Origin of the sequence: Salinivibrio proteolyticus (genome assembly GCF_027286365.1) — a bacterium.
Taxonomy (GTDB): Bacteria; Pseudomonadota; Gammaproteobacteria; order Enterobacterales; family Vibrionaceae; genus Salinivibrio; species Salinivibrio proteolyticus.
In genome coordinates this window covers 461,189-517,843 of record NZ_CP114585.1, presented here as the reverse complement: position 1 = coordinate 517,843, position 56,655 = coordinate 461,189, and the positions used below count along the sequence as shown (strand labels likewise).

The following is a 56,655-nucleotide window of genomic DNA, read 5'->3' as shown; positions in this document are numbered from 1 at the left end:
CTCTGGTGTCATTGGTGAGGCTTGAGGAGTCACTCCCTTTCTTTCTTGCTTAAGTTGCCTTACCCACTTATCCATTGTCGATTTACCCACACCCATGGCTTTTGCGGCTTCAACAACAGAGTAGTTTTGGTCGAGAACAAGTTGTGCTGCTTCGAGTTTGAATTCCGCACTGAAAGTGCGTCTGGTACGCTTGGTCATAGTTTCACCTGTCATGCTATGAGGTGCATCTTAACACCTCCAATCAGGTGGCCAAATTCACCGTACCACTACACTCGATGATCTGACCCCTTGGGAGTATTTAGCAAGGCATGAAAGTAGGAAAAACTCTAATTTAGAGTGCCACTAAAACAGGGAGGGTTACAAGTCGAATAGGGCGTCTAACCTTTGAGTTTGCAGGAGCTTCAATAGAAAATAACGTGTATCAGTCAGCCCACAAATAACACCTATGAGCCCTTAGCCGGTCAATAGGCAATAGTATTTTTTGGCTGCGCCAGCAGCCAATGCTCTCGAACAACAAAGTCGTCTACTTCGTTCTGTCATTTCCGCCATTAAGTCATCGCGGATTCAACTGCAATTTAGCTTAGCGTTAGTTCCCCAGAGCGAGCAATCAATCCGTAGGGAATTTTTGTTTCTGGTGCAGTACACGCATAACTTGGATGATATCGCCCTCGACCCAGTAAGAGACAATCATCGAAATCTCAGGAATAATGAGTAATCGTCCGCGGATGCCATCTCGTTGTACGCCCATTAAAGGTTGTTCAAGCAAGTTTTCTACTTTTGCTTCAATGAGGCTGTCAGTTTTTTCCGCCACCTCAGGGTTGAAGTCATAGAGAAACTCAAAGATCTTTTCACGATCGTTAAGTGACGCTTCTTCCCATAAAATCATTACTTGCCTCGATTACGGATTCTGGCTTTACGCTCTTCCATTCGAGATTGAGCAGCTTGGTGCTCAACGAAAACGGATTTTCCTGAGTCAAACTTCTCAAACGCTAGGTTTACTTGTTCAGTTAACCACGCATCGTGAGATAATGTTTTTCTTTGTTGTTCAGCGAGTTGCTCAGTAAGTTCACGGCAAGCATCACTCAGTGTGCGCCCTTGGCTCTCAGCCATTTGTTGTGCTAGGCGTTTTGTTTCTTCATCAACACGAAATTGAATTCTAGTGTCCATGATGTGTTCCTTTGCTGTTGTGTGTACAAATGTTAGCACTCGGACTTGAGATGGGCAACTAACACCTATGAGCCCTTCTCCGGTCAATAGGCAATTGCATTTTTTTGGCTGCGCAAGCAGCCAATGTTCTCAAACAACAAAGGTTCTGTTATTTCCGCCATTAAGTCATTGATTATGGCAAACACATAGAGAAGGTCTGTTACTGCGACTCACCGCTGCTTGCCGTGACAGGGCCATTAGACATTACCTCCCGTTTCCACTCAGGAGCGTGAGAACGAGTTATGGAAAATGATTTTTACGTGGTCATCCACCGCGTGAAGAGAAAAGTGGTACTTGGCGAGATCAACGCCACCAAAGAATTGAGTAGACATGGTTACCTCCGGTATTAAAGGCCGCACTTAAGTGTGGCAGATCGTCAAGAGGGGGAATCCATGTCATTCGTTAGGCGACATGAGATAAACGATAGAGTATTGATAGTATCTTGGCGTGAATCTAGCTTCAGTTAATAGAAAGGAGTGGATTAATGAATGGTAAAGCATTTGATAATTGGCAAAAATCGCGAAAGAAAGGGTGTTTAAATTGGCTTTTCAGAACGACTTTCGTCACAGCCATTTTGTACATGATTTTTAATGTTATTTTCCTTTATCCATCTTCTGATGCGGCAAGCATTACGATTTTCTTATCGGATAATGCTCTTAATTACTCAATTTACACGATCGGGATGTTTTTCGCATTTTGGGTTATTTGGCTATACAATGAATCTTCGTATAAGAAAGAAGTTAAACGTAGAAATGTCGCCTAACACCTATGGGCCCTTAGCCGGTCAATAGGCAATAGCATTTTTTGGCTGCGCAGCAGCCAATGCTCTCGAACAACAAAGTCGTCTACTTCGCTCTGTCATTTCCGCCATTAAGTCATTGCTTACGGCAAACACATATAGAAGGTCTCTTACTGCGGTCTCACCGCCGCCAGCCAATCATGTGACAGGGCCATCAGACATTACTTCCCGTTCCCACGCAGTAGCGTGGGAACGAGTTAAATCACGCTGTCTCGGCTTATCAAGTCCCAAATAACCATTCTATTGCGAACATCAATATGGCGGTTTATTTTAGCATTGGGGCGGCGAATCGATAGAATGATATACCCACCTAAAAATAGTGAACATCACATAACGATTTTTCTCGTCACATGCAGAAGACTATGTTATGAAAAACGTGTTACCAAGAGCCAGGTTTTGTCGATGCTGAGGTCAGCGTCCTGCTGCTAACCTTATACTCGTTAGGGTGGCATGGGTGCGTCACGGATAGATATGAAACTGGTGGCGGTAAATATAGAACAATGATGACCTAATGGTACTAGGCGGCATGACTCTCCAATGATATTGGAGCGTACTGCCAAACCCTCTACGTTTAACGTTGTTTAAAAATAGGAGGGTGACTCATTAACATAACTACTGCATGTTACGCACCCGTTTTCCTTATTATGGAACGATGCGCATATTCAGAGAACTCGAGTGGATTATGATATGAACTTATCCGATGTTTTTGACTCCTCTAAACCTCATCGATGCCCCGTCATGCATCCTGACCCGTTAACGTGTCCTTGTGCAAGTTGTGAAATGGCTAGGCAACACGCTGCGTCAAAGGCTGCATTAGATGGTGCTACTGCAAGTAATTTCGCGCCGACAGGCGCATCAATGCCGGTAGATAAAGCAGCTAGCGAACGTGTCGTTCCAAAAGAAACTTCGAGAGAAAAAATTGAAAGACAGCGTAGAGAACGGTTTCATGAGCAAGAAGAAAACTGGCAAAAAACTCAAGCCAATGAACCTCGATACGCTGAGCACAGAAATAAGATAGTCACTGACCGTAAAGCGAAAGAACAAAATAACCGTATCTATGTCGGTGAAGAGCAGAAAATTCCTGGTGCAATTGTGTTACCGGCACCGGCATCAGTAACGGAAATAAACGATGCGGTAGGAAAACGTGTTTTACCCTCGGATCTACTTGGGGCGAGCTTTGCTAATCAGCCTGTCAGTACTGGAGTTGTCGCCCATCAGGTCTCATCACTTAGCGCGGCGACTCAAAAGGAAGTAAGAGAGAGCGGTGAACTTGTTTTTAGTGGTATGCAGTACCAATACGCGTATGGAACAGTCGGTAGTATTCAAGTCATCGATACATTCGCAGGTGAACAGCCCGATAAAAATACATCACAGATGGCCTACTGGGTAGCGCAAGGCAAGTACCTCGATATACCCAAGCACCCCGATCCTCATCGAGACCATTTGTATGTTTTCACGCCAAATTTTAGTGGGTGTTCTTTTGTTGTCGATGACTGGGACGATGACCGCATTAGAGTCTACCATGTTGAAGGTGGAAAAGAAGATAAGCAATACAATGAGTTGCAAGACCACGGTAATAACTTAATCAAGTATATGAGTAGTTGTGACTATGGCTTTTACCAACAAGGCAACACCATTATTCAGAATGTCCATGGCTTTGCCTTCATGAGCTACAATACTCAAACACGAAATTGGGAAATTCATTACCAGAAACAAGAGCATGCCCCATCTATCATCCAACCGAAGACATCAGCGAAATCACTTTTCTCATCCGAAAAGCACACAGCAAAAATTATTGGACCGAAGGAATCTCGTGTCGTTGAAACGGGTACCATTGTCATCAAACGCTAAATCAGCGTAACAGAGCAACGTTTAGATAGACGCGATAAATTAAATAGAGCATGGAAAGGCCTTGAGCCTCATAGTTTTTAATAGAAGTCTCGCCAAGCAGTACTTGGCGGGACTAAAGCCCTCAAAGAATTGGGTCGACTATGGATTTTAACCAGTTTTATTGAGCAGGTATCGACGGCCTGAGTAAGCCATCCTTCAAATCAAGTTAAAAAGACTACACAATATATTCACTAAGCTTAAAACCGAAAGTGATTGAGTGGTGCTATAAGACGCATCGAACAGTAAAGTCGGTTTTAAAAGCACTAAGGAATCAGAATGAATAGTATATTTTGTGAGAAATGTGGGCAAGAAACTGAGCATAAAGAAATCATAAAGCAAAAGCCTTCGAAATATGGGAAAAGTAAAAAAGAACAGTTTAAGGCTTTTCTCGACGGTTTCTTTGGTGGTGTTGCTAGTCCTATTGGTGCATCGTTGGACTTAATCGATCGATATGAAGTTTGTACAAGATGCGGGCATAAAACCTTAAAAAATCAGGGTGACGAATTTCAATAGTAATATTTAGGCTTAAATCTATTTGGATAATTAAATTTCATTAAGAAATCATGCGCTTTGACCTTTTATAAGGCTCGTTTCATTTTTTAAGGAGGTATAGTGCAAAAAATCTTCGAAAGTGACAGGTTAATATTGAGGCCGTTTTCTCTCAATGATGCGGAACGTGTCGCCGAACTGGTTGGGGAAAAGAAAATATCGGAAATGACCGCAAATATCCCCCATCCATATAGTATTTCTGATGCCGAAAGTTGGATACGAACCCACGAGTCATTGTTTTTAAGTGGCGACAATTAAATGGGTAACCGTGTATGAAAAGAGTTGTCATAATAGGTAACTCAGGGGCTGGGAAGAGTTGGCTATCAGCTCGGCTGTCAGCCAAGATTGGTGCTAGAGACGTTAACCTAGACACTTTTTATTGGGAGCCAGGTGGATATAGCAATAAACGGCCAACAGAAGTTATTGATAGCGATTTAAAACAATTATTATCAGAGGATGCTTGGGTTGTCGAAGGTGTTTTTGGTGCGCTCGTTGAAGAGTTACCTGAGTTTGCTGATACATTGATTTTTATTGATATAGACTGGACCAAATGCGAAGAATCGTTACGTTTAAGAGGTCAAAATGTTAGCGAAGAAACGAATGCTGAGTTAGCGAAAAATAACTTTCAAGCGTTAATCCAATGGGCCTCCGAGTATTATTCTAGAAAATCAAAGAGCTCACACAGCTATCATCGCCAATTATTCGAAAAATTTGTTGGTGTAAAATTTCATTTTACGCGAAGGGAAGATGTCACTTCTTTCCTTGATACTTTTTAATACATAGGGAACTTTAGTCAATAATCAGGCCATGTCATGGATAAACATATTGTCGCGTTAGGCGGTGGTGGTTGGATGATGGGAGAACAGCAAAGCGAATTAGATCAATATGCACTCAGGTTAACTGGGAAAAGCGATCCGAAAGTTTGCTATATTCCCACTGCCACTGGGGATGCTGAGGAAGCCATCGACCGTTTTTATCAGTCCAAACTCAGTCGCCGCTTAAGTCATTTTCCATTATTTAAAGCCAACCTAGACTGGCGAACACATCTGCAAGAGCAAGATGTAATTTATGTCGGCGGTGGTAATACACGCTCTATGTTAGCGGTATGGAAAGCGTGGGGAATAGATAAACTACTTCAAGATTGCTATGAAAGTGGCATCATATTGTGTGGTATGAGTGCGGGCGCAATATGTTGGTTCGACTACGGGATCACTGATAGCGATCCTGAGAAGTATTCCGTTATCGAGGGGCTTAGTTTTGTCCAAGGTCTTGCATCAGCGCATTATCCGGGGAGTGACGAAAAAGCTGAGCTGTTTTCTCAGTTCGCCAATCATCATATAAACATGCCTTGCTATGGGATAAGTGATTATTCAGCACTACATTTCGTTAATGGTCGGTACCATAAGACAATCAACAGTCAAACGGGTGCGCAGGTAACCATTAAGAATGTTGATAAGACCAATATTTAAAAATGATGTGTGCCATTTTTCTAAGGAGTTTAAGTGTTCAAAAAAAATCATGTGCATCTGCAAATTAAAAAGGGTGAAGTTAGAGCAATACATCTTGAAACAGATAGTTCGATAGTGCGGACATGTGCAGCACTATCGCATCCAAGAACCTTAATGGGTGAATTTTTTGCCATTGAACGCTGCTTAAAAGATGTACTTGATGAACTATTACCTAAAAGTATTTTTTCTCTATCGCCAATAGCGATTGTTCAATTTATCGAGAAAATTGAAGGTGGGATTACTAATGTTGAGGTACGTGCTTTCCGCGAAGCGACACTAGGGGCGGGAGCGCGACACGTTTTCTTTGCTGAATCGAGCACGCCAATCAGTAAATCTCAGCTATTGAATTTCAACTTTAAGCAGATAGAGCAACCATGAGTCCCATTCGTGATTGCAAAGAGGCGTGACCACAGCTGCTTGGTATGGTGAAAGAAGTGAGTGATGACGTGTGCTTGATCGAAAAGGCGAATGAGTGTGACATGCATGAACTCGTACGGCTGCAAATACGCGCATTTGCACCTGACCGCGCGCTTTGTGGCTCGGGACCGCCTGGTTACGATAGTTATGATCATCAACGATACGCCGCAAGCTGTTACCAATATTATGTGATTAAGCAAAACAGTCAGCGAGTGGGCGGGTTTTACTTTTTATATCAATCCGGCATCCTCCAGTTGATAAGGCTGTTTATTGCCCCAGATTATCAAGGACGAGGGATGGGTCAGATGGTACTCGAATTTCTTAAGGCACACGTACTGCCGGGAGAAGTGATCGAACTAGAAACTCCCACGTTCAGTGTCGGCGCGCAGCGGTTTTACGAGAAACAGGGTTTTCAAAGAATCAAACGGATTCAGTATGGGGCGAGTGACGCGTATTTGTATCGATTGATGGTGACCTAACAGCTTATGACTATTCAGCAGTCCTAAGTGATATGTCATGACAATGTATTTTTTTATAGGCAAATCTTGCTTGTTGTTGTTCTTGGGTCTTAACTTGAGATGACCAGTACTTAGCGGTTGGCGTATAGGGCGTTAGGGATACGCCTATAAGTGCTTTGATCGTGTCAATTGCCAGAATACTAGGCATTTCGATGAAGATTAAAGATTTATAGGAGATAAACATGTCAAGTCCAGCCAATGTAACTATCAAGAACTTTACCCAACAGTCGATCACCACCCAAGTGACGCGTGACTCTTGGGTAGAAGAAGATGGCGCTTCCATCAATAACCAAGTAATACCTGAGGGACACGAGCGAACCTTTAAAGTCATTGCAAAAACCGGACACCATGGCGAACTCGATATTGACCTTATCGGTGGTAACTCAGGTCAAAGTCTCGGTGTTTTCTACATCAAGAGCATTAAAGATCCACAAGAAGGCGAGAAAAGCCTTGCTGTTGAACCAGCGAAGGAAACGGTTGTAATGTCGGCAATGGGATACCGACATACGCCGGGAGATGAAGATTTACGCCGTATCGATCTGGTTATCATCGAGCGCTAATCGAGGTTGTTACGAAATGGCGGCTTTTACGTTACGTAGAAGCCGCCATTTTTATTGTGTGAACTAAAACTCATTTCCCCGTGACCTATAAGCCAACATGATTGGAATCATATTAATATGTCGACTTCGTTAATAATTGAATAAATGGATTTATTATCAATAGCTTAAACATGGAAATTCTCCCAGAAATCGAAGTGTCGAACGCGCAGCATGAGGCTATTCAAGCCCTTAGAAACAAGGCATTTCCTGACCATCAAGTTGCCCGTTCTTACTATAAGCAGCTTCTCCACATGCGGGCATTGCAGTACCAAGGTAATCAACTGATTGGTTATATGGGGTTGGATTATAGGGCAGTGAATGTCGGTGGCGACGTATACAAAGTATTAGGGGTGAGTGATTTTTGCATCGACAGCGCTTGGCAGAGAAAAGGGATTGGCTCGAGTATGCTGGCGCAACTGGCTGACTATGCCAGAGATAAGGACGTTGATTTCATTATTCTTATCTCTGAGGTGCACGATTTTTATGTGGCTAATGGCTTTCAGCTTGTCGAGTCACATTCCTCTTGGCTACGCATCCATGAACATACAAATTATGGCGTTGCGGTCGAATATGTCGATGAATTGTATGTAAAACCGATGAAAGACAAATCATGGCCTGCAGGCCATATGGATTGGCTGGGGTATATGTATTAATTGCTTCGGTAGACGTCGTTTATGGCGTGTAAGAGGGGTGAGTCGCCTTTGGCTGGGCGCCTGCAGCTATCTGCAGGCGCGTGATGACATCGGCGACTATACGCCCTTGCTACTGCATTACCGCAAACGACTCGTAAGGGGCTAGTTTGTAGGTGGTGCTTAACTGTTTGACCGGATCCATATTGTAGCTAAGGCAGGTTAAGGCCTTATCGAGCCAGTGTGTGGGGAGGGTGATGGTTTGTTTTTCCTCACTAAAGTTGCTGACTACCAAAATGCGGTGGGTATCGTCGAAGCGCTCGTAAGCCATCACGTTAGGGTGTGATTCTTCTACAGGCGCAAACTGGCCGTGTACGATCACTGGGTATTGCTTGCGGAGCTTTACCAGTTCACGGTAGTGATAAAGTACAGAGCCGCTATTTTCAGTTGCCCGTGCCACATTGATGGTGGTGTAGTTAGGATTAACCGGTAACCATGGTGTTCCTTGGGTAAAGCCTGCTTGCGGTGCGTTCTCCCATTGCATTGGAGTACGGGCGTTATCGCGACTGTTTTGGTAGACCGCCTCCATCATGGTGTCTGGATCAACGCCTTCTGCAACACGCAAGTGGTAAAAATTGCGGGTTTCGATGTCTTGATAATCGTCGATAGACGGGAAGGCGACATTGGTCATCGCAATCTCTTCCCCTTGGTAGATATAGGGCGTGCCTTTCATCAAGTGTAAGGTTGTGGCGAGCATTTTTGCCGAGCGGGTTCGGTATTGGCCGTCGTGACCAAATTTGGATACGGCGCGCGGCAAATCGTGGTTGTTCCAAAATAGTGAGTTCCAACCGCTATCGGCCAGCTCTTGTTGCCATTTGAACAGTACCTGTTTGAGGGCGGCGACATCCAGCGGTACGGGCTGCCATTTATCGCCATCGTTCCAGGTAGCGGTAATATGTTCAAATTGGAACACCATGGAGAGTTCATTGCGTTCCGGTGCGCTATAAAGCTTGGCGAACTCCGGCGTTGCGCCCCATGTTTCGCCGACGGTGAGCAAGTCTTTGTCGCCAAATGTGGCTCGATTCATTGCCTGTAGCAGAGGGTGAAGGCGCGGCCCGTTGCCGGTAATGCCTTTGTCGATTTCCTTACCAATTAAATCAATCACATCGAGGCGGAATCCGCCAATGCCTTTGTCGATCCACCAGTTCATCATTTTATGCACGGCGTCATGGACGGCGGGGTTTTCCCAATTGAGATCGGGCTGACGTTTGGAGAACAAGTGAAAGTAATATTGCTCGGTGTTTGGCTCCCATTGCCATGCACTGCCACCAAAAATTGAGCCTTGATCATCGGGTGCGCTGCCATCGGGTTTGGCATCGCGCCAAATGTAAAAGTCACGATAGGGACTTTTTTTGTCTTGAAGCGCAGCTTGGAACCAAGGGTGTTCGTCGGAGGTGTGATTGACGACCAAATCCATCACGATTTTGATGCCAAGCGCGCCGGCTTTATCAATCAAGCGCGTCATGTCTTCCATGGTGCCAAATTCAGGCGCGATCGCGCAGTAATCGGAAATGTCGTAGCCATTGTCATCCATCGGCGATTGGTACACCGGTGATAGCCATAACACATTGACGCCGAGCCAATGTAAGTAATCGAGTTTCTCGATAATTCCATTAAGATCGCCAATGCCATCACCATTGGTGTCGTAAAAACTGCGAGGGTAGATTTGATAAACAACGGCATCATGCCACCAAGCGTTCTGCATACCGATTACCTCTTATCGACAATAAAAATCCTCAAAGCCTCAGCTTGAGATGTGGCCAACAGCCTAGCGCGCGATCGATGCCAAGAAAAATAGGCGTGACGCTTATTGATATAACCTATTGGCTATATATAGGGTGGCAATGGACTAAAAATAAGCGTTATCATTGAATCGTCTATCCCTATTAGGCTATAAAGTAAGCCGCTAAATTGTGAGTGAGTGCGGTATGGATGTAGAAAAAGTTGCTGGCTACTTTATTGCAGTGGTTGAGGCAGGGGGTATTAAAGCGGCCGCGTTACAGTTAGGGATCAGCCAACCTTCATTGACGGCACAGATCCAAAAGCTTGAGCAACGTCTCGCATGTCAGCTATTGGTGCGCCATCCTCGTGGCGTCAGTATGACCCCCGCGGGAGAGCTTTATTATCAGCATGCCACCGCACAGCATGCTGCGCGACAACGGCTTCATGCCCAGCTTCATGCTTTGCAAGCGCGTGAAGCGGGACAAATAAAGCTTGGTACCGGGGAGGCGTGGTGGCCTTTGTTTGTTAAACCGGCAGTGCTTGATTATCAAGCTGAGCGCCAGTGTGCGGTCCACATCGAATTTGGTAATCGCTTGGCACTGATGGCATCGCTGCTCAGTGGCGATGTGGATGTGTTTATCGGTCATGAAATTGACGATCTGGTTGCGAGCCAGCAAGTGCGCTTTATGCCCTTGTTTCAGGACGCGGAAAGCTACTATGTGGCTGATAACCATCCGCTACTCGCAGACACATCGACCCGCATCGATCCTCAGCGTTTAAATGATTGGCCTCTGATGCGTGTCACGCCTGATCATGCCCGGCATGCGCATTTGCTTGCCAACCCGATTACGCCTGTCACCTGTGCGCATACCGTGGTGTTTGATGTCGATGCGCTGAGCGCCAGTATCGATCTATTGCACGACACGCAAGCAGTGATGCCTTATACCAGCAAAGCCCACACATACCTTGCCAGTCAGGGCGTGAGCGTGCTGACAACCCAGCCCAACAAAACGGGTAACGTCGGTTTATATACCCTGTGTAATGCGCGGCATGAGAAAGTCGAGGCACTGATCCAACAGCTGTGTGACGCTGCTCAGCAGATGGACACTCGACCATGTCATACCAGTTAGGGTAAAGCTTATTGAGTAAGAAAGTGCTAGACTAGACCGCCTTTGTAGCACACTGGCTGGGAATGCTGAGTTCTCAATGTAGGGATGAACAAGGAACAGCCGCCAGATTCAGTGGTTACAACGATGGCATCAATAGGTAGCGCCAATTACCAATTTGGCCATAGCGCTGCTAATTTGTGGCGCAAATCACATGCAGTACCTTTATTATCAAAGGAAAGATGATGGTAATTCCAGAAAACAGCAGCATTGTTATTTTTGGTGCATCTGGCGATCTGACCTTCCGTAAGCTGATCCCAGCCCTGTATCATTTGTATGCGAACAAACAGCTGCCTGCGTCTTTCGCAATTCTAGGCGCAAGCCGCACCTTCTACAGTGACGAGTCATTTCGCGACAAGTTGCGTCACTCTATGCAGGAGCTAGAGAAGACCGATCCTGCTACACTCGACGCCTTTATGGCGCATGTGCACTATCAGTCATTTAATATCTCGGATACTCACGAATACCACCACCTAACCGAGCGGTTAGATGCGTTGGCCGATCAGTATGGCTTCACCCAGCGGAACACGCTGTTTTATCTTGCCACGCCACCAAAGCTTTACAATTCGATTCCTGCCAGCTTGGCTGAACATGGCCTCAATGACGAGAGCACCGGATGGAAACGCTTGGTGGTCGAAAAGCCATTTGGTTATGACTTAGCCTCCGCGCGCCAGCTCGACAAAGACATTCACGCCCACTTTGCCGAACATCAGATTTACCGCATTGATCATTACCTAGGCAAAGAAACAGTACAAAACCTGCTGGTTTTCCGTTTTTCCAACGCGATGTTTGAACCGCTTTGGAACCGTAACTTTATCGATTATGTAGAGATCACCGGTGCGGAGCATCTGGGTGTAGAAGGCCGCGGTGGCTACTACGACCAATCAGGTGCAGTGCGCGATATGTTCCAAAACCACTTGCTGCAAGTGCTTGCGCTTGTGGCGATGGAGCCGCCGGCACAAATCAATGCAGACGCCATGCGTGATGAGGTGTTTAAAGCACTACAATCACTCGAACCACTGTCTGATGATGATCTGACCAATAACTTGGTGCTCGGTCAGTATACGGAATCATTAGTGGGTGGGAATGCGTTACCGGGTTATCGCAATGAGCCGGGGGTTGCGGAAGACTCGCGCACTGAGACTTATGTTGGCCTGAAGATGTTTATCAACAACTGGCGTTGGAATGGGGTGCCTTTTTATGTGCGCACCGGTAAACGCTTGCCAACCCGCGTGACCGAAGTGGTGATCCACTTTAAACAGACTCCCCACCCTGTGTTCGGCAAAAATGCCCCTGAGAACCGTTTGGTGATCCGCATTCAGCCCGACGAAGGCATTCAAATGAGTTTTGGCCTTAAAGAGCCGGGCGCCGGCTTTAATGCGAAAGCCGTGAACATGGACTTCCATTACGCATCACTGGAAGAAACCCAGATGCTGACCGCGTACGAGCGCTTGTTGCTGGATGCCCTTAAAGGCGATGCCACCTTGTTTGCGCGCAGTGATGCGGTCGAAGCTTGTTGGCAGTTTGTTGAGCCGATTCTGCAGTACAAAGAAAATGACAAAGCCTTGTTTGGCTATGCCTGTGGAACATGGGGACCGAAAGAAGCGGATCAGTTGCTTGAGCGTGATGGCCATGCTTGGCGCTTTCCCTGCAAAAACCTGACTGACACGGAATACTGCGAATTATGATAAATGCCCGAGTTTTTGATGATGCCGACGCGGTGGTCAATCATTTAGCGGACACGATGCAAGCACTCAGTGAGCAAGATCGTGCCGTACACATTTCGCTTTCTGGCGGCAGCACGCCCAAAATGCTGTTTAAGCGTTTAGCCAGTGACGACTATGCCAATGCGATTCAGTGGAAAAATCTGCATTTTTGGTGGGGCGATGAGCGCTGTGTAGCACCGGATGACGCTGAGAGTAACTTTGGTGAAGCCAATAAGTTGCTGTTTAGCCACATTCGCATTCCGGAAGAGAACATTCACCGTATTCGTGGTGAAGATGACCCGGACTTGGAAGCGGCGCGCTTTAGTGCGGAAATGCAAGCCTTGATCCCAAGCGAAAACGGCACACCTGTGTTTGATTGGATCTTGCTGGGCGTCGGTGGCGATGGCCATACGGCCTCGCTGTTCCCGCACGATCCTCAGTATGACAATACCGCGCTCGCGCTGGTGGCCTCACATCCTGAATCGGGTCAAAAGCGTGTATCAAAAACCGCCCGTGTGCTGCGCGCGGCGAAGAAAATCAGTTATCTGGTGTTGGGTGAAGGCAAACAAGCGATCGTACATGAGATCGCCACACACAATCCTACCCAACTGCCATACCCTGCCGCCAATATCCGCAGTGCCAAAGGCACTACGGAATGGGTACTCGATGCCGCGGCAGCAAAAAAACTACCAGAACAGAATTAATGGAGAGCACGATGAAAGGTGATATCGGCGTAATTGGTTTGGCAGTCATGGGCCAAAACCTGATCCTTAACATGAACGACAACGGCTTTAAGGTGGTGGCGCATAACCGTACCGCGGCCAAAGTGGATGAATTTCTAGAAGGCCCAGCGAAGGGCACCAACATTGTTGGCGCATACTCGTTAGAAGAGCTTGTTGAGAAGCTCGAAAAACCGCGCAAAGTGATGCTGATGGTTCGCGCAGGTGCCGTCGTGGATACCTTTATCGACAAACTGACGCCACTGCTTGACGAAGGCGACATCATTATTGATGGCGGTAATACCAACTACCCAGATACCAACCGTCGCGTGGCAGCACTGCGTGAAAAAGGCATTCACTTTATCGGTGCCGGTGTGTCTGGCGGTGAAGAGGGTGCCCGCTTTGGACCGTCTATCATGCCGGGTGGCTCTGAAGAAGCGTGGCCAGCTGTTAAACCTATCTTCCAAGGCATCGCCGCGAAAACCGACGCTGGTGAGCCATGCTGTGATTGGGTTGGACGTGATGGTGCCGGTCACTTTGTGAAAATGGTGCACAACGGTATCGAGTATGGCGACATGCAGCTGATCACCGAAGCGTACCAGTTCATGAAAGACGGCCTTGGTATGAGCCATGACGAGATGCAGCAGGTGTTTACCGACTGGAACAAAACCGAGCTAGATAGCTACTTAATTGAAATCACTGCAGACATTTTGGGCTATAAAGACCAAGACGGAGAGCCATTGGTTGAGAAAATTCTCGACACCGCGGGCCAAAAAGGCACCGGCAAATGGACTGGCATCAACGCGCTGGATCTTGGCATTCCGCTGACCCTGATTTCTGAGTCGGTCTTCTCACGTTGCCTGTCGGCACTTAAAGATCAGCGTGTCGCGGCAGAGAAGCTGTTTGAAAAACACATCCAGCCGGTTGAAGGCGATAAAGCCGAGTGGGTTGATGCGCTGCGTCAAGCGCTGCTGGCGTCAAAAATTATCTCTTACGCGCAAGGCTTTATGCTGATGCGTGAAGCGTCTAATGAGAATGGTTGGGATCTGAACTACGGTAACGTCGCGTTGATGTGGCGCGGTGGCTGTATTATCCGCTCAGCCTTCTTGGGTAATATCCGCGATGCGTTTGATAAAGATCCTAACTTGGCCTTCTTGGGCTCAGATGCGTACTTTAAAGGGATTTTGGATAACTGCTTGGCGGCATGGCGTAAAGTGGCGGCGAAATCGATGGAAACCGGTATCCCAATGCCATGTACTACATCGGCGCTGACCTTCTTGGATGGCTACACCACAGCACGTCTACCTGCGAACCTGCTGCAAGCTCAGCGTGACTACTTTGGTGCGCACACCTATGAGCGTCTTGATCAGCCTCGTGGTGAATTCTTCCACACCAACTGGACAGGCACCGGCGGTAACACCGCCTCGACCACGTACGACGTGTAACGTACGGCGTGTAACGTGATAGACTAAGTCACTGTCCATAGCTATAAATAGAAAAGGGATGCGCCAGCATCCCTTTTTGTTGGCATAAGCAAAAAACTCACTTAGCATAGGCAAAAAAGGAGACCTTATGCCGCGTCCTAAAATGCCCCGCCGTATTTGCGGGAAACCGCATACCAACTGTTTTAAACCCAATGCCATTCCACTCAGTGAGCTAGAGACGGTGACCATAGGTTTGGATGAGTTCGAAGCCATGCGCCTTGTTGATCATCAAGGGATGCAGCAACTGCAAGCGGCGGAAGTCATGGGCGTATCTCGTCAAACGTTAGCCAACCTAGTTAAACGCGCCCGCGCCAAAACCACCGCCTGCCTCGTAGAAGGCAAAGCACTGGTGTTTGAGTCAGAAGAGTAATTCGACATGAGCCGTCGTTACGTCAGTACTATTAAGCCCAATCTTCAAGTTTCAGTCCTTCAACACGCTGAAACTCCCTCGTATTGTTTGTGACTAGCACACAACCAGTCGCAATGGCGTGCCCGGCAATCGCGGTGTCGTTTCCGCCAATAGGGGTGCCTTTATTCATTAGGTTGCGCTTAACTGCAGTTGTCGCGTCAACGGCGGCTTTATCCCAAGGTAAAATCTCATCGATTCGCTGAAGAAAAGCATCAACAAGCACGGCATGTTTTGGTGATGCTTTTTTTCCTAACAACCCGTATTGCATTTCTTGATAGGTAATGGCTGAGATAACAATGCGATGTTGATTGCCGACAACAGTGTGAAGCTTTTTCAACACCGCTTTGGGTTGCTCTCTCATAATGAATGAACAAATACATGTATCAAGCATGTAGTTGATTTTATTAGTCAAAGTTGAACCGCCCCTCATCTTTGATCAGTTCCTCGCGATGGGTCATGAAATCACTATCAGCCTTTTCGAGCTCGCCAAATGAGAGCCAACTTGGTCGAGCTGGGCGTAAGGTGATGACATCCCCCTCTTTATGAATTTCAAGCTCATTAACACCGTCAAACTCAAAATCCTTTGGCAAGCGTACCGCTTGGTTCTTGCCATTTTTAAAAATGGATATTGTTCTCATAGGGTCCTCGGTCGGCAGGCGTGTGCTTAATCTCTTTTTAGTCTAATTTTTGTGCAGCATATGTCAAGCATATGCAATATTCTTTATCGCTTTTAGTCTAATTTTTGTGCAGCATATGTCAAGCATATGCAATATTCTTTATCGCTTTTAGTCTAATTTATTGCATATGCCATAAATGAGGCGTATTTTTGGCATATGCTATTTTAATGAAGAGAGAACGGAAGATGACAATTGCTATTGCGATGACCCAAGACCGTCCGGCGGGACATTTTATGAAGGCCGAGCACTTTGCGCTGTTTGACGACGATGGCCAAGCACTCGCTCAATTCGCCAACCCACGTGTAACGGAGGGTTGTGGTGCCAAAAACGCCTTGATAGCGATGCTTAAAGCCAATCAAGTAACACGTGTGGTGACCCGTCATATTGGCGAGTATGCGTTAGCGGGATTACTTGATGCTGGCTTACATGTGTATCAGTTAACCAATGGTCGTCTAAATCCCACTCAGTGGCTGTCGCCTGCATATTGGCAACCGCTTACGAATGCCAGTCACGGACGACCTGCGTTGCAGCGAATGAAGCAGCAATCCCAGCCACCGAAAGGAGCGTGTCGTGCTGATCGAATGTGCGGGTGTGGTTCTAAACGCAGTGGGTTAGGTTCTGCGCATCGCGGATGTGGCAGGAGGCAAGGTAAAGACGGTCGCGATAGTGGACAGGGTTGCGGTTGCCATGACTGAATTACGTGTGATGCCGCCACGGTCGCATCATCAGTGTGTGGCTTGCAGTGACAATGGGCTGTTTAATCTTAGATTTTACCAAGACGATGAAACTGCAGTGAGCGCAAAAGTATGGTTAGAAAGCGCTTGGCAAGGGTATCAAGATCAGCTGCACGGTGGGGTGATTGCCACGCTTTTAGATGCAGCATTCACCCATTGTACCTTCTTGTTTGCTCCGCAAAGTGTGACAGCGTCACTTAATATTCGCTATCATCATCCAGTGCCCATTGCGGTTGAGGCAGAGATACGTGCTTGGTGTGTAAAAGCGAAACACGGAATGAGTCAGTTGGAGGCAACGCTTACCGTTGCAGACACTGTGTGTGCCAGCGCAACGGCAAGCTTTATGCGAATGCGTGCGTCAAAAACTAGCTAACGGCGCGGCGTAGGCGATCATGCACCGCAAGCCATGCTTCGCCATGAGGGGGCTGGGCGAGCCAGATTTCGTCGACGCCCAGTTGGTCGGCTTGGGCGAGTTGGTGATATAACGCTTGCCCATAGCGTGCGGCGTCATCCGGCATGGCAATGCAGACCAGATCATCCCGTGTCGGGGCTTCGCCAAAGTGAAGCAAGGCCGCGCGTTTTTCAGGCTGGGGCGCAGGGAGATCAGACAAGTCCGCAGCCACCATCTGCAACCGGGTGTTGGGTTGGTAATGACTTCCCACATTGCCGGGCACCACGGTGTCGTGCTGCTCGGGGGCGTCGACTGTTTCACCCAGCACGGCGCTCAGCTCGCTGGCAGTGATTGGACCGGCGCGAAGTACGCGGAATGGACGCTTGGTAAGATCGACAATGGTCGACTCCAGCCCATGTTGGCAAGGGCCGCCATCAATCACTGCGGCTATTTTTCCGCCTAAACCATGCATCACCTGCTCTGCCGTAGTGGGGCTGAGCTTTTTATACGGGTTCGCAGACGGGGCGGCAACGGCAAGTTGGTGAGTGGTAAGCAGGTCCAACAACACAGGTTGCGCGGGCACGCGAAGCCCAATGGTATCTAATCCACCCGTGACTACCGGTGAAACATGCTCGGCTCGTGGCAGCAGCAGCGTCATCGGCCCTGGCCAAAAGGCATTCGCCAGCTTATATGCTTCATCCGGGATCTGCATTGCCCACTCGGTGATCGATGCGACGTCACCGAGATGAACAATCAAAGGATGATTGGCGGGTCGCCCTTTGGCGGTAAAAATGCCCGCGACGGCGTCTGGATTGCTGGCATCCGCTGCCAAACCGTACACGGTTTCTGTGGGCACCGCGACTTGTTCGCCGGCTTTCAGTAGCTCGGCGGCTTGTGTTAGGTCCGTTGAACACTGCGCTGAGAGAAGTTGCGTTTTCAACGACATGCTCCGTTTTATGTTGCTACGTTCAGGTGATACCACTGACCCGAGCGATCGCGTTGCCATACTGCACCCTGCGCATCAATTTGCATCAAGTACAGCCAGCCGTGATTCGCCAGCGCGGCTATATCGTCATGGCGTGCAAGTATACTATCAATTGCCTCCCGAGGGGCAGCGATAAATACGCTTAATCGCACTGGCTGGTGGCGATATCGACGACCATCGTGCACGGATTGATGCGATAAGCCAATTCGTAAGTCGCCACCATTCCCTTCAAACACCCCAATGTGGCCACCCACGATGTTGTGGAGCAGTTTGTTTCCGCTGCCGAATTTTTCCGGTGCGGTGACGGAAGCAAAGTACTGCAGATTGATCCAATTGGTCACCACCATGGGCGCGGTGAGGATGGTTTCAAGCTGACTAAAGTCACGGTCTTTATGCATGTCGTAGTCGTGTAAAAAGCTGCGACCTTGCAAATTAATCTGTCGAGACAGGGTGCGCGGGCCCACGATTAACGCGGCGTTGTCACACAGTCCCCACTCAGGACGCATTTGTGCCCAGTCTTTGGCCCGTGTAGCAAAGAATCGTTTGAGTTTAGATGGCTGGGTTGGTGTTTGATCAAACTGGTTGGCGCGGGTTGCACGTGCTTGTTCGCTCGCAGCGGCCAGCCAAGTTTGCCACTCGGCATGCTCGGGGGCGTGAAAGACATCCAGTGCGTCGGTGGTGGTGTTGTGCATGGCGGCATAAAAACGGGTACTGGCGGGAATCGTCACGCCTTGCTTTGCCATGGCATCACGTACGTCGGCATCGTTAAGAAGCTGTGCAAGTACGCGGACATTTACCTCGCCGGTTTGTCCACCGCAAGCACCACAGTCAAGCCCTGCTGCATGAGGGTTGTTACAGGTTTCACTGCCGTGACCCACCAACAAGACGGCATCGGCCAGTTGGTCTGCAATGCCCATTGCTCGCAAGATACCAGCGCCTAGCTCTGCCTTTTCTGCTGCGCTTAACGGCGTATTGTCACGGGTGAGCGCCCAATCACTGTCAGTATGGCTGAGTCGATTTAGCGGGTTTTCGGTGCCAGAAATGCGTAATGCGCGTTTTAATAGGCTCACTAGCTTCAGCATGCCACCGGCTTCGACCATGCCTAAATTGGCGGCAGGCGCATCGAGACTGCGCTGCCAGCCGAGCTTGGTCATTCGTAACCAGCGTTCGGGGGTAGCATGGGTTTGTGAGGCGGTGACCGCCGGTGCCAGTAAGCCGGGCAGTTGTGGGCGGTGAATATGGCTATCGGTGGGCTGATAAGCGATCGGCAAGCCAAAAAAGCCGGCAAAGCCAAGAGTTTGAACCCGATCGGATTGTGCTTCTAATGCGCGGCGCATCGGTTCAGAGCGCACATCAATACAAAACACAGCTTGCAGCGTGGGCGAGGTAGCGAGGGTGTCGACACTGGCCTGCGCGGACAAGGCGTGTGCCCAAGGGCGCTGCTGACTAATTTCTAGCGCTTGTTGCCAAATCCAAAGTGGCGCGAGCTGTTGTTGTGCTTGGTGATACCAATGGCGCACATTCACCGCTTGATGGTGTATGGACTGACGAATGCTTGTCCACGCTGTTTCACGGTGTTTGGCAAGCCAACGTGCCAGCACTGTATCCCAAGCAAGTAAAATCGCGAATAGGCCCATGCCATGTTCTTGCTGTTCACTGTCACTGAGCTGTTGCTGCCAATCTAACCAAGCCTGCCAGCTTGCCCAACCCGATAAGCCATGCATCAGCGCGTGGCAATAGGCCAAGTTACCGTCTTGGTCGTGAAGGATCGGTTGCCAAAAGGCGGCCGCTTCAGCGATCAGGGCATCCATTTGAGTGGGCAGTGCGGCGAAATCGGCGAGCAAATCCACGCCTGTGAGGGTTTTAATGCCTTTATCTTGGCTCACTACATCCAACCAGCATTGATAAAGGTGCTCACCGCCTTGGCCTTGGGCATCAAAGCGCTGTGGGTATTGGTGATAGAGCGCGAGAAACTGGCTCACTTGCTGCTGGATTTCTTGCTGCCACGATAAGCCTTCTTGTGCTTCTCGAGTGCGGTCACACAACTCAGCCAATGGCTTCCAACGCGGGAGGTCACTGCTATGACTACGCAGCGCACGCAGACAATCACTGACCGTCAATGCGCTGCCAGAGGTTGAAATGGCCTCGGCAAGATGTGCCTCACTAATGGGCGATTGCCAATGCGACAGATAGTACGCCGACGGCATTAGCGGACAGTGCCCGCTTAACACCGCTTGTTCGGCAAAGACTTGCTCAATGGGGGTAAAGCGTTGCGGCCACCATGGGTTCACTGCAATCATTTGATCCAACGGCCAGCTTGGCGCAATTGCTGCGACTGCTTGCTGGGTGGCATCGCGAAAATCGCTCACATTGAGGGGCTCTGGGTGTGCAGATACGTTGGGCGTTTTCGCAATCATTAACGCGTCTCCTTATGCGGTTGCCATTGGGTCGTTTGTAGTTGGATTAAAGAAGCACTCGGCCACCATTTGAGTGTTAGGCGCGTCGCCCACTCATCAAGGTAAGCCCCGGCGTTCAGCCAAATAAACAGGCGGTTGACCCACGCTTTGTGAGGCCAGTACTGGACCGCCAATGACAGAGCAAATAGCGCGATAAACAGCACCAGCGCAAAGGCATCGGCAAATAAATAGGTGGCATTTCCGCCCGCGACAAACACAATCAAGCTATGTTTAATGGCGGCGTAGAGCCCAAGCAGGCCAAGGGCAAACATGCTACTGAGCAGCACGCGTGTCGGGCGAGCAGCGCCTGGGCGGGTAAAGGCCGGTAATAGCAGCATGGTCATCGCCATCCACAGCAACCAACCGGCGGCCAAACTATTTAAAATACCAACACTTAGATGCACGGCGACAATCAAACCGGCGGCGGTGGCCATCGCGGCAAGCCAATGGCAGCGACGCGGAACTGAGGCGTCAGCCAGTTGGGTGGCGAGCCAATGATTCACGCCATTGCCGCTGTTGAGGAAAGAAAACGCCTTGTAGAAAGAGTGCGCCAGCAAGTGAAGCAATGCCAACTCGTAAAGACCTAGGGCGATTTCGACTAACATCAGACCCATTTGTGCGACGGTCGACCACGCCAGTTTTACCTTAATGCTCACGCGTGTCAGGCTCACCAGTCCCGCCACCAGCGTACTGATGCCTGCGATAACCAGCAGGGCAAGGCTGGCACTGGGGCTTGCCGCGAGCACTGGCGCGAATAGCATCAATAAGATCCCGCCAAGATTCACAATGCCTGCATGCAATAAGGCAGAGACAGGCGTTGGTGCTTCCACCACTTGAATGAGCCAACCGTGCAAGGGCAGTTGAGCGCACTTGATAATCGCCACGCCCACCAACATAAAGGCGGCGATGCTTACAGTCAGCGTGTGAGGCTGCTGGCTGACTTGAAACATCAATTGGTCAATCTGCGCGGTTTGGTAGTGGAAAAACAACAGTAAGAATGCGCCACCGAGTAGCAATTCGCTAAAGCGGGCGAGCAGCATTTTTTTGTGTGCCGCGAGTTGGGCGCGAGGCCGATGCGGATAGAAAAGAATTAAGCGACCCAATGAGAGGCTAACTGCCACCCAAGCGAGCCAAAACAGCAACAGGTGATTACTGACTAAAACCAACAAGACTGCTGACAAGGTGAGCAGTAAGGATGAAAGAAAACGGTGTTTGTCGGCTTCGCCCGCAAACGCAGTGGCACTGTATCGCCATATAACACCGCCAAGAAGAGCAACCAGTGCGAGCAGCACCAGTTTGAGCGGAGTGACGAGAAATAGGGATAACATGACTTACCTCACAGCAATAGTTATGCGATACATTGTGAAAACTTACTACAGTTAAGTAAAATACATAATAAATCACTTTTCATTCTGTTTTAGAGAACGATGAGCCGACTGAACTACCATCATTTGTATTATTTCTGGCAGGTGGCGCGCCATGGCAACCTGACCCAGACCGCCCGTCAGCTGCATATTTCGCAGTCGGCGCTGTCGTCGCAAATCAAACAGCTTGAACAGGCGATGCAGGTGCAATTGTTTGAGCGGCAAGGTCGTACATTGACGTTGACCGAAAGTGGCTATCAAGCGATGAACTATGCCGAAGAGATATTCCGTCAGGGGGAAGAGTTAGAGCAGTTGCTATCCAGCGGCGGGGCGCTGTCCAGTGCCACGATTCGCATTGGCACCTTATCGACCATGTCGCGGAACTTTATCGAGCAGTTTATTCAGCCACTGGTCAATCAACGGGAGTGCCGTTATGTGTTGCAGTCGATGGATCAAACCGGCTTGCTTCATGCGCTGTCTGATCACCAGTTGGATTTGGCGCTAACCAATATCGCGGTGAGGGGGACCAATAAACAAATTTGGCAGTACCAGCAACTGGCACGCCAGCCGGTCGCCGTGATTGGTTGGCCGGGTAAAGCGTTATCGCCCACCTTAGATGCCAGCTACCAGCACCAAGCGTGGGTGTTGCCTTATGGCGATAACCCGATTCGCTCGGGATTTGATGCCATCTCGGCGCAGTATCAACTCAAGCCGTACATCATGGCAGAAGCCAATGATATGGCAATGCTGCGCCTATTAACCCGCGACAATGATGCGTTGGCGGTGATGCCTGAAGTGGTGGTTCGCGATGAGCTAGATAGCGGCATGCTCACCCGCTACGCCTTACTGCCGAGTGTGTATGAGCCGTTCTATGCGGTATCGATTAAACGTCAGTGGGTACATCCGAAATTGAATTCGCTTTTAGATGCGTTCAGTGCGTCGCCGCTCGCGCATGGCGACGACCTTCCCGGCGGCAACGGTCAGAGCAATACCTAACTTCGTCCCAACAGCGTGCCCACTTTTTACGCCACGTAAACGGGCGTTCGCACGTCAAACATGCCTTGCTGGGAAGATGCGGCTTTTTATGCGCCATCTGGGTTGCCTCCAGTAGATTGAGTGGCACGTGACCGTTGTTTCATTGTGTGCTTATCCGCGTGATCAAGGCTTTTGATCCGCTTATCGCTTATTCGTTGCTCAGGGCCATTTGTTGGCTCAGGGCTGTTTGGACGCACATGGGTGGCAAGGATCCGTGCTTTTTCGATACGAACCGCGTCTTGTTGACGAAACGACCATAAAATATCACGCGCCCGTTTGCCGGTTTGTTCTATGTCGACAATGGCTTTCGGGTAATCTTCGCCAAGCACCACGCCGTACATCATCGCTTCCATGTCGGTCATTTGCCACGGGGTGTGGATCAAACTGTCGGGCAAGGGAGAAAGCTCAGGTAACCATTCACGAATAAATGCCCCTTCCGGATCTTGCTCTTGCGATTGTTTCACTGGGTTATAAATGCGCAAGGTATTTGCGCCCGTTACGCCAGCTTGCATTTGAAACTGGGGGTAATGAATTCCGGGCTCAAAATCGAGAAATAGCTGCGCCAAATGATGGACACCGCGGCGCCAATCAATCAGTAGATGGTGGGTTAAAAAACTGACCAGCATCGCCCGCATACGAAAGTTGATATAGCCGGTGGCGTGCAGGCAACGCATACAGGCATCGACGAGCGGATAACCGGTATGACCTTGTTGCCATGCGAGCAGATGCGCATCGCTCTGCGGACCGTTTGCGTACTCAAAATGTAAGTAACCTCGATTGACGGGCCGATGCTCCATGTGATGCTCGCTTTCAAATTTCTGCATAAAATGACAGTGCCAATGCAAACGCGACACCATGGCTACCAGCGCACGCCGCCAACCCTTTTTCTGCCAATGGAGGAGGGTGATTTGATACATCTCGCGCAAGCTGATGTTACCCCAAGCAAGATAGGGCGACAGTCGCGTACAGCTTTTGCGGCTGGCGAGCGGTTTAGAGATGTGGCGCTGATAGCTTTGCCCGCGTTCGCGGAAAAAAGACTGCAAGGTTTTATACGCCCAACTCGGCCCGCCGGGCTGAAAGCGTGGCGCGGGAGAATCCCAGTTATGATAACCGAGCGCGGGTAGCGTAAGTGATGTGTCTGGCCAGTGCGCTTGTTGCCAATCCGGATCGGCAAGAGGGGCACGCATCACTTTTTGCCATTCTGCGTCCCAATCAACCCGATTTTTCGCGCCGCGGATCACCGCCCCAGTGGGAAATTCATGCCATGGGATCTGATGACTTGCTAGCCATTTCGCCACCGCTTTATCTCGAGAAAATGTCGCGTCGACGCCAATTTCTTGATGGCTGTACACCGCGCCAATTGCCTGCTGCTGGTGGATGGCGTCGAAAACGGCGAGTGCTTCACCTTGGCAAATGGTGACCTGCCCGCCAAGCGGCGCCAGCTGCTGATTAAGATCGCACAGCGACTGCCAGGCAAATCGCCAGTGGCGCTCGCTATGGTGCGGATCATTAAGCAGCAGTGGCTCAAACAGGTACAAGATCACCAAGGGACGCCCAGCGGCAATGGCCGCTTGTAAAGGGGCATGATCCCGCAGGCGTAAATCGCGTTTTAGCCATACAAGGCTGATGGGCGCGGACATAGGGCTCTCGACAGTCGTAACAACAAACTTTTATTCACCCTTGGCGATACGAGGCTGAATGACGCTTGGATCCCTAATAGTGACTTGGTTGAGGTCTAATTTCTCTCATTAACAAGCGCTAAGCGTACAAAGCGAAATCAAAATGGTTTGCATTTGCCTTTTAAGCATCGGAAAATTAGCGCTCTCAGAGATAACGGGCAAGTGCCACGCGCTTGTGTTTGCAGAAGTAGGATCGGGATATGTTAGAGGCAAAGGACGTTGCGTTTGCCGTCAACGGAAAAGTGTTACTCGATAAGGTGAGCTTGTCGTTTACGCCGGGAAAAATCTGTGCGTTAGTCGGACACAATGGGTCGGGCAAGTCGACGTTGATAAAGCTGTTAGCGCAGCAACAGGCAACCAGCAGCGGGCAGATCGCATTAGACCAAAAACCCTTATCAAAATGGTCGGAAAAAGCCTTTGCGCGCGAGGTGGCGTATTTACCACAGCATTTACCGGCAACAGATAACTTAACCGGGTACGAGTTGGTCAGTTTTGGTCGCTATCCTTGGCATGGCTTGCTGGGGAGGTTGACCAAAGCCGATCACCAAGCGATCAACGAGGCAATGGCGCTCACTGGTACTCAGGATTATGCCGAGCGCTTGGTCGATACCTTATCGGGCGGCGAGCGCCAACGGCTGTGGATTGCGATGCTGCTGGCTCAGCAAACGCGTTACTTACTGCTCGATGAGCCGCTATCTGCACTGGATGTAGCTCACCAAGTTGAAGTGATGACCTTGGTGCGTAAACTCAGCCGAGAGCTGAATAAATCTATCATTATCGTGGTGCACGACATTAATATGGCGGCGCGCTTTTGTGATGAGATTGTCGCGCTGCACAGCGGGCAAGTCCTGACTCAAGGCGCGGTTAACGATGTGTTTCAAGAGTCGGCCCTCAAATCGATTTATGGCATTGAAATGCCGATTGCCGACCATACCGCCGGCTATGCGGTTGCTATGCCGGGGGAGTTATCGCCGGTATGATCAAGTCCTCTTTTTTGACGCTTGTGGTCTGGCTGACCGCGGCCATGATGTCAGCGAGCGTCAGCGCATCGCCTCGTATTCTCTCGCTAGATTGGACCCAAACTGAAACCTTGTTGGCCTTAGGGGTGACGCCCGTCGCGGTCGCGCAAAAGGCGGATTACAATTCGTGGGTGAAAGCCCCGCCCATTCCAGAAAAAACCGTCGATATTGGGCTTCGCACCCAGCCCAACATGGAGCGTTTGGCCGAGCTTCACCCCGATAAAATTCTGATCTCGCCCATTTTTAAGGCAATGAAGCCCAAGCTAAGCACCATTGCGCCGGTCAGCTCAATTCCTCTGTATGAAAGCGGCCTAAGCTGGGCGTCGCTCAAAACCGTGACGCGGCAAATTGCGCGCGAGGCCAACCGTCCGGAGGCCGGTGAAACCCTGATTGCTAATGCGAAACAGCAATTGGCGAGCTTGCGCGATACCATTCCCGGCGAACAGCCACCGCTGTTGATGATCCAGTTTCTGGATGCCAATCATGTGCGGGTGTTTGGGACCAACAGCCTGTATCACGCCGCTATCAGTGAATTGGGGCTCAGCAACGCGTGGCAAAACACCACCAACAGTTGGGGGTTTAGCATGGTCTCCACCCGCGAGCTGCTAGACCTTGATGCCCAACTAGTGATTGTGCGCCCACTCCCCGCGGGCGTTGAGCAAACTCTTCAGACCAATATGTTTTGGCAATATTTGGTTAAACGCACGGGGCATACGCCATTGATGATTGATCCGGTATGGAGCTTTGGGGCGATTCCATCGGCGTTACGCTTTGCCCGCCTTGTGACCGCGGCATTGATCGACCAAGGAGGGCAGGCATGAAACTGAACCTGTTATGGGTGCCCTTGGCGTTACTGGCGGCACTGTTAAGCCTCGCCTCCACTCAGTTGGGGCAGTGGAATGTGAATGCATCCATGCTCTGGCAGTCGCTGTGGTCGCTGGATGACAGTGCGTCGATTGGCGTTGTGATGCATTTAACCTGGTGGCCGCGCTTGGTCACCGCATTGCTGGCGGGGGCGTGTTTGGGGCTGGCCGGTACCTTGATGCAACAAGTGTTGCGCAACCCCTTGGCCTCGCCCTCGACGCTGGGGGTGGCGAATGGCGCTAGCTTGGCGTTGATGCTTGCGACGCTTTATGCCCCTTGGCTACTGACTTGGTCGAGCGCAATGGTGGCGATGTCTGGCGGAGTGCTGACCATGCTGGTGGTGTTTGCGCTAGCATGGCGACGCGGCCTATCGCCCACCGTAGTGGTGATCGCGGGGTTGATTTTAAACCTTTACTGCGGCGCGCTCAGCACCGTGCTGCTGTTGATGAATCAAGAAGCGCTACACGGCATGATGGTGTGGGGCGCGGGCTCGATGGTGCAAACCGACTGGCACAGTGTGCAAGCCTTACTGCCGCGTATTGGATTGGCGGTCGTGTTGATCCTTGCCTTATTAAAGCCGCTCAACGTCTTGAGTCTTTCGGATGAAGGGGCGAAAAGCTTGGGCGTATCACTGGCGAAAATCCGAGTGATTGCTCTAGGGCTATCTGTGCTTCTGACCGCGTGGGTAGTTAGCTTGATTGGCGTGATTGGCTTTGTCGGTCTCGCCGCGCCCGCGATTGCGCGTTTATGTGGCGCACGTAAGCTTATTACCCGTTTGAGCTTGGCGATGATTTTAGGTGCCTTGATGTTGGCAGCCACCGATTTGGCTGTCCAACTGTTACCCGGCCGCCGGGCAATGATGGTGCCCACGGGGGCGGCGACGGCAGCGTTGGGAGCGCCTCTTCTTTTGTGGTTGTTACCACGGGTGTCACTGGGGAATCGTCAACGCCAACAAATGCATGCCGGTACGTCCGCACCACGTCAGGATTGGCGACTAGGCCGAACGCTGATGTTACTGGTGTTGGGTGTGGTGATTTTTGCCACCGTATCGCGTCAAAGTGAGGGCTGGCAGTGGCTGGCGCTCAGCGGCGATTGGTCTTTGTTGGAATGGCGCTTGCCACGGTTGCTGGCCGCGGCATTGGCGGGTGGTGTGCTTGCTGTTGCCGGTGCCGTGCTTCAGCGTTTAAGTGCTAACCCGATGGCGAGCCCTGAAGTGATGGGGATCAGTGCCGGTACGGCGCTGGGACTGATTGTCACTATTTTTGCTGGCATGGGCGCATCTATGCTGAGCTTATATGTCGGTGGTCTAATCGGTGCGGGGGCAACCTTGGCGTTGATTGTGCTGCTTAATCGCAAAACTGGCTTTCAGCCAGAAAAGGTGTTGCTCACTGGCGTCGCGATAGCCGCACTGATGCAAGCGGTACAAAGCTTCTTGATGGCAGGTGGCGATCCTCGCGCGTATCAAGTGCTCGCGTGGATTTCAGGTTCAACCTACTATGTGACTGACAGTACGGTGACCACACTGGCTTTGGTTGCTGCCGTGCTGGTGGCGCTAGGATTAATGTGCCAGCGTTGGCTCGATATTTTGCCGCTCGGTGGCGAAACGGCTCAATCTTTGGGGGTTAAGGTAGGGCGTGCCCGCATGCTGTTGCTGGCCCTCGTTGCGGTGATGACCGTCAGTGCCACCTTGGTGGTGGGGCCGCTCAGTTTTGTCGGCTTAATGGCCCCGCACATTGCGCGTAGCTGGGGGGCGAAAAATGCCCGGGCGCATATGGTCACCGCCGGTTTGATTGGCATGGGATTGATGCTGTTTGCCGATTGGCTCGGACGACAATGGTTGTATCCGCAAGAAATGCCGGCTGGGATCATTGCTTCCTTGATTGGCGGGCTATACCTAATGATCGTGCTACGTAAGCTATAGTTTTAGCGCACGGTGATCGACAGGATCGCCTCATCCCTAACTAAAGAGATGCAGGTTGCATCTCTTTTTGTTTGAGGAGCCAAGAGAATGAACAGTGATTCCATGCAGCGCGTGGCGGTTGTCGGTGCAGGTGGCGCGATTGGTGAAGCTTTTTGCCGCGCATTGCTCGACAAACCATCCATTCAGCAAGTCTTTGCGTTGGGGCGCCACCCCGCACCACTTGCTGAGATAAGTGAAAAGGTGGTGCCTGTGGCGGTGAATATTCGCGATGAAGCATCAATACAAGCGGCGGTCGAGCACATCGACGACAACAGTTTAGATGCGGTGATCATTGCCTCGGGAATGCTTCATGATGATGCGGTGAGTCCAGAAAAGCGGCTCGCGGCGTGCAGCAGTGAGGCCATGCACCAGCTTTTTGATGTGAATGCGGTTGCGCCGCTGCTGTTGAGTAAACATCTTGCGGCCAAATTGAAACGCAACGCTGAGGCGAAGCTCGCTATCTTGTCGGCGCGCGTGGGCAGTATCAGTGATAATCGTGCGGGCGGTTGGTATGCCTACCGTGCAAGCAAAGCGGCGGTGAACATGTTGATCAAATGCATGAGCATCGAGCTTGGTCGCCAAGACAAATCATTAACCGTGGTTGGCCTGCATCCGGGGACCGTCGATAGCCACTTATCCGCGCCATTCCAAGCCAATGTTAAGCCCGGTAAGCTATTCAGCCCGGCGCAATCGGCTGGCTATTTGCTATCGGTATTAGATGGCCTCGATAGTCGCCACACCGGTCGTCTGTTTGCGTGGGACGGGGAAGAAATTGCCCCGTAGGTTGGGGCATTGATGAGTCATTTCCAATGCAATGGCTGCTCTAAGGTCGACAAAGGCTTTTCCGTGCCAAGCCCTATCATTTCATCGTATGCCGTGTCAGCGACTAATACGTATTGCGCGGCATTAACCCATTCAAAATCCTCTTTCACCGCCAGCAAGCTGCGAGATAAATAGGGCTTATCGCCGTGATAGATCAGCTTTTGCTCCACCGTATCACCGTGACTTAAAAAGGCGATGGCTTGATATAACATGCCATCAATGCCACGGATCTGAATCTTGTCAATGTTGTCATAATTTATCAGTTCGCTCAGTTGTAAATTCATCACTCGTCCTTGCAGTTAGGCCTTTCTCAGATACTACGAGCCATGCAAGCACGCGGATCCCTCCAGGGTGAGGCATTACCCGTAGCGATAGCCTTTTGGATACGCAATGTAAAATAAATGTTACGCAAAGGTAAAATTAAAACCAGAGTGAGGAGATGATTTTCTCAGCAAAGTCGACGTAATCTGTGAGTAACGGAGACATTGCGTAAGGCTAAGGGCCGCTGTTTACGCGCGATTTTTACGCCAGACAACGACACAAGGCGGTGAACGTGAAACAGAGTAAATACGAATCCAAACCAGTCGATGAGCTGGGTCGTGTAGCCTGGTCGGCACAAGAAAACGATGTATGGCGCCAGTTAGTCACACGGCAGCTTGCGTGTATCAAAGACAAAGCGTGTCAGGAATATCTCGACGGGTTACGAATGCTCGACTTGCCGCATGACACGGTGCCACAGATCCCTGATGTGAATGCCGTGTTAATGCGAGAGACGGGCTGGCAAGTGGCCCCTGTGCCTGCGTTGATTGATTTCGACCAGTTCTTCGCTTTACTGGCGGACAAGAAATTCCCTGCGGCGACCTTTTTGCGCACCAAAGACGATTTCGATTACTTGCAAGAGCCGGATTATTTTCATGAGATCTTCGGTCACTGTGCGATGCTGACCCACCCAGCGTTCGCTGAATTTACCCATATGTATGGTCAATTGGGTAAGAAGGCCACGCCCAAAGAGCGCGTCTATCTTGCACGCTTATATTGGTTTACGGTCGAATTTGGTTTACTCAGTGACTCGCAAGGCAATCGCAGTATTTATGGCGGCGGCATCTTGTCTTCACCGGCGGAGACCGAGTACGCCTTTAATAGCGACAAAGCGGTGCGTAAGCCTTTAGAAGTGATAGATGTCATGCGCACGCCATATCGGATTGACATTATGCAACCCATTTACTTTACCATTGAGTCGATTGACGATTTATTTGCCATCAGCCAACGTGATTTGATTGCTGATGTGCATCAAGCCATGGAACTGGGCCTTCATGCGCCTTTGTTCCCGCCCAAACCGAAAAAGACAGAACAGCAAAAGGAAACGCAACATGTCTGAACTAACTGAGTTGAAATGTGAAGCCTGTAATATTGATGCCCCTTTGGTTAGCGCTGAGGAAATGCCGGTGCTGCTTAAAGACATTCCGCAGTGGCGCAAAGTAACACGAGATGGGATTGATCAGCTCGAACGTGAGTTCACCTTCCGCAACTTCAAGTTGGCGTGGGCGTTTGCCAACCAAGTGGCTGAGCTGGCTGAGCAAGAAGGCCACCATCCCGCTATCTTGCTGGAGTGGGGTAAAGTGACCGTGACTTGGTGGTCGCATAAGATTAAAGGCCTGCACAAAAATGATTTTATTTGTGCGGCGAAAACCGACGGCATTGCCCCTGAGTAAACCAAAAAAAGCCCCGAGAGTGATCTCGGGGCGTATCTTTTTCGCTCACTTGCTATCTATCCCTGTCACGCAAGTATCAATCCTGCGCCGCCAATGCTTTTCATTGGCATAACTCTAAATAGAGCAAGATAAACTTCAAAAGTGACGCGGTCACTTTTTCGTGTTGTTCTTACTCTTCTTCGTCGCTTGCGTCTTTTTGCTTAACGGCAAAATACTGCGCCAAGATTTCATCGGTGAGCTCACCTTTCTCTTCAAGGGCTTTGAGCTTTGCCACAATCGCTTTTTGTTCGTCGAGTGATGGCAAAGTCTCTGGCTCATGCTCGGGCGCGTCATCGGCAATATGCTGTAAAGGATCCATAAGTTTACATCTCATACGGGATTAACAAATTTACTGACAAGCCTACCATATTCTGGCATGTCGCGTGCCTGATTGATGATTGCACGCTGGCATAATAGTCACTTCATGTCGTTGTTAAGCGTCTCGCGTGTTCTTGAAGATGATGCTTTTGCGCGATGTCGCTTAGTACTCGGTTTGGCGTATTTTGGCATACGCTTTTGAGTATTTTTAGCCTAATACTATGATTTATTTACCGTCTGTCTTGGCATATGGAACAAGTTTTTATTGTCATACTTTAGTAGAAGCGCATAGGATGGAAGGAGCACAAGGCGTGCAGGGTGTCGTGTTAAACGACGCAGGCCTTTAAATGGAAACCCGCACACAGCGGCTATCGCGAGGAAGCAATGATGGACAGATTTGTTGAGTTCTATCACTTAAATGCATTCGTTGCACAAGGACAGGGTGGGAATCCCGCCGGTGTTGTTAGGCATGCAGATATGCTGGATGATGCACAAATGCAGGCGATTGCAACAGACTTCGGTTACCCCGAAACGGCATTTATTTGTCATAGCGAGCATGCTGATGTCAGATTGCGGTTCTTCACCCCGACCAATGAGGTTGCGTTTTGTGGTCACGCCACTGTGGCAACATTTTCTGCGCTTTGGCAATTGGGTGAACTTGAAGCTGGCGATTATACGCAAGAAACCGGGGCAGGTGTTCTGCAAGTGTCCATCTTGGCTTCGGGAAAAGTTAACTTTGAAACGGCAATCCCAGTTATCAGTGATGGGCCGAATGAAAAGGTGATTGCCGATGCATTTCACATAGACAGTAAAGATATCCTATCGACGGGATTGCCAGTCAAAGTCGTATCTGCGGGTGGACCCAATATCATTTTGCCGCTTGCGTCCCTCGATGCACTGGCTCGGATGTCACAAGACAGAGAGGCGGTTATTGCGCTGACGGAGGCTTACAATTGCATTGGGGTACATGCGTTTGCTTTGTCGCCCCACGAGTCAGATATTACTGCGTGTTGTCGAAACTTTGCACCTGCGGTCGGGGTGGATGAAGAGGCGGCTACTGGAAGTGCTGCTGCCGCCTTAGCAGCGTACTTGACTGAGTATCAGGGCACACATAATCGGTTTGTTTTTGAGCAGGGTGAGCATATTGGGGCGCGATCGCTACTGTCTGCCGTGGTCAAAGTTGACGCGCAAGGCCATCACCGCGCTTGGGTGGGTGGCGAAGCAAATACCTTAGCACGGCGTGGCTATCGGCTAGATGCGATTAGCGCTTAACTTACTCTGTTCAAGCAGAAAAAATCATCAGGGTTGGCGCGATTAGTCTACGTTTATTAAAGGGATCTAATTTGCGGGGTTAACATCGTGAGTGAAACCTTCTTTTCGTGTCAGCCAATTTTTGATGACCGACAGCAGCACTGGGGAAGTGAGCTGCTCTTTCGTGAAGGTCTAGAAAACAAGTTCCCATCAATTGACGAAGACACTGCCACATCAAGGATACTGAGTGCTAATTTCCTGTCTGGTAATGAATTAGACGACCAGTTGCGTTACGTGGTGAGCTTTTCCGAAACCGCGCTATTGGATGAATTACCGCTTTCGATGCCAGTGGCGCGTCTGGTTATCTGTATTAGTGAGAAAACCCGTCCCTCCCCATTACTACTGAACAAGCTCAGAGCCTATAAAAAGGCGGGTTTTATGTTACTTGCGTCTAGCTCGGTCTTTTCTAATCAATGGTTAGAACACATTAATCTGTTTAATTTAATCAGTGTCGATATGGATCGTGATGATCCTATGCGTTGGGTAGGAACCATCTCTGATTATCCTGATATCCGCTTTTTAATTCGAAAAGTAGAGAAGCAAGAAGAGTTTACGCTGGCGCAGCAATTTGGTTTTAGCTTGTTTCAAGGTTACTTTTTTGAGCAGCCGAAAATCCGGCGTCAAAGTGATGTTGCGCCGTCAGTCATCACCCTGTTGGATGCCTGTATTATCATCAACCGAAGCCCTTATGACATTGACGAAATAACAGACGTTATATCACGTGACGTGTCCCTGCTTTATAAGGTGGTCACCAGCGCCAATATACTGGCCAAGTCCAAGAAAAAAAGTATCACTAATCCCAAACAAGCGGTGGTTTATCTCGGTTTAGAGTCATTACGCCGTTTAATTTCTCTTCTCATTATGTCCAATATGAATCATCAGGAGTGTTTACATTTGCAAAACGCTGCCATTTTGCGCGCAATTTTTATGCAACAAACTGCACCTATGTTGAAAGGACTCGATGGTGATGAAGGTTTTCTGGTTGGTGCTTTTTCTTTTTTAGATGCCATGTTGGGGTGTCCGATGGAAGATGTGGTGGGTCACTTGGATCTGAGCCAAGAAGCTAAGCAAGCTTTACTGGCACAAAATGGCCACTACGGTGCTTTACTGGAAGTATGCAAGAATATCGAGCATGCCAACTGGGATTGGGTGTCGAAAACTTGCGAAAAACTGAAATTGAAAGAGCGTGTCGTGTTGAAAGCGTTTGAGAAAGCGCGCGAGCAAACGCAAACACTCGCCGCAACCATGCAGGTATAAGTATGAATCGAGTGGGAATGCGCTTAGCTATCGTTTTGATTGTGTTGGCAACACTGCTGCTAGGTGGATTTGGCTATTATAACTATCACGTTGCCAAGTCACGCTTAGAGTCGGACATGAATCAGGACTTGACGTCCATCAGCCAGCGACTCAAACAGCGCCTGCCCACATTGATGTGGAATTATGATTTCGAGAATGTTCAAAATGATCTCGATAGCGAGATGGGATCGCGATACGTCCATCGCTTAGAACTGGTTGATGTTAATGGACAGTTCCGCTACGTCACAGACTCAAAAGGGACGCGGGCAGATTCTGAACTTAGTCAGTTGACCATTCCACTTGAATACGATGATCGCAGCCGTTCGGTAAAAGTCGGCGATCTGATCATTTATCGTGATAGTAGGTACATCGATAAAGAGCTCAGCACCGAGATATTACGTACGACGACGCAGATTATTTTGCTGAACTTGCTGGTGGGATTCTGTATTTGGAAATATGCCAAGCAAATCAGCCGAGCCGAGCAAAGCCGCGCTTATCTCGATACCGTTATTCATAGCTATACTGATGCACTCTTGGTGCTAGGTGATAAGCATTCGATTATTACCATCAACGATTCGGCCAAGCGGCTGTTTGAGCTTGAATCTGTCCCTGATGAAGCCATCACACTGTCGGCCATTGTGTCTCGTGTTAAGCCCAACTCGCGCGCCTATTTTTCACAGGCACTTTACGATTTGAATGGCAAGACTAATCGCTCTTATGAAATAGAAACCGAGAGTGGAGAGCGGGTGGTGCAGGTGAAATCCACTCCCATCAAAGACGAAGATCCACGCGCGCTGAATGTCGCTATCATTCGCGACATCACCGAACAACACCTTGATAAACAAAAAGTCTCTAAAGGGGCTGAGTTATTCTCCGCCATGAAGAGCTTACAAGATAAGTTTCTGATTCGAGAGGATTTTAGTAAAAGTTTCCATGATGTCCTCAAAATCTTGCTGCGTATTGGTGAAAGCAATCATGGCATTATTGTTGAAGTGGGAGGCAATGATGAACCTGAGCAAGTGGGCTTACCCTATCATGTGCTTGCCCAAACTCGCCTAATTCAAAACGGTTACGTAGGCGACGAGTTTGTTCGTAATTTGTTGATTGAAATTATTGAAACCAAACAAAGTAAACGTAGCCTGCAAATGGCGGGTGTCGCGGGTAACAACCAAAAAATGATCATCAATGTGTTGGGGTTACCGCTATACATGTCGAATCAACTCGTCGGCGTGGTCTGTTTATTCGATGAATCAACCACCTATGATGATGAGTTGCAAAGCTGGATCGATCCGATCTTGTCGAGTTTGAGTTCAATGATTCACTTTGTTCAACAGAAAAACCTGAACGATATGATCTCTAAAGAGATGGCGAGAGCGAAAGAGCAGGCGGAACGCGCTAATGAATCAAAGACCAATTTTCTGGCGATGATGAGCCATGAGATTCGCACACCGATGAATGGCATTGTAGGGATGTCGAACTTATTAATTGAGACGCCACTGACGCAACAGCAGCGCTATTTTGTCGATACCTTGCAACATTCCTCTACCGCGCTACTAAATATCATCAACGATGTGCTCGATTTGACCAAAATCGAAGCCGGTAAAATGACGCTCTCTAAACAAGTACTCAATGTGGCTGATCTTGTTCACGAATCCTTGAGCATCTTCACTGCCAAAGCGGCAGAAAAACAGTTGCGACTCCATTGTTATATCGATCCTCGTATGCCATGTGATATTGAACTCGATGCGGTCCGCTATAAACAAGTGATTATCAACTTAGTCGGCAATGCGGTGAAGTTTACCAAGCAAGGGCATATTTATGTTCGCTTGTATCAAGCGAAAGATGGCGAAGTCACGAATCTTGTCATGGAAGTGGAAGATACGGGGATCGGGATCCCAGAAGATCGCCATGAGGCCATCTTTGAAAACTTTACTCAGGTGGATAACTCGTATTCGCGCTCTTATCAAGGGACAGGTTTAGGCTTACCGGTATGTCGTAAATTGCTGCGATTGATGGATGGCGATATCACTATTCGTAGCGAGGAAAACAAAGGCACGACGTTTGTGTCTACTGTGCCTATCACCTTCACTGACTCTCCACATACACTGTTTGATGGCTATGAACTGAGTGCAGAAGAAAAAGCGCAGCGGGTTTGTTTGGTCTCAGAAGATAATTTGCTCACCACAACATTGGCAGCATACCTCGATCGCCTGTCTGTCTCGTTTGTCAGTGTTACTGACGGGGAGCAAGTTGATACGCGAGATAGCGAACAGCTAACCTTGATGATTGATCAAGACAAGATGCAGAGCTGTCAACATTTAGTGGGTAAAGTCGCTAAGAGTGTCGCCATTAGTCATAATGGACATCACGATACCGGTATGCAGACGTTGACATGCCCAATTAATTACAGCGAGTTATATCGGGTATTGACCTCGAATGAGGCGGAGCTTGATGACAACCTTGCGGTAGTTGGGCAGTACGACAATATTCGCTTTGATTTAAATGTTCTGGTCGCGGAGGACCACTTAGTTAACCAAGACTTAATCGATATCATTCTCGCCAAGCTAGGTTGTAAACGCACATTGGCTGAGAACGGCAAAGAAGCGCTTGAACTGCATAAAAAAACACCTTTCGATATTATTTTAATGGATTGCCAAATGCCTGAAATGGATGGCTTTGAGGCAACGCGCCGTATTCGTGAGTTTGATAAGCACACACCGATTATTGCCGTGACCGCCAATGCGTTATCGGGGGACGCAGAGCGTTGCTTGGACGCAGGCATGAATGGGCATTTAGCCAAACCTTTCAGCAAGGATCAGTTAATTGAACTGCTTATTCTCTATTCCAGTAACGATGCAGTTCATTATGACGATCCGCATGACACCGATGATGGGCTGGACTTGGCGGATTTAGATGAAAAGACGTTGACGGAAGGTGAGCACACTAGCGATTCTGAAACAGACACAGACACAGACACAGACACAGATATTGAACCTGACCCCGATCATCATATGAATGGAGCGGCAACCATGGAATCCACTGAGTCTCCCGTCGATATTGCGCATGTCAAAGAACAGGTGGGCGATAGCATGGATCTGGTGAAAATGATCCTTGACAAGTACGTGAATAATCAGACCAATGACTTAGAAAGAATGGAAGTAGCGTTCGATGAGCAAGATGTCGCTGCTGTTAAGAAGCTCGCTCATAAGATGAAAGGTGCGGCGGCGATGATTGGTGCGAATACGCTTTCAGGGATCTGCTTAGAACTTGAAAAATCACCCGCGGAAGATACTGAAACACTCAAAACGTATTTACCGACAATTCGTGAACACACCCAAGCTATTGTTGAGCAGGTCTCTGGCCTACCGGAAACACCTTGATACATCCTGTCACGCTCGTTAGCATGGGCATAGTGTCAAATTAGATTAAAAATTAAAGACCAATCAAACACCTAGTGCTTGACTATTTAGTCGAGTACTAGGTTTTGTTGTGAGGAAAGGCAGATGAACAAAAGTGCTGTGCTGGTTTGCACCGTCACCTTACTGCTTAGCGGCTGTGGTGAAAAGGCGACCTCTGCACCATCCGATACACCATCTCGACCCGCAAAGTTATTAACGGTAGTGATGGGTCATGAAGGGATTACCCGTCAATTTCCCGCCCAAGTTGAAGCCGATGATAAGGCGTTGCTCTCCTTTCGCGTCTCAGGCGTGATTGAGAGCATGCCGGTGAAAGCAGGTATGGATGTTAATCAAGGCGATATCTTAGCGGAGCTGGATGGCCATCAATATCGCCTACAGCTAGACAAGGCCACAGCGCAGTATCAACTTGCTCAGGTGCAGTTCAATCGTGCAGATCGTCTACACAATGACAAAGTCATATCCGAGCAGCGCTTTGATGAAGCGCGCTCGGCGTTGAGTGAGGCTGCTGCTGGTTTAGAGCAAGCACAGGCGAACGTGAATTATACGCAGCTAAAAGCGCCATATTCAGGAACCGTGTCTTTGCGCATGAAAGAAGTCAATGAGTTTGCCCGAGCTCAAGAGCCTATTCTCCATATCCAATCGAAAGATATTATTAACGTCAGCTTTCAATTACCTGAACGCTACTTTCATTACTTTAGCCAACAAGCCAAGCAGCTCACGCCATTTGTAACGTTTGACGCATATGGCGATCGTCGTTTTCCTGCCCAGTTTAAGGAAATGGATACAGAAGCGGACACGAAAACAGCGTCTTATCGGGTTACAGTGAGCTTGATGCGGCCACAAGCGGTGAATGTATTGCCGGGAATGGCTGCGAAGGTGAGTGTCACCATACCGACAGATACAGAGACCGCTATTCCTGACTCAGCACTGGTCACGAAAGGAGAAGACCTTGGTGTTTGGCGAGTCGATCCGCAAGGTGTTGTGTCTTTCACGCCCATTCGTTTAGAGGATGGCAAAGTGAGTGATGGCCTTGAAAATGGCGATGTGATTGTTGCGACCGGCGCGGGTGCGCTTCAAGAGGGCGATCGGGTACGTGCTTGGGTGAAGGAGCGTGGACTATGAAATCAGTCGTAAAACTCTTGAGTATCGGGGGCTGTGTGATGCTCCTCTCGGCGTGCCAGCCTGAGTCAGCTCCTCGCGAGGTGACAACGCCGGTGGTGACAACCTTTACGGTGCACCATCAGCAACAAGATGAGCGCATTACCTTCCCTGCGGTAGCTGCTGCGGCAGACAAGGCAACGTTAGCGTTTCGGGTGCCTGGCGAGGTGCAGCAAATTAACGTAAAAGCGGGTGATCTGGTTAAGAAAGGCGATGTGCTCGCTCGACTTGAACCAACGGACTATCGCTTAGCGGTCGAGAACGCCAGTGCGCGCTTTGATGTCGCGGATGCTCAATACCGTCGCTCGGCACCCTTGGTCGAGCAAGGCATGCTGGCTCAATCACAATTTGATGAGCTAAAAGCACAGCGCGAAATTGCGCAAGCAGAGTTGGCGCTGGCGAAGCTGCATTTATCCTACGTTGAGCTGAAAGCACCGGAAAATGGCGTTATCTCTCGTGTCAGTGTGGAGCCATTTGAAACCATTGCGCCGGGGCAAGCGATAATGAATATCCACGATGCCACACGTGCCGACATTCGCATTCAAGTCCCTGATATTTTGTTTAGTCGCAATGCCGGTGTAAATACGCAATCGGTGCAAACGCGATTGGTCCCCGAAGTGATTACCCAACAAGGCAATACCTTCAAGGCGTCGATCGACGAATATACCGCCGAGCCGGATCCGCAAAGCGGTGCCTTTGTGGTGACCTTAACGATGCCGATGCCAGAGCAACAATTTATTCTCGATGGTATGCCCGTTCAAGTCAGTATTTCTCGTCAAGGCTTGCAGTTAACCCGAACTGGGCTCTCTATACCGATAGAAGCGGTGTTTAACCAAGATGGTGACCCGCTTGATCGCGAGCACAGTTATGTGTGGCTCTTGAATGCTAAAGACAATACCGTGCACAAGCAACAGATTGAGATGGGGCGCATCCATGGTCACCGGATTGAAGTGGTTGAAGGATTGAAACAGGGCGATCGCATTGTTGTTGACGGCGCGAATCAACTGGCCGACGGACAAACCGTACAGCTCGCGTCAAAAGAGGAAAAGAGATCATGAAGCAAGGCGTGGCAGGCTATTTTATTCAAAATAAAGTCATCAGTTGGATGATTACGCTGATCTTTTTGATTGGGGGTACCATCGCTTTTTTGGGGCTAGGGCGCTTAGAGGATCCGGCCTTTACCATTAAAGATGCAATGGTAATCACCAGCTACCCTGGTGCAACGCCGCAGCAGGTTGAAGAAGAGGTCACTTATCGGCTCGAAAAAGCGGTTCAACAGCTTACCTATGTCGATGAAGTTCGCTCTATTTCCAGTCGTGGCCTTTCCCAGATCACGGTTAAAATGAAACCCAAATATCGTTCGGATGACCTTCCCCAGATATGGGATGAGCTGCGCCGAAAAGTGAACGATGCACGGGGACAACTTCCTCCCGGTGTGAACCCGCCACAAGTGATGGATGACTTTGGTGATGTGTACGGGATTTTATTGGCGATAACCGGTGACGGATATAGCTACAGCGAGCTTAAAGACTATGTGGATTATTTGCGTCGTGAGCTCGAATTAGTCCAAGGGGTGGGCAAAGTACAAGTGACTGGTACGCAACAGGAACAAGTCTTTATCGAAGTGTCGATTCAGCGCTTGAGCAGCTTGGGTATCTCTCCTAATACCTTATTTAACCTGCTGGCAACCCAAAACTTAGTGAGCAATGCGGGCGCTGTGCGAGTGGGGGATGAGTATATTCGTATTCATCCCACCGGCGAGTTTTCGTCTGTGGATGAGTTGGGCAATTTGATCCTCACTGAAGCGGGTTCACAAGGCCTGATTTATCTGCGCGACGTTGCGGATGTAAAACGGGGATACCAAGAAGTACCGAGCCAAGTCCTGTCGTATAACGGTAAACAGGCGTTGCAAGTCGGTATTTCTTTTGCTGATGGTGTCAATGTGGTTGAAGTTGGCCAGAACGTCGATAAACGTTTGGCTGAGCTCAATGATAATCAGCCGGTTGGTATTCAAGTGCATCATGTGTATAACCAGCCCGATGAAGTCGACAACTCGGTCAGCGGTTTTGTGTCTAGTCTTGGGCAAGCGGTGGCGATCGTTATCATCGTGTTGCTGTTTTTTATGGGACTACGCTCGGGCCTGTTAATTGGCTTGGTGTTGTTGCTAACTGTGCTAGGCACGTTCGTGTTTATGCGCTACTTCGATATTAATTTACAGCGTGTGTCACTCGGTGCCTTGGTCATCGCGCTTGGTATGCTAGTGGATAACGCGATTGTGGTGGTTGAGGGCATATTAGTCGGCTTAAAGCGTGGCCGAACGCGAATGCAGGCCGCGCACGATATTGTCACTCAAACCAAGTGGCCTTTGTTGGGGGCGACCGTGATTGCGGTAACAGCGTTTGCGCCGATTGGCTTATCTGAAGATGCAACCGGTGAGTATTGCGGCACCTTGTTTACGGTTCTGCTGATCTCCTTGATGCTCAGCTGGTTTACGGCCATTACGCTGACGCCCTTTTTTGCCAGCATGTTTTTCAAAGAAACCACCGTCTCCGAGGGTGATGAGCAATCGGACCCCTACAATGGCGTGCTATTTGTGATCTATAAACGATTCTTATCGTTTTGTATGCATCATGCCTATCTGACTCTGCTAGTGATGGTTATTGCGCTGGGAGCCAGTATTTACGGGTTTAGCCACCTGAAACAATCCTTCTTCCCTGACTCGACCACACCGATGTTCATGGTGGATTTATGGCTGCCTGAAGGGACAGATATTCGGGCGACTCAAGGCACTTTGGATGATGTCTCAAGCTGGTTGAGTGAACAAGAGGGCGTGAGCTATGTATCGACCAGTGCTGGGAAAGGGTCTCAGCGCTTTATGTTGACCTATTCACCAGAGAAAACTTACGCTGCGTACGGTGAGCTGATCGTCCGTGTGGATGAGTATGCCCATGTAAAACCCACGATGGGACTGGTGCGTGCTCATATTCAGCAGCAATATCCGAATGTTCAACTTAAGCTCAAACCGATCACTTTAGGGCCGGCTTCGGGGTCAAAAATTGAAGCGCGGATCATCGGACCTGAGCCGACGGAACTACGAGCTATTGCTAAGCAGGTAGAAGCGCGTCTTCATCAAGATCCAGACGCCGTCAATATTCGTCATGACTGGCGCGAACGCACTAAAGTGCTCGAACCTGAGTTTAACGAGAGCCAAGCGCGTCGCTACGGGATTACGAAAAAAGACGTGGACGACCTTTTAACCATGACCTTCAGTGGCAAACGTATTGGCGTGTATCGTGATGGCACCAATTTAATGCCCATTGTAGCCCGCTTGCCGGATGAGGAACGCGTCAATATTAATACCCTCGAAGGGATGAAGATCTGGAGCCCTGTGCTGAAAGATTATATTCCTTTGCAACAGGTGATCCTCGACTATGACCTGCGTTGGGAAGACCCCATCATCATGCGTAAAAATCGCAAACGCATGCTGACAGTGATGGCTGATCCCGATCCGTTGGTTGGTGTCACCGCGGCGACGCTATTGACGCGGGTCCGCAGTGATATCGAGTCGATTCCTCTTCCAGAGGGCTACCGCATTGAATGGGGCGGTGAGCATGAGTCGTCCACAGAAGCAAAAGAAGGGCTGTTTAGTATTATGCCTCTGGGTTACCTCTTTATGTTCTTGGTAACCATACTGCTATTTAACTCGGTGAAAGAGTCGTTAATTGTTTGGTTAACCGTGCCGCTTGCAGTCGTTGGGGTGACCACGGGTCTGCTCTTACTGAATACGCCGTTTGGATTTATGGCATTACTCGGCTTCTTGAGCCTAAGTGGTATGCTGCTGAAAAATGGGATTGTATTGATTGACCAAATCAATATAGAAGTTGCCAGTGGCAAACAGCGCTACCAAGCGGTAGTGGACGCGGCAGTAAGTCGTGTTCGTCCGGTCTGCATGGCTGCGGTGACGACCATTTTAGGGATGCTGCCGTTGTTACCGGATGTATTTTTCCGCCCAATGGCAGTGACTATCATGTTTGGATTGGGCTTTGCGACTGTGCTAACACTGATTGTGGTACCTGTACTGTACCGGATTTTTTATCAAATCCATTATCACCGTAATGCCTGATACGACTAAGCACCGCAACCGCGGTGCTTTTTTTATGTCAGTGTCTCAAGGTTGAGGCTGTGGATAACTGCAGAACTATCCACAAAAACAGTTAATAACTCGGTGAATTACGTCGCTAAGAGGCATCAGAAGCGCGATAGTTAAATGTCAATATGCTGAGTAAGACTTTTATAGATCAGTCACACTCAAACCGGATGCTAAATGTAACTGCTTGATTGCCAAAAAGAGAGCGTAAGAGGTTGAGTTGGCATGGCAAAGCAGCTTACCGAAACGGTAAGGCTGCTTTACGATAAATAAAGAGAAACTAACTAATTTGCTTGAGGGATAGGGTTAAGTCAAAGGTTGCCATGGGCTCATCGCCATGAAGCGTGGGGCAGGTAGCCACAATGGTAACAGGCTGGTTGACACGCTCACCGGTTTCGATGGTTTCGCGGATCATGGCTTGGATTTTTTGCCCATCGAGGCAGGTAAAAATCACATCGTCTTCTGGGCGCTTATGAAAATCTGCCGTGACTGCTTTGAAAGCGAGACTGATTTTAATCCCGTGTTGCTCGGCCATCGCCATGGCAAGAAAACCGCCTGCCACATCGGCACCTACCGCTAGCGCGCCAAAATACATGCTATTTAGGTGGTTTTTAGTCCGGCGTCCTAATGGGATTCTCATTTGTACGTGCTGATCGTCAATGGCAAGAATTTTGGGTCGACACCAACCAATCATGGGAACTTTGAGAAACCCAAACAGCGAAAGGTGCTGATTAGCACGAGCCAAAGGGGAAGAAAACATACACACTCCTTGTTAATCTGGTCATACCTGTTCAAGCTACTCGTTGCTACACTGCGGCGTCAACATTTCATTAACAACAATGCGGAGTGGGTAGCTAAGATTGAGGCTGTGGCAGTAAACCTTGATAATCAGCACGTGCAATAAGGGCAACGGTCTTGTTGTCGTTTATCTCTCCTGACGCAATGCGTGCTCTTGCCTCGGCCACGGTCATCAGACGGAGTTGGACAAATTCATCATCATCCAGATTCATTTCAGTCTGGGTGAGGTCAGAAGCCAGATAGAAGTGTTGAACTTCATCACAAAATCCGGGCACGGGGAGCGCAGAACCCAGCGAGTGCCACGAAGTGGCTTGGTAGCCAGTTTCCTCTTCAAGCTCACGCTTTGCACCTTCTAGCGGGCATTCATCACCCTCTAACGTCCCAGCGGGTGCTTCTAGCAACCATTGATTAACTGCGGGTCGAAATTGATTGAGCAATACAAGGCGACCATCCCCGAGTATGGGTAAAATGACCGCCGCGTCTGGATGGCGAATCATATGATGCCGATGAGGACGTCCATCAGGCAATACGGTTTGTGCTTCTACCAACGACAAGCGTTTCCATTGGTGGTAAATCGTCTCTTTCATCCTATCCTCAACGCGTGTTGCACCCGTTTTTAGTGCAGTGTTTTGGTGTAAAATATGGTAGCATTCGCGACCTTAAATGGCGCTATTGCGCGCTTTGTCATAGAAATACTATTGGAGTAATACCTTGCAATTTGACGATCTGGGATTAGATAGACGTTTACTGTCGCTCATTGCCCACCGTGGATTTGAAAAGCCAACCGATATCCAGCGACAGGCCATTCCTGTTGTTATGGCCGGGAAGGATCTGTTGGCCTCCTCAAAAACGGGCTCAGGGAAAACGCTGGCTTTTTTATTGCCGGCGATGCAGCGCGTGCTACGTACTAAAGCTCTCAGTCGTCGTGACCCACGTGTTTTGGTGCTCGCGCCAACACGAGAATTGGCAAAGCAAGTGTATGGGCAATTGCGTATGCTGACCAGTGGTACACCCCATAAAGCCGCATTGGTATTGGGGGGGGAAAACTTTAACGAGCAAGCGAAAGTTTTCCGTCAATCACCCACTTTCGTTGTGGCCACACCTGGACGTCTTGCCGATCATCTTAAACAGCATCACTTGTCGTTAGCTGGATTGGAAATGCTGATCCTTGATGAAGCCGATCGTATGCTCGATCTTGGCTTCAAGGCGCAATTAGATGCCATTAATGAGCAAGCCAACCATCGTTTACGCCAAACGCTCATGTTTTCTGCGACGCTGGACCATCAGCAAGTGACAGACATGGCTGCAGGGTTGCTTAAGTCCCCCAAACGCATTGCGGCGGGAGAAACGCATACGCTACATAGTGACATTGAACAGCATTTTGTACTGAGTGATCATCTTGATCACAAGCATGCGCTATTGGATCACTTAATGGAAGCCAATACGCACAAACAGGTGATGGTCTTTACCGCAACGCGCGCAGACACTGAGCGTCTCGCTGAGCGGTTCAATCAAGCCGGCTATAAAGCAATTGCCTTGAGCGGTGAGCTCAACCAGTCATCTCGTAATCGCATTATGGATGAATTTGAGCGCGGCATTCATGATGTGTTGGTCACTACGGATGTAGCATCTCGGGGGCTGGACTTGCTTAACGTTTCTATGGTGATCAACTTTGATTTACCGAAGCATGCGGAAGAATATATTCACCGTGTGGGGCGTACAGGGCGAGCTGGGCATCAAGGTTTGGCTTATTCATTGGTTGGCCCTAAAGACTGGCGAAGCTTTAAGAATATTGAAGCGTTTTTGCGTTTAAGCTTATCTTTCACTGCGATTGAGGGCCTAACGGGTAAATTTAAAGGTTTCAAAGAGAAAAAGTCGGCCAAACCTCAGTCGAAAGGGCCTGCGAAACGTAAAAAGCCAACTCAAAAGGCGAAGCCGAAAGCGCCCAAGAAACGCGATAAGAGCTTTTATAACAATGTGCCTGCTGGCGATACGCCCATGATGCGGAAAAAACCTAAACCAGAATAGGGCAAAATACCGTTTATCGAATAAAAGGAGGGGTATCCCTCCTTTGTTTTATCTATTATGCCGGCGGCTAGCTACCATCAGGAAGATATTCGCTGTATATCACTAAATTTTGTACACCAATGAAACTTTGTTTTGCTTAACGCTATGATGCCCAAAAATCTCACTTTTCTTTGGTGAAACTGTGCTTTTTTGCAGCAATTTAATTACATATTACGTACACTGTGCAGCAATCGTTGCTTGATGGTTAAGCAAATGCGGGTTGGCGTGTGCGGTGGACGGCTGCATACAAGATTCATTGACTATTAATAGGAAACGCTGTGGAAACTGCATTGGTCGTTGCTTTTATCACTGCTGCTGCGTGGATTGTGCGCCGCGAACGTGCCGCGCAATAAGCGCCTCACGAGATAACTTGCTGACTAGGCCCTTTAAAACCTCATTCTGTCAGTAAAAAAGCCTTCTCTTTTGAGAAGGCTTTGTTATTTATCGCGCACCGAATAGGCGCGTACTGAAGAGGGAAGTGAGGTTAGTTGTCGTAGTAATCGCCGTCTGCTACCTCATGAAAATCTTCAACTTGGCTCGCGGCTTTAAAATCCGCAGCCGGTTTTGTAAGCCGTCGACGTAACATCGACACTTGCTCTTCCAAGCGATGTGCGGTTTCGATATTACCTTCTTGATAGGCCTCTTGAATTTTTCTTTCAAATTCATCAATACGTTGAGTCATCACCATCGTTTTACCCTCCGACAGTTCCCACGCACAATGACGGCGAACGTCCTGACATGGGTTTTATCACCACGTACACAAGACACACACCACCTTCATAGATGGCATACGTATCTCACATAAAGTTAGTTTAATATAGCGATAAAGCCAGTGAGAGAGGTCACACTGACACGGTCACCCAGAGTAGGAAAGAATAGGGTGGATGACCGTGGCCTATTAATACAGGTATCTGACTGAAAAAATCAACCTATTTTCTTCAAGACCGTTTGCCCGCCACGTCGCGCCCAGTGAAAGTGTCTCTGTTGAATGAAAGCGACCGCCAAACTCGACAATGCTCTCGCTGTCATCTTTGTCGAAAATAATCGAGCCGACATACATTGTGGCTTCGAAAGGAGGGGCGATCCAAGCTCGTGCTCCGCCACCAATTACTGTTGCAATGTCGCCGGTGTCATGTTTGTCATCCTCTGGACGTCTTAGCCACGCAGCTTCGATTTCTCCGTACAGATCGACAAATTCGTTTACCGGGGCGTGAAAGCCTGCACCGGCAGAGGTGTACCAGTCGCCTTCAAACTGCGTATCTCCTTTGGCGACAAAGTGTGCGCCCTCCATAAATGCAAAGCGCGCTAGCCCGCCTAAACCACTTGGGTTAGCCAAAACGTTAATCTGTATGTGGTTGTAGTTGAAGTTAGTGGCGTGAGCATTTGGCAATAATAAGCCACATGCCAGAGCCGCGCTTGCAATCAGGCGTTTTGTCACGTGATACGCTCCTTAATCGTTTAGTGTCAGTGTAATAGTATGTGTAGAGCATGCGCAATAAGTGACCGCAAGGCGGTGGCTTTTTTATGAGTTGACGCATAGTTGTCAAAATATGGAAAAATTCAATAACTGTTTCTAGTCAAATTTATCTATGTTTTTTTATCTTTAAAACTCGTAAAAAAATATTTGCACCGTCGCGGTGTTCACGTTAGCGTAAAGGCTCATGAAGAAAAAGCAGCCCGATGAAGCTGCATGCAAGCACAGGATCAAGCCCATGAGTGTACACCCGACAGATGATGTAAGAATTCAACAAATCAAAGAGTTGCTGCCACCGATCGCTGTTTTAGAAAAATTCCCCGCCACAGAGATAGCAGAGAAGACCGTGGTCGACGCACGTCAATCCATTCATCATATTTTGAATGATGAAGACGATAGATTGGTGGTCGTAGTCGGCCCTTGCTCCATTCACGACCCAAATGCTGCCAAAGAATATGCCAGCAAGCTCAAAGCTCTCCGAGAAGAGCTTAATGACGATTTGGAAGTGGTGATGCGCGTTTATTTTGAAAAGCCGCGCACGACGGTGGGTTGGAAAGGCCTGATTAATGACCCTTATCTAGACAACAGTTTCAAGATTAACGATGGCCTGCGTTTAGGAAGAGAACTCCTCCTTGATATTGCCAATATGGGCCTACCGGCGGCAGGCGAATTCCTCGATATGATCACGCCGCAATACATGGCCGATTTAATCAGTTGGGGCGCTATTGGTGCGCGTACCACTGAGTCTCAAGTGCACCGTGAGTTGGCATCAGGCTTGTCGTGCCCGGTTGGTTTTAAGAACGGTACGGATGGCAATATTAAGATTGCGACGGATGCTATTCGCTCAGCAAGCGCGCCGCATCAGTTCTTATCGGTAACCAAATACGGCCATTCTGCCATTGTTGCAACGGCAGGGAACGATGACTGCCACCTGATCCTTCGCGGCGGCAAGGCGCCTAACTACAGCACAACAGATGTTGATCAGATCTGTTCATCGCTTGCAGGTGCCGGGTTGCGCCAAAAAGTAATGATCGACTTTAGTCACGCGAACAGCAGCAAGCAATATCAAAAGCAAAAAGAGGTTTGCAACGATGTAGCGGGGCAAATTGCTGGCGGCAATGACGCAATCTTTGGCGTCATGATTGAAAGTCATCTGATTGAAGGGCGCCAAGATCTGATTGAAGGCCAGTCGCTCACTTATGGACAAAGCATCACTGATGGGTGCATTGGCTGGGAAGACACCGAACTAACTTTACGTCAGCTAGCGGACGCTGTGAGAGCTAGACGAGGCGCAAAACAGCAGCGTAAGCGTGCTTAAAAAAGAAAAGGGCCAGCGTACAATGCAGGCCCTTACTATAGTGCGACAGTCTTACTGTGTGAACATTACTGCGCTTGAAAGATAGATTGAAACTCGCGCTTGAGCGCGGGTTTTAAACGCGCCTGTTTTAATTGCTTGGATAAGTCTTTAACGCAACGTTTAAGCACATCGTCCAGTACCTGCGCTTTGTAGTTCTCTTGCTCGTCCTCAGACATGTCATCGAGTTTGACGTTTTGCAGTGCGTTGAGCGTATCAATCCCGACATAACTTTGGCTGATTGCTACCAAAGCATGAAACTGATCGAAGCTGTCGAGCACATTTTGCGCACTAGCAGGGAGCTTTTCCCATGCTTCGCGAACACTAGGCTCTGCCGCGTCATGGACGGGTGTACATGGCCTCAGGGGCGTTTTCATAGCGAATCACGCTTTGCAGCTCTGGGGAAAACTCATCAAAACTCACATTGGTACTGCTGGTATCGGACATGCACCGACTCTCCTTCACTTTTTATACTAAGCCCACGTCGTTATGAGCGACTTGCGGCCTTTCGGTCTTTCTTTTCGTTATTTTCTGTACGCTCACTGCGTGTTTGGTCGTCGAGTGGCACGACGGTATCGGTGGCTAAGGTGGCTCGGTTTTCACCTGCGAGTAAACCGCCTTTCTCAATAGTGAGTTGCTCGGTATTGAGCACGCCTTTCATTTTACCTTGCGAGAGAATGTCAATCGCATCGGCTTCGCATTGTCCTTCAACCAAACCGTTAATCGTAATATGCTTGGCATGAATCGTACCGCGGAAGTGTCCGGTTGCTGAGATAACCACGGCATTAGCCTGAGTGATATTGCCTTCACCAAAGCCATCAATTTGGATATCTCCGTCAAGCTCAATGTCACCAACAACCTTGCAGTTTTTCGCCACGATTGACAAACCAAGGTTACGGTTTGGGGTTGAACGAAACAGGCCCATAGTTTGTACTCCACAATCCATTTCCTACCAGTATATCATCTGGTGTCAGGCTATGTGTTGCGATCTTTTCACTCAAGCCTGACTAACATGTGATCCTGATACCAGTCTGTGTGCCTGTTTGTGCCGAATTATTCAGCACTTAGTTGGAGCGCAATTGCTCGGCTATGCCCAACTTGCTATAACACGATTATTATCTCAATGAGGACATGGATCATGTCAATGCTATTAACGCCCTATCAACAACGTGTCATCGGTTGCTTGCTTGAAAAAGAAGTGACTACGCCTGACTACTATCCACTGACCTTAAATGCACTCACGACAGCGGTAAATCAAAAAAGTAATCGAGAGCCTGTCTATGCGCTCACCGACGCCGACGTGTTAGACGTCGTAAATTCGCTTATCGATGCACGTCTTATCAGCCCACAGGAAGGGAGTGGGAGCCGTGTCTGCAAGTATCAGCATCGTTTTTGTAATACGCCTTTCGGTAATTTGACGTTTACGGATCAAGAAAAAGCGATTATTTGCGTGCTGTTGTTACGTGGCCCACAGACTGCAGGTGAGCTGCGCACACGGACGCAAAGGTTATGTGAATTTGCCGATATGCAGCAAGTAGAAAGCACGTTGAGTGCCATGATAGAGGCCGAATGGATTATGAAGCTAGCACGTGAGCCGGGTAAACGGGAATCGCGCTACATCCATTTATTTGGTGAATTAACCGAAGCGAGCGCTGAAAGCGAAATGAGACCCGAAACAGAAACGCTAGAGCTAAGCGCAGATAACGCCGCGGTGCCAAACCCATCTCACGGGACGCAGCATGCATTGGAAGCGCGGGTTGATGCGCTTGAGCAAGAGGTCGCCAGCCTGCGCGAGGCATTAAACGCGCTATTATCCAAATAAGAAGCATGAGCGAGTCGTGGTTCGTTTACTTGGTTCGTACGCGGCACAATGCTTTGTATTGTGGCGTGTCGACGGATGTTGAGCGCCGCTTTCAACAACATCTCAGTGGTAAAGGTGCGCGTGCGTTGCGAGGGAAAGGGCCACTTTCATTGGTGTGGCAATCTCCTGCAATGAGCAAACAAGCCGCTATGCAGTTGGAATATCAGATAAAACAGTGGCCCAAACAGCGCAAAGAAGCCTTATGTCTGGGAGATAACGACGTCCATCGATGGGAGTCGTAAAGGGCATATGCATCGGTTGCTTGACTATGAGTTCGAATAGCGTTGGTACGGAGTATGTTGTTTTAACAAGGTAAGGAGTTGATCGACGCCCATGGCGGGATAGTACAAGTGACCTTGAATATAACGACAGCCGATTTGGGCTAAGTAGTCCTTCTGGGCTTGATGTTCGACGCCCTCTGCGACCACTTTCAAGCCTAAGAGATCCGCCATACCGATCACGGCTTGGCAAATCACTGCATCGTCTTTGCATTCGGGGAGTTGGTCGATAAAGCTGCGATCAATTTTAACCGTATCGACAGGGAAATGTTTCAAATAGGCCAGTGATGAATAGCCGGTGCCAAAATCATCAATTGCTAGTGATATACCCGCTTCGGTGAGCGTGTGCAATGTCTGTTGATTTTGTTCCAAATTTTCAATAAACACTTGCTCGGTCAACTCGATTTGCACGCGCTCTGCTGGTACTTGATGGCGTTCGATGGCTTGTAAAATCGTATCAGCCAGAAAACTGTCTTGAAATTCATGCCCAGAGACATTAATAGCAAGCATCGGCGGTGCGCAACCCTCGGTGAGCAGCATGGCATAATGCTCTAGCGCTTTGTTAATGATCCAATTCCCCAGTTGTTGCATCAATCCTGTATCTTCAGCAGTACGGACGATGGTGTCAGGCGAAATGATAGTCCCCCCTTCATCTTGCCAGCGGACTAAGGCTTCAATGCCGACGATACGCTGCGTTTTTAAATCAACCTGAGGCTGAAAATGCAGCATCAATTCATTGCCTTGGATGGCTTTGCGAATGGTGTATTCGATGTCGCGCTTTTGCTGAAGGTGGTCACGCATCGCCATTTGAAATACGACCACACGGTGGTGCACGAGTTGTCGTGCTCGATGCGCAGCGGTATCGGCGTGGCGCAGTAATTCATGAGCCGGCATAGATGTGTCATAGCGATACGCCACACCAATTGCGCAGCTAGGTAAAACAGTCACTCCCTGAGCGTGGCATTCTTTCTCTACAGTTAAACGCACCTGCTTGGCGTGTACCTCGGCTTCTAACGGCGATAGATCGGTGCGCAGCATGACAAAATGTTCATCACTGGTTCTGGCTAAATAAGCTTGTGGAGGCAATAGATTTTGTAAGCGTTTGGCGACGGTAGTTAATACGTCATCGTGAATGCGGTAGCCGTGAAGATCATTGATTTCCTTAATATTATCAATGTCGATACAAATCAGCGACAGCGTACGCGTTGCCGAGAGCGTCTTGTTAATGGTGTGCTGAATGTGATTAAGCAGTGCATGGCGATTTGGCAGATAGGTCAGGGGATCATGATTAGCAATAAAATGCAGCTGATTTTCAACGTCTTTGCGTTGAGCGATTTCATTTTGCAGTCGAGTAATCGTCGCTTGTTCAGCTTTTCTCGCCATCAAATTGATTTCAATTAAATACAAGGCGATACCCACTAAGATCGTGACGACCAACCCAGAGATGTAAATGAGCATTGGCAAAGATAAAAAGTGTTCCGAGTCAGGGGTGCTCCACAATGTGACGATAAATTCCGGGCTGGCGCCGGTTAGTGTGAGCCCAACTTGTCCTGTTGCTGCTTCATTGGGCGGTATGTCCCCGAATACAACGTGCCCATCACTTGCAGCGTAGAGAGTGAGTTTCTGAAACGTATCGAGATAATCAGATGCTAGGTGGCTGATATGTTCTGCAATATCGAGAGTGCCACCGAGATAGTAGTTAGGCGTATTCCGATTTTGCGTATAGATAGGGTGTGCAATATGCCAGTCATGGAGCGACTCTACATCCATACGCAAAAGCTGAGCGTTACCGTCTCCTAAAACGTCAAACGGGAATTGCTCGGGCTTTTCTGAGTCATTTTGGGGGTAATGCCAACGAATCGTGCGATCAGACTCAGCCCAGAACAAGGCTTGAAAGTGAACGTCATTCCCCTGATGGGCTAGCACTAATGCTTGCCATGTCGAGTACGTCGAGGGAATGTTTTTTTCTATCTCGCTGGCAAGCACACTGAATTCATTCAGGTGAGCATTCATGTGACGCGTTAACGCGTCAGCAAAGGATTTTGCTTCGACGCTTAATAGCTGCTCGGTGCGCAGTCGTTGTTGTTCTTGTGCGGTATTAAATAAGGAAAAAGTGGCAATCAGGATAGCAAAGCAGATCAGCGCAATCACGAGTATAGCGCGGCCGCGAGGTCGAAATGGGCGCTTCGCAATGGAGAGACGGTCATCGATGTTTAGTGTCGTTCTCTGTAAGGGCATGGTCGTGAGAGCTATATCATGGTGGCTTTAAGTGTATGTGACACGAGTGACTCAAGTCGTATCAATAGTGAGACAAATGTGAGACTCCCTCTTTGATAAGGGATAGGTAAAGCGTAGCAGCTGTTAAGGGGACTGCGTGAGGGTATATCAAGAACCAGAGTAAACTTGTACAAATAAAAAATATTGTACAGAAGTGATCCTTCGCCTACATTGAGTTGTACAACAAAATATAAATGTACAACTCTGCGGCTCATGCCGCTTGATAAGAAGAGGTGAAGCATGTCGTTTCCAGTTGGTGTTAGCGCATGTGTGATTGGTGAAAAGGTGCGCTTTGATAGCGGTCATAAACGCAGTCCATTTGTGACTAAAGAGCTCGCTCCCTATGTTAATTTTGTCCCAGTTTGTCCAGAGGTTGCGATCGGCTTACCGGTGCCAAGACCAACGATTCGTTTACTAGATAAGGGGAATGTGGGCGATATTCGTTTGGTTGAGACCAAAGACGCCAGTAAAGATCACACCGAAAGAATGGTGGCCTTTAGCGAACGAAAAGCGGATGAATTGGCCCATAAAGCACTGCGTGGCTATATCGTTTGTGCCAAGTCGCCCACTTGTGGCATGGAGCGTGTCAAAGTCTACCGGGAAAATGGCTACACCTCTGATATCTCTGGGGTAGGGCTGTATACCCAAGCATTGATGGATCGTATGCCGTGGCTGCCGGTTGAGGAAGATGGCCGATTAAACGATCCCATCCTGCGTGAGAATTTTGTGTTTCGGTTATTTGCGTTAGACGATTTATATCGCAGTGTCGAAAGTGGCGTGACAAGAAAAGCGCTGGTCGCATTCCACTCGCGGTATAAATTAGTGTTGATGGCGCACTCGCCTGAGCGTTACCGAGAGTTGGGCCGTTTTATGGCGAACATCGCGGAGTACGATATTGATGATTTTTTCCACCAGTATCGCACGCAGTTTATGCAGTCGTTAGCTATCCGTGCGACACGGAAAAAGCACACCAATGTGCTAATGCATCTGCAAGGCTATTTTAAGAACAACCTCGATAAGAGCCAAAAAGCGGAGCTGACTCACCTTATTCATGCTTACCGGCAAGGCACTATGCCGTTGTTAGCGCCGTTGACCCTCATTGCTCACCATTTGCACAACCACCCAGATGATTACCTTGCTAGTCAAGCGTATCTGAAGCCGTATCCAGATGCCTTAAGGTTACGTTATGGACTCTAATCCCGAAAGCACGCTGACGATCAGCCAAGTTGCTGATCGTACCGGCGTTAATCCAGTGACATTGCGCGCATGGCAACGCCGTTATGGCTTGCTGTCTCCGGCCAGAACTCCGAAAGGTCATCGTCTTTACAGTGATGAAGACGTCGCCATGATTGGCCGGATCTTACGCTGGCTCGACAAAGGTGTCCCGATCAGTAAAGTGAAACCGTTACTGTCGCAAACCGAGACCCAAATAGATAGCGAAGATGACACGTTAGCACGTGAGCTGATGAAGTTGATTCATGACTTATCACTGAAAAAACTCGGCCAGCACGTCGAAACCTTATTAAAAGAATATCCGTTTTATTGGCTCATCGAACACGTCTTTACGCCGCTAGATACGTGGTTGGATGAGGAGCAAAGTGCCATCAGTTCTCTGCAGAAAGATATGTGGCGCAGTACGGTAATCGAAAAATGCCAAGCGGCAATGTTGGCGAACGCAAAGCGCAATAGTAAGTTCTCTTGTTGGTTAGTGACACTCACTGACACAGAAGATTATCAGCGCACCATGATGGCGATGCGTCTGAATGAGAAAGGTTACAACGTCACTATCTTGCGTGAGCCACATTCCCAACTTGGCCTTATCCTCGAAGTGATGCGAGAGCAAAAGATCCCCACGCTCGCAGTGATGGCTGCGCACCGCCTCGATCGTTCCCAGCTTAATCAGCTACGGCAGTGTTACGCACAATCTGACATTCACATTGTGAGCCAGCCATTTATTTGCTCCGTACATGGAGACGAGCTAAAAGAACTCAAGGAGAACAATCCGTTATGCATTTAGTTTGGTTTCGACGCGATCTGCGCTGCCTCGACAATCGTGCACTGCATGCAGCGTGCGAAGCAAACGAGCTTGTTGTGGGCCTTTTTGTGGAAACACCGGACCAATGGGCTGCCCACCATATGGCCCCGATTCAGGCGGGATTGATTGAAGCAAGGCTTAAGGCGCTGCGTGACGAACTCGGTGCACTTAACATTCCGCTGTTGGTGACACGAGCCGCTGACTATAAGAGGGCGTCTGAAACGGTCGCAACCCTTGCGAATTCGCTGAATATCAACGCCGTGTTTGTGAATCGTGAATACGAGCTGAATGAGCAAAATCGCGATCGCCAAGCACAGCAACAAGTGGAGGCGCAGGGCATTGATTGGTACGCCTACCATGACCGTAATCTGTTTGCGCCCGGCACGATTCGTTCTGGTAAAGGCGACGCGTATAAAGTCTTTACCCCATTTAAAAAAGCCTGCCTACGTGCATTAGAAGGTATGGATCAGTCACCGCTTAAGGCACCAGCCGTACGTGCTGATGATAAGCGGTTAGCCGCTATTTTTGCTTCTCTTGAGCCGATTGAATTTGACTATCCAACCAAGTCCGTCTCCGCATGGCCGACCACGGAAAAAGCCATCTTAGATAAGTTACGCACTTATTGCCGTGAGCAAGCGGCAGATTACAAGACGCACCGGGATTTCCCTGCCATTGAGGGCACCAGTCAGCTGTCACCGTATCTTGCCATTGGTGCATTGTCCCCTCGCCAATGCTTAGCGCGATTGCAATCTGAGCATCCGCAATGGCGCGAGCCTGATTCAGGCGCAGCAACTTGGTTGTCAGAGCTAATCTGGCGCGATTTCTATCAAGAAGTGAGTGCCCAAAACCCCAGTATTAGTAAAAAGCATTGCTTTTTAGAGTGGGGAGAGTCTGTGGTGTGGGATAACGACAACGCTCGCTTTGAGGCGTGGAAAGCGGGTAAAACCGGCTTTCCGATTGTGGATGCTGCGATGCAGCAATTGAACACCACCGGATGGATGCATAACCGCCTGCGGATGATAGTGGCAAGCTTTTTAACCAAGGACTTGCTCATCGATTGGCGTTGGGGGGAGGACTACTTTATGTCCAAGCTGATTGACGGCGACTTTGCGTCCAATAACGGTGGTTGGCAATGGTCAGCGTCAGTTGGCACCGATGCACAGCCTTACTTTCGAATTTTTAATCCGACAACCCAAGGGGAGCGCTTCGACAGTGATGGCCGCTTCATACGTCGTTGGTTATCGGCACTAAAAGAGGTGCCTGGTAAGCAAATCCATCAACCTTGGTCGTGGGCAGAAAAGTATGCGCAGTCATTAGATTACCCCAAACCGATTGTTGATCATGCCAAGCAGCGCAAACAGGCACTAGCGATTTTTGAGGCGGCCAAAAATCAGCCCAAGGAGTCTGCATAATGGAGATCGAGAGCGTTCAAACTCAGGTGGCGCGCTTTGCGCAAGTTTATCAGGCCCTCGGTAAAGACAACTTGGCATCGCTTGAAACGATTTACCACCCAGACATTGTGTTTATCGACCCAGCACACCGTATTGAAGGGCTCTCTGCGTTTCTAGCGTACTTTGCTTCCTTGTATCAAAACGTCACTAGCTGTCAGTTTGACATTCACCATACCACGGCGGGGGACAATGATGCTTTCGTGACGTGGACCATGACGTTTTCTCATCCGCGTGTACAACAAGGTAGACCGAGACAGGTGCATGGTTGCTCGCATTTGACGTTTACGGATGGG

The 56,655-nt window shown here is 49.1% G+C and carries 54 protein-coding genes and 5 pseudogenes (2 of these 59 only partly in view); 38 read left to right on the top strand and 21 right to left on the bottom strand.

Going from position 1 to position 56,655, the window contains the following annotated elements; translation table 11 throughout:
• From N7E60_RS16305 to N7E60_RS16290, 4 genes and pseudogenes are all read right to left on the bottom strand, one after another.
• Positions 1–198, bottom strand: a pseudogene (locus tag N7E60_RS16305) (IS3 family transposase) (its annotated part extends 695 nt beyond the left edge of the window); the annotation flags it as partial.
• Positions 199–607: 409 nt separating this feature from the next.
• Positions 608–886, bottom strand: a complete 279-nt coding sequence (locus N7E60_RS16300; protein WP_269598676.1) for a type II toxin-antitoxin system RelE/ParE family toxin — start codon at positions 884–886, stop codon at positions 608–610.
• On the bottom strand, positions 886–1,167 hold the full coding sequence (locus N7E60_RS16295; protein WP_069586513.1) for a type II toxin-antitoxin system TacA family antitoxin: 282 nt from the start codon (positions 1,165–1,167) through the stop codon (positions 886–888). Before N7E60_RS16295 ends, N7E60_RS16300 begins: the two co-directional genes overlap by 1 nt.
• 263 nt (positions 1,168–1,430) lie before the next feature.
• A pseudogene (locus N7E60_RS16290) lies at positions 1,431–1,538 on the bottom strand (IS110 family transposase); the annotation flags it as partial.
• A 152-nt stretch (positions 1,539–1,690) separates the two neighbouring features.
• Here N7E60_RS16290 and N7E60_RS16285 point away from each other — a divergent pair.
• The 10 genes and pseudogenes from N7E60_RS16285 (at position 1,691) to N7E60_RS16240 (ending at position 8,139) form a co-directional block, all read left to right on the top strand.
• Positions 1,691–1,969, top strand: a complete 279-nt coding sequence (locus N7E60_RS16285; RefSeq protein WP_077675204.1) for a hypothetical protein — start codon at positions 1,691–1,693, stop codon at positions 1,967–1,969.
• A gap of 723 nt (positions 1,970–2,692) precedes the next feature.
• A complete protein-coding gene (locus tag N7E60_RS16280) occupies positions 2,693–3,856 on the top strand; it encodes a cytotoxin (protein ID WP_269598675.1) in 1,164 nt (387 codons plus the stop codon).
• A gap of 315 nt (positions 3,857–4,171) precedes the next feature.
• Entirely contained in the window at positions 4,172–4,408 is a 237-nt protein-coding gene (locus N7E60_RS16275) for a hypothetical protein (RefSeq protein ID WP_269598674.1), read from the top strand.
• 99 nt (positions 4,409–4,507) lie between these two features.
• Positions 4,508–4,699 (top strand): annotated as a pseudogene (locus N7E60_RS16270) (GNAT family N-acetyltransferase); the annotation flags it as partial.
• Between the two features lie 17 nt (positions 4,700–4,716).
• Entirely contained in the window at positions 4,717–5,220 is a 504-nt protein-coding gene (locus N7E60_RS16265) for a P-loop NTPase family protein (protein ID WP_269598673.1), read from the top strand.
• A 36-nt stretch (positions 5,221–5,256) separates the two neighbouring features.
• Positions 5,257–5,913, top strand: a complete 657-nt coding sequence (locus tag N7E60_RS16260) for a Type 1 glutamine amidotransferase-like domain-containing protein (protein WP_269598672.1) — start codon at positions 5,257–5,259, stop codon at positions 5,911–5,913.
• A gap of 33 nt (positions 5,914–5,946) precedes the next feature.
• The gene (locus N7E60_RS16255; protein ID WP_167315169.1) at positions 5,947–6,330 is read left to right on the top strand and encodes a hypothetical protein; all 384 of its coding nucleotides are present in this window, start codon (positions 5,947–5,949) and stop codon (positions 6,328–6,330) included.
• A gap of 101 nt (positions 6,331–6,431) precedes the next feature.
• On the top strand, positions 6,432–6,848 hold the full coding sequence (locus N7E60_RS16250; RefSeq protein ID WP_244323574.1) for a GNAT family N-acetyltransferase: 417 nt from the start codon (positions 6,432–6,434) through the stop codon (positions 6,846–6,848).
• Positions 6,849–7,069: 221 nt separating this feature from the next.
• Positions 7,070–7,447: a hypothetical protein gene (locus tag N7E60_RS16245; protein WP_069589419.1), complete on the top strand. Its 378-nt coding sequence runs from the start codon at positions 7,070–7,072 to the stop codon at positions 7,445–7,447.
• A gap of 170 nt (positions 7,448–7,617) precedes the next feature.
• The gene (locus N7E60_RS16240; RefSeq protein WP_269598671.1) at positions 7,618–8,139 is read left to right on the top strand and encodes a GNAT family N-acetyltransferase; all 522 of its coding nucleotides are present in this window, start codon (positions 7,618–7,620) and stop codon (positions 8,137–8,139) included.
• Positions 8,140–8,248: 109 nt separating this feature from the next.
• Here the strand turns inward: N7E60_RS16240 and N7E60_RS16235 are convergent, their stop codons facing one another.
• A complete protein-coding gene (locus tag N7E60_RS16235) occupies positions 8,249–9,880 on the bottom strand; it encodes a glycoside hydrolase family 13 protein (RefSeq protein ID WP_269598670.1) in 1,632 nt (543 codons plus the stop codon).
• Between the two features lie 223 nt (positions 9,881–10,103).
• Between N7E60_RS16235 and N7E60_RS16230 the strand changes: the two genes are divergently transcribed.
• The 5 genes from N7E60_RS16230 to N7E60_RS16210 all read left to right on the top strand — a co-directional run bounded on the left by N7E60_RS16230 (position 10,104) and on the right by N7E60_RS16210 (position 15,342).
• Positions 10,104–11,027, top strand: coding sequence for a LysR family transcriptional regulator (locus N7E60_RS16230; RefSeq protein ID WP_269598669.1), 924 nt, complete (start codon positions 10,104–10,106; stop codon positions 11,025–11,027).
• A gap of 221 nt (positions 11,028–11,248) precedes the next feature.
• Complete coding sequence (gene zwf / locus N7E60_RS16225; protein WP_077662404.1) at positions 11,249–12,751, top strand: glucose-6-phosphate dehydrogenase; 1,503 nt, start codon at positions 11,249–11,251, stop codon at positions 12,749–12,751.
• A complete protein-coding gene (gene pgl / locus N7E60_RS16220; protein ID WP_269598668.1) occupies positions 12,748–13,473 on the top strand; it encodes a 6-phosphogluconolactonase in 726 nt (241 codons plus the stop codon). Before zwf ends, pgl begins: the two co-directional genes overlap by 4 nt.
• Positions 13,474–13,484: 11 nt before the next feature.
• Positions 13,485–14,933: a decarboxylating NADP(+)-dependent phosphogluconate dehydrogenase gene (gnd, locus tag N7E60_RS16215; RefSeq protein WP_069589412.1), complete on the top strand. Its 1,449-nt coding sequence runs from the start codon at positions 13,485–13,487 to the stop codon at positions 14,931–14,933.
• A 127-nt stretch (positions 14,934–15,060) separates the two neighbouring features.
• Positions 15,061–15,342: a DUF134 domain-containing protein gene (locus tag N7E60_RS16210; RefSeq protein WP_021023566.1), complete on the top strand. Its 282-nt coding sequence runs from the start codon at positions 15,061–15,063 to the stop codon at positions 15,340–15,342.
• A gap of 31 nt (positions 15,343–15,373) precedes the next feature.
• Here N7E60_RS16210 and N7E60_RS16205 read toward each other — a convergent pair whose 3' ends face one another.
• Positions 15,374–15,772, bottom strand: coding sequence for a type II toxin-antitoxin system VapC family toxin (locus N7E60_RS16205; RefSeq protein ID WP_069363033.1), 399 nt, complete (start codon positions 15,770–15,772; stop codon positions 15,374–15,376).
• Between the two features lie 13 nt (positions 15,773–15,785).
• On the bottom strand, positions 15,786–16,019 hold the full coding sequence (vapB, locus tag N7E60_RS16200) for a type II toxin-antitoxin system VapB family antitoxin (RefSeq protein WP_069363032.1): 234 nt from the start codon (positions 16,017–16,019) through the stop codon (positions 15,786–15,788).
• A gap of 224 nt (positions 16,020–16,243) precedes the next feature.
• On the opposite strand from vapB, the gene N7E60_RS16195 reads away from it, so the two are divergent.
• Together N7E60_RS16195 and N7E60_RS16190 are read left to right on the top strand one after the other, a co-directional pair.
• A complete protein-coding gene (locus N7E60_RS16195) occupies positions 16,244–16,753 on the top strand; it encodes a NifB/NifX family molybdenum-iron cluster-binding protein (protein WP_269598667.1) in 510 nt (169 codons plus the stop codon).
• Positions 16,746–17,165 (top strand): PaaI family thioesterase, encoded by a 420-nt coding sequence (locus N7E60_RS16190; protein ID WP_167315163.1) that lies wholly within the window; start codon positions 16,746–16,748, stop codon positions 17,163–17,165. Before N7E60_RS16195 ends, N7E60_RS16190 begins: the two co-directional genes overlap by 8 nt.
• On the opposite strand, the gene N7E60_RS16185 is transcribed toward N7E60_RS16190, so the two are convergent.
• From N7E60_RS16185 to N7E60_RS16175, 3 genes are read right to left on the bottom strand one after another with little or no spacing between them, the layout of a single operon-like run.
• Complete coding sequence (locus N7E60_RS16185; RefSeq protein ID WP_077675221.1) at positions 17,158–18,129, bottom strand: L-threonylcarbamoyladenylate synthase; 972 nt, start codon at positions 18,127–18,129, stop codon at positions 17,158–17,160. The two genes, N7E60_RS16190 and N7E60_RS16185, sit on opposite strands and share 8 nt — an antisense overlap.
• Before the next feature lie 8 nt (positions 18,130–18,137).
• Positions 18,138–20,585 carry a DUF2309 domain-containing protein gene (locus N7E60_RS16180; protein WP_269598666.1) on the bottom strand — a complete coding sequence of 816 codons (2,448 nt, stop codon included), beginning with the start codon at positions 20,583–20,585 and terminating at the stop codon, positions 18,138–18,140.
• A complete protein-coding gene (locus N7E60_RS16175) occupies positions 20,585–21,952 on the bottom strand; it encodes an NADH-quinone oxidoreductase subunit L (RefSeq protein ID WP_069589408.1) in 1,368 nt (455 codons plus the stop codon). Before N7E60_RS16175 ends, N7E60_RS16180 begins: the two co-directional genes overlap by 1 nt.
• Before the next feature lie 99 nt (positions 21,953–22,051).
• Between N7E60_RS16175 and N7E60_RS16170 the strand changes: the two genes are divergently transcribed.
• Positions 22,052–22,984, top strand: coding sequence for a LysR family transcriptional regulator (locus N7E60_RS16170; RefSeq protein WP_269598665.1), 933 nt, complete (start codon positions 22,052–22,054; stop codon positions 22,982–22,984).
• On the opposite strand, the gene N7E60_RS16165 is transcribed toward N7E60_RS16170, so the two are convergent.
• Both N7E60_RS16165 and N7E60_RS16160 read right to left on the bottom strand, forming a co-directional pair.
• On the bottom strand, positions 22,920–23,081 hold the full coding sequence (locus N7E60_RS16165) for a DUF2256 domain-containing protein (protein WP_175993270.1): 162 nt from the start codon (positions 23,079–23,081) through the stop codon (positions 22,920–22,922). The two genes, N7E60_RS16170 and N7E60_RS16165, sit on opposite strands and share 65 nt — an antisense overlap.
• Before the next feature lie 97 nt (positions 23,082–23,178).
• Positions 23,179–24,663, bottom strand: a pseudogene (locus N7E60_RS16160) (FAD-binding domain-containing protein); the annotation flags it as partial.
• 239 nt (positions 24,664–24,902) lie between these two features.
• Here N7E60_RS16160 and N7E60_RS16155 point away from each other — a divergent pair.
• From N7E60_RS16155 to N7E60_RS16140, 4 genes are all read left to right on the top strand, one after another.
• The gene (locus tag N7E60_RS16155; protein ID WP_077599455.1) at positions 24,903–25,682 is read left to right on the top strand and encodes an ABC transporter ATP-binding protein; all 780 of its coding nucleotides are present in this window, start codon (positions 24,903–24,905) and stop codon (positions 25,680–25,682) included.
• A complete protein-coding gene (locus N7E60_RS16150; RefSeq protein ID WP_269598663.1) occupies positions 25,679–26,542 on the top strand; it encodes an iron-siderophore ABC transporter substrate-binding protein in 864 nt (287 codons plus the stop codon). Before N7E60_RS16155 ends, N7E60_RS16150 begins: the two co-directional genes overlap by 4 nt.
• Positions 26,539–28,506 (top strand): Fe(3+)-hydroxamate ABC transporter permease FhuB, encoded by a 1,968-nt coding sequence (gene fhuB, locus N7E60_RS16145; RefSeq protein WP_269598662.1) that lies wholly within the window; start codon positions 26,539–26,541, stop codon positions 28,504–28,506. Before N7E60_RS16150 ends, fhuB begins: the two co-directional genes overlap by 4 nt.
• Before the next feature lie 87 nt (positions 28,507–28,593).
• The gene (locus N7E60_RS16140) at positions 28,594–29,328 is read left to right on the top strand and encodes an SDR family NAD(P)-dependent oxidoreductase (RefSeq protein WP_269598661.1); all 735 of its coding nucleotides are present in this window, start codon (positions 28,594–28,596) and stop codon (positions 29,326–29,328) included.
• A 17-nt stretch (positions 29,329–29,345) separates the two neighbouring features.
• Here the strand turns inward: N7E60_RS16140 and N7E60_RS16135 are convergent, their stop codons facing one another.
• On the bottom strand, positions 29,346–29,651 hold the full coding sequence (locus tag N7E60_RS16135; protein ID WP_269598660.1) for a DUF6482 family protein: 306 nt from the start codon (positions 29,649–29,651) through the stop codon (positions 29,346–29,348).
• Positions 29,652–29,872: 221 nt separating this feature from the next.
• On the opposite strand from N7E60_RS16135, the gene phhA reads away from it, so the two are divergent.
• Entirely contained in the window at positions 29,873–30,745 is an 873-nt protein-coding gene (phhA, locus tag N7E60_RS16130; RefSeq protein ID WP_077640848.1) for a phenylalanine 4-monooxygenase, read from the top strand.
• Complete coding sequence (locus N7E60_RS16125) at positions 30,738–31,079, top strand: 4a-hydroxytetrahydrobiopterin dehydratase (RefSeq protein ID WP_077457263.1); 342 nt, start codon at positions 30,738–30,740, stop codon at positions 31,077–31,079. The genes phhA and N7E60_RS16125 overlap by 8 nt, the downstream gene beginning before the upstream one ends.
• A 169-nt stretch (positions 31,080–31,248) precedes the next feature.
• Here N7E60_RS16125 and N7E60_RS16120 read toward each other — a convergent pair whose 3' ends face one another.
• Positions 31,249–31,437, bottom strand: a complete 189-nt coding sequence (locus tag N7E60_RS16120) for a restriction endonuclease subunit S domain-containing protein (protein WP_077457265.1) — start codon at positions 31,435–31,437, stop codon at positions 31,249–31,251.
• Positions 31,438–31,820: 383 nt separating this feature from the next.
• Between N7E60_RS16120 and N7E60_RS16115 the strand changes: the two genes are divergently transcribed.
• The 6 genes from N7E60_RS16115 to N7E60_RS16090 all read left to right on the top strand — a co-directional run bounded on the left by N7E60_RS16115 (position 31,821) and on the right by N7E60_RS16090 (position 42,743).
• The gene (locus N7E60_RS16115; RefSeq protein WP_241824969.1) at positions 31,821–32,708 is read left to right on the top strand and encodes a PhzF family phenazine biosynthesis protein; all 888 of its coding nucleotides are present in this window, start codon (positions 31,821–31,823) and stop codon (positions 32,706–32,708) included.
• A gap of 87 nt (positions 32,709–32,795) precedes the next feature.
• Positions 32,796–34,004, top strand: coding sequence for an EAL and HDOD domain-containing protein (locus N7E60_RS16110; protein ID WP_077457269.1), 1,209 nt, complete (start codon positions 32,796–32,798; stop codon positions 34,002–34,004).
• Between the two features lie 2 nt (positions 34,005–34,006).
• Complete coding sequence (locus N7E60_RS16105) at positions 34,007–37,423, top strand: ATP-binding protein (RefSeq protein ID WP_269598659.1); 3,417 nt, start codon at positions 34,007–34,009, stop codon at positions 37,421–37,423.
• A 123-nt stretch (positions 37,424–37,546) separates the two neighbouring features.
• Positions 37,547–38,584: an efflux RND transporter periplasmic adaptor subunit gene (locus N7E60_RS16100; RefSeq protein ID WP_269598658.1), complete on the top strand. Its 1,038-nt coding sequence runs from the start codon at positions 37,547–37,549 to the stop codon at positions 38,582–38,584.
• Positions 38,581–39,678, top strand: a complete 1,098-nt coding sequence (locus N7E60_RS16095; RefSeq protein ID WP_077457275.1) for an efflux RND transporter periplasmic adaptor subunit — start codon at positions 38,581–38,583, stop codon at positions 39,676–39,678. The genes N7E60_RS16100 and N7E60_RS16095 overlap by 4 nt, the downstream gene beginning before the upstream one ends.
• Positions 39,675–42,743: an efflux RND transporter permease subunit gene (locus tag N7E60_RS16090; RefSeq protein ID WP_269598657.1), complete on the top strand. Its 3,069-nt coding sequence runs from the start codon at positions 39,675–39,677 to the stop codon at positions 42,741–42,743. Before N7E60_RS16095 ends, N7E60_RS16090 begins: the two co-directional genes overlap by 4 nt.
• Before the next feature lie 304 nt (positions 42,744–43,047).
• Here the strand turns inward: N7E60_RS16090 and N7E60_RS16085 are convergent, their stop codons facing one another.
• Complete coding sequence (locus N7E60_RS16085; RefSeq protein WP_077457486.1) at positions 43,048–43,527, bottom strand: PaaI family thioesterase; 480 nt, start codon at positions 43,525–43,527, stop codon at positions 43,048–43,050.
• Positions 43,528–43,621: 94 nt separating this feature from the next.
• On the bottom strand, positions 43,622–44,152 hold the full coding sequence (locus tag N7E60_RS16080) for an NUDIX hydrolase (protein WP_269598656.1): 531 nt from the start codon (positions 44,150–44,152) through the stop codon (positions 43,622–43,624).
• Between the two features lie 124 nt (positions 44,153–44,276).
• Here N7E60_RS16080 and N7E60_RS16075 point away from each other — a divergent pair, with 124 nt between their 5' ends.
• A complete protein-coding gene (locus N7E60_RS16075) occupies positions 44,277–45,593 on the top strand; it encodes a DEAD/DEAH box helicase (RefSeq protein ID WP_077640860.1) in 1,317 nt (438 codons plus the stop codon).
• Between the two features lie 523 nt (positions 45,594–46,116).
• On the opposite strand, the gene N7E60_RS16070 is transcribed toward N7E60_RS16075, so the two are convergent.
• Positions 46,117–46,314, bottom strand: a complete 198-nt coding sequence (locus N7E60_RS16070) for a hypothetical protein (protein WP_131825065.1) — start codon at positions 46,312–46,314, stop codon at positions 46,117–46,119.
• Positions 46,315–46,530: 216 nt separating this feature from the next.
• Complete coding sequence (locus N7E60_RS16065) at positions 46,531–47,070, bottom strand: hypothetical protein (protein WP_077457480.1); 540 nt, start codon at positions 47,068–47,070, stop codon at positions 46,531–46,533.
• A 274-nt stretch (positions 47,071–47,344) separates the two neighbouring features.
• On the opposite strand from N7E60_RS16065, the gene aroG reads away from it, so the two are divergent.
• A complete protein-coding gene (gene aroG, locus N7E60_RS16060; RefSeq protein WP_269598655.1) occupies positions 47,345–48,424 on the top strand; it encodes a 3-deoxy-7-phosphoheptulonate synthase AroG in 1,080 nt (359 codons plus the stop codon).
• A gap of 65 nt (positions 48,425–48,489) precedes the next feature.
• Here the strand turns inward: aroG and N7E60_RS16055 are convergent.
• Together N7E60_RS16055 and N7E60_RS16050 are read right to left on the bottom strand one after the other, a co-directional pair.
• Positions 48,490–48,907, bottom strand: a pseudogene (locus N7E60_RS16055) (DUF3069 domain-containing protein).
• 40 nt (positions 48,908–48,947) lie between these two features.
• A complete protein-coding gene (locus N7E60_RS16050) occupies positions 48,948–49,385 on the bottom strand; it encodes a bactofilin family protein (protein ID WP_077457476.1) in 438 nt (145 codons plus the stop codon).
• 213 nt (positions 49,386–49,598) lie between these two features.
• Between N7E60_RS16050 and N7E60_RS16045 the strand changes: the two genes are divergently transcribed.
• Both N7E60_RS16045 and N7E60_RS16040 read left to right on the top strand, forming a co-directional pair.
• Positions 49,599–50,282 carry a YceH family protein gene (locus N7E60_RS16045; RefSeq protein ID WP_077662423.1) on the top strand — a complete coding sequence of 228 codons (684 nt, stop codon included), beginning with the start codon at positions 49,599–49,601 and terminating at the stop codon, positions 50,280–50,282.
• A 5-nt stretch (positions 50,283–50,287) separates the two neighbouring features.
• On the top strand, positions 50,288–50,563 hold the full coding sequence (locus N7E60_RS16040; protein WP_077457471.1) for a GIY-YIG nuclease family protein: 276 nt from the start codon (positions 50,288–50,290) through the stop codon (positions 50,561–50,563).
• A gap of 24 nt (positions 50,564–50,587) precedes the next feature.
• On the opposite strand, the gene N7E60_RS16035 is transcribed toward N7E60_RS16040, so the two are convergent.
• Positions 50,588–52,837 carry a putative bifunctional diguanylate cyclase/phosphodiesterase gene (locus N7E60_RS16035; RefSeq protein ID WP_269598654.1) on the bottom strand — a complete coding sequence of 750 codons (2,250 nt, stop codon included), beginning with the start codon at positions 52,835–52,837 and terminating at the stop codon, positions 50,588–50,590.
• A gap of 279 nt (positions 52,838–53,116) precedes the next feature.
• On the opposite strand from N7E60_RS16035, the gene N7E60_RS16030 reads away from it, so the two are divergent.
• The 4 genes in view from N7E60_RS16030 to N7E60_RS16015 are tightly spaced (each overlapping or abutting the next) and all read left to right on the top strand, a layout consistent with a single transcriptional unit that may run on beyond the window.
• On the top strand, positions 53,117–54,073 hold the full coding sequence (locus N7E60_RS16030) for a YbgA family protein (RefSeq protein WP_269598653.1): 957 nt from the start codon (positions 53,117–53,119) through the stop codon (positions 54,071–54,073).
• The gene (locus tag N7E60_RS16025) at positions 54,063–54,893 is read left to right on the top strand and encodes a MerR family transcriptional regulator (RefSeq protein WP_269598652.1); all 831 of its coding nucleotides are present in this window, start codon (positions 54,063–54,065) and stop codon (positions 54,891–54,893) included. The genes N7E60_RS16030 and N7E60_RS16025 overlap by 11 nt, the downstream gene beginning before the upstream one ends.
• Positions 54,884–56,323, top strand: coding sequence for a deoxyribodipyrimidine photo-lyase (gene phrB / locus N7E60_RS16020; RefSeq protein WP_269598651.1), 1,440 nt, complete (start codon positions 54,884–54,886; stop codon positions 56,321–56,323). The genes N7E60_RS16025 and phrB overlap by 10 nt, the downstream gene beginning before the upstream one ends.
• Positions 56,323–56,655 carry the 5' portion of a nuclear transport factor 2 family protein gene (locus N7E60_RS16015; protein WP_269598650.1) on the top strand. The gene runs 108 nt beyond the window's last position, so 333 of the gene's 441 nt are visible here — the first part of the coding sequence; the start codon lies at positions 56,323–56,325; its stop codon lies off the right edge, out of view. Before phrB ends, N7E60_RS16015 begins: the two co-directional genes overlap by 1 nt.

Excerpts from the sequence above, each read along its gene's own strand:
- N7E60_RS16300 (WP_269598676.1), bottom strand. The coding sequence starts at position 886 with ATGATTTTATGGGAAGAAGCGTCACTTAACGATCGTGAAAAGATCTTT.
- N7E60_RS16295 (WP_069586513.1), bottom strand. The coding sequence starts at position 1,167 with ATGGACACTAGAATTCAATTTCGTGTTGATGAAGAAACAAAACGCCTA.
- N7E60_RS16285 (WP_077675204.1), top strand. The coding sequence starts at position 1,691 with ATGAATGGTAAAGCATTTGATAATTGGCAAAAATCGCGAAAGAAAGGG.
- N7E60_RS16280 (WP_269598675.1), top strand. The coding sequence starts at position 2,693 with ATGAACTTATCCGATGTTTTTGACTCCTCTAAACCTCATCGATGCCCC.
- N7E60_RS16275 (WP_269598674.1), top strand. The coding sequence starts at position 4,172 with ATGAATAGTATATTTTGTGAGAAATGTGGGCAAGAAACTGAGCATAAA.
- N7E60_RS16265 (WP_269598673.1), top strand. The coding sequence starts at position 4,717 with ATGAAAAGAGTTGTCATAATAGGTAACTCAGGGGCTGGGAAGAGTTGG.
- N7E60_RS16260 (WP_269598672.1), top strand. The coding sequence starts at position 5,257 with ATGGATAAACATATTGTCGCGTTAGGCGGTGGTGGTTGGATGATGGGA.
- N7E60_RS16250 (WP_244323574.1), top strand. The coding sequence starts at position 6,432 with ATGCATGAACTCGTACGGCTGCAAATACGCGCATTTGCACCTGACCGC.
- N7E60_RS16245 (WP_069589419.1), top strand. The coding sequence starts at position 7,070 with ATGTCAAGTCCAGCCAATGTAACTATCAAGAACTTTACCCAACAGTCG.
- N7E60_RS16240 (WP_269598671.1), top strand. The coding sequence starts at position 7,618 with ATGGAAATTCTCCCAGAAATCGAAGTGTCGAACGCGCAGCATGAGGCT.
- N7E60_RS16235 (WP_269598670.1), bottom strand. The coding sequence starts at position 9,880 with ATGCAGAACGCTTGGTGGCATGATGCCGTTGTTTATCAAATCTACCCT.
- N7E60_RS16230 (WP_269598669.1), top strand. The coding sequence starts at position 10,104 with ATGGATGTAGAAAAAGTTGCTGGCTACTTTATTGCAGTGGTTGAGGCA.
- zwf (WP_077662404.1), top strand. The coding sequence starts at position 11,249 with ATGGTAATTCCAGAAAACAGCAGCATTGTTATTTTTGGTGCATCTGGC.
- pgl (WP_269598668.1), top strand. The coding sequence starts at position 12,748 with ATGATAAATGCCCGAGTTTTTGATGATGCCGACGCGGTGGTCAATCAT.
- gnd (WP_069589412.1), top strand. The coding sequence starts at position 13,485 with ATGAAAGGTGATATCGGCGTAATTGGTTTGGCAGTCATGGGCCAAAAC.
- N7E60_RS16210 (WP_021023566.1), top strand. The coding sequence starts at position 15,061 with ATGCCGCGTCCTAAAATGCCCCGCCGTATTTGCGGGAAACCGCATACC.
- N7E60_RS16205 (WP_069363033.1), bottom strand. The coding sequence starts at position 15,772 with ATGCTTGATACATGTATTTGTTCATTCATTATGAGAGAGCAACCCAAA.
- vapB (WP_069363032.1), bottom strand. The coding sequence starts at position 16,019 with ATGAGAACAATATCCATTTTTAAAAATGGCAAGAACCAAGCGGTACGC.
- N7E60_RS16195 (WP_269598667.1), top strand. The coding sequence starts at position 16,244 with ATGACAATTGCTATTGCGATGACCCAAGACCGTCCGGCGGGACATTTT.
- N7E60_RS16190 (WP_167315163.1), top strand. The coding sequence starts at position 16,746 with ATGACTGAATTACGTGTGATGCCGCCACGGTCGCATCATCAGTGTGTG.
- N7E60_RS16185 (WP_077675221.1), bottom strand. The coding sequence starts at position 18,129 with ATGTCGTTGAAAACGCAACTTCTCTCAGCGCAGTGTTCAACGGACCTA.
- N7E60_RS16180 (WP_269598666.1), bottom strand. The coding sequence starts at position 20,585 with ATGATTGCGAAAACGCCCAACGTATCTGCACACCCAGAGCCCCTCAAT.
- N7E60_RS16175 (WP_069589408.1), bottom strand. The coding sequence starts at position 21,952 with ATGTTATCCCTATTTCTCGTCACTCCGCTCAAACTGGTGCTGCTCGCA.
- N7E60_RS16170 (WP_269598665.1), top strand. The coding sequence starts at position 22,052 with ATGAGCCGACTGAACTACCATCATTTGTATTATTTCTGGCAGGTGGCG.
- N7E60_RS16165 (WP_175993270.1), bottom strand. The coding sequence starts at position 23,081 with ATGGCGCATAAAAAGCCGCATCTTCCCAGCAAGGCATGTTTGACGTGC.
- N7E60_RS16155 (WP_077599455.1), top strand. The coding sequence starts at position 24,903 with ATGTTAGAGGCAAAGGACGTTGCGTTTGCCGTCAACGGAAAAGTGTTA.
- N7E60_RS16150 (WP_269598663.1), top strand. The coding sequence starts at position 25,679 with ATGATCAAGTCCTCTTTTTTGACGCTTGTGGTCTGGCTGACCGCGGCC.
- fhuB (WP_269598662.1), top strand. The coding sequence starts at position 26,539 with ATGAAACTGAACCTGTTATGGGTGCCCTTGGCGTTACTGGCGGCACTG.
- N7E60_RS16140 (WP_269598661.1), top strand. The coding sequence starts at position 28,594 with ATGAACAGTGATTCCATGCAGCGCGTGGCGGTTGTCGGTGCAGGTGGC.
- N7E60_RS16135 (WP_269598660.1), bottom strand. The coding sequence starts at position 29,651 with ATGAATTTACAACTGAGCGAACTGATAAATTATGACAACATTGACAAG.
- N7E60_RS16125 (WP_077457263.1), top strand. The coding sequence starts at position 30,738 with ATGTCTGAACTAACTGAGTTGAAATGTGAAGCCTGTAATATTGATGCC.
- N7E60_RS16120 (WP_077457265.1), bottom strand. The coding sequence starts at position 31,437 with ATGGATCCTTTACAGCATATTGCCGATGACGCGCCCGAGCATGAGCCA.
- N7E60_RS16115 (WP_241824969.1), top strand. The coding sequence starts at position 31,821 with ATGATGGACAGATTTGTTGAGTTCTATCACTTAAATGCATTCGTTGCA.
- N7E60_RS16105 (WP_269598659.1), top strand. The coding sequence starts at position 34,007 with ATGAATCGAGTGGGAATGCGCTTAGCTATCGTTTTGATTGTGTTGGCA.
- N7E60_RS16100 (WP_269598658.1), top strand. The coding sequence starts at position 37,547 with ATGAACAAAAGTGCTGTGCTGGTTTGCACCGTCACCTTACTGCTTAGC.
- N7E60_RS16095 (WP_077457275.1), top strand. The coding sequence starts at position 38,581 with ATGAAATCAGTCGTAAAACTCTTGAGTATCGGGGGCTGTGTGATGCTC.
- N7E60_RS16090 (WP_269598657.1), top strand. The coding sequence starts at position 39,675 with ATGAAGCAAGGCGTGGCAGGCTATTTTATTCAAAATAAAGTCATCAGT.
- N7E60_RS16085 (WP_077457486.1), bottom strand. The coding sequence starts at position 43,527 with ATGTTTTCTTCCCCTTTGGCTCGTGCTAATCAGCACCTTTCGCTGTTT.
- N7E60_RS16080 (WP_269598656.1), bottom strand. The coding sequence starts at position 44,152 with ATGAAAGAGACGATTTACCACCAATGGAAACGCTTGTCGTTGGTAGAA.
- N7E60_RS16070 (WP_131825065.1), bottom strand. The coding sequence starts at position 46,314 with ATGACTCAACGTATTGATGAATTTGAAAGAAAAATTCAAGAGGCCTAT.
- aroG (WP_269598655.1), top strand. The coding sequence starts at position 47,345 with ATGAGTGTACACCCGACAGATGATGTAAGAATTCAACAAATCAAAGAG.
- N7E60_RS16050 (WP_077457476.1), bottom strand. The coding sequence starts at position 49,385 with ATGGGCCTGTTTCGTTCAACCCCAAACCGTAACCTTGGTTTGTCAATC.
- N7E60_RS16045 (WP_077662423.1), top strand. The coding sequence starts at position 49,599 with ATGTCAATGCTATTAACGCCCTATCAACAACGTGTCATCGGTTGCTTG.
- N7E60_RS16040 (WP_077457471.1), top strand. The coding sequence starts at position 50,288 with ATGAGCGAGTCGTGGTTCGTTTACTTGGTTCGTACGCGGCACAATGCT.
- N7E60_RS16035 (WP_269598654.1), bottom strand. The coding sequence starts at position 52,837 with ATGCCCTTACAGAGAACGACACTAAACATCGATGACCGTCTCTCCATT.
- N7E60_RS16030 (WP_269598653.1), top strand. The coding sequence starts at position 53,117 with ATGTCGTTTCCAGTTGGTGTTAGCGCATGTGTGATTGGTGAAAAGGTG.
- N7E60_RS16025 (WP_269598652.1), top strand. The coding sequence starts at position 54,063 with ATGGACTCTAATCCCGAAAGCACGCTGACGATCAGCCAAGTTGCTGAT.
- phrB (WP_269598651.1), top strand. The coding sequence starts at position 54,884 with ATGCATTTAGTTTGGTTTCGACGCGATCTGCGCTGCCTCGACAATCGT.